Source organism: Paenibacillus sp. SEL3 (genome assembly GCF_054602585.1).
Genome location: NZ_CM137725.1, coordinates 4,040,634 through 4,098,304 on the forward strand (window position 1 = coordinate 4,040,634; position 57,671 = coordinate 4,098,304).

Below are 57,671 nucleotides of genomic sequence, written 5' to 3' on the forward strand. Positions count from 1 at the left end.
TTTATCCGATGTATAATCTCTCTTGTAATGAATATCCAATCAAGGAAGGGATAACGGTCCCAATAAGCGATATCATTTCTCGAAATCACATTAAAAAAGGAGATTACACAATGAAAATCACAGTTCTCGGCTCACTCGGCAATATTAACCGCAACTACCTCCCATCCCTAATCGCAGACGGCCACGATGTTACCGTCATCACAAGCTCCAAAGATCGTATCGCCGACATCAAAGCGCTCGGTGCCAAACCAGCGGTCGGCTCAAACCTCGATGTCGAATTCCTCGCGCAGGCTTTTGCAGGTAGCGACGTCGTCTACCTCATGATTTCAGGTATCCATTATGTCTCTGGCACCGACATGTGGCAGACCGCCATTGATCTTTCTGAAAATTATAAGGCCGCTGTGCTAAAATCAGGCGTAAAAAACGTCGTCAACCTCAGCTCAGTCGGCGCCGACAACCCAAACGCCGGCATTCTCTACAGCTATCATTTTGCAGAAGAAGCGCTAAACTCGCTTGAAGACGTGAACGTTGTCCACATCCGCCCTGTCGGCTTTTACAGCAATCTTTTTGCCGACATGCAAAGCCTAAAAACCCAGCAGACCATCTTCAGCCCAATTTCAGTTGACATCCCACAAGGCTGGGTCAGCCCCGTTGATATCGCGGACGTCGCTTACGCCCTGATTTCTCACACCCCATCGGGTAAAAGTGCGAAGTTCATAGTTAGTGACTGGGCCACAGGTAACGACTGGCTTAATGCCCTTGCTGAGAATGGTATCGAGGCCAAATACCAACAAATCCCCGTTGAAGCTCTTGCTGAGAATATGAAAAAAATCGGCTTCCACGAAAACACTGCCAATGCCTTTGCCCAAATGAACCGCGCCTGCGAGAACGCCGACGAGTTCTACGCCAGCCTCCGTGCCACCGACTACCACCTCGGTAAAGTCAAGGTCGAGGACTTTGCAAAAGTTTTTGCAGATGTGTATATTAAATCTGTTTAAACAGCGAGAATACTGTTTAACCTGCGGATGAGAACGCGCCTAAGTGCGCTATTTCTTTCGATAACTTGAGACCTCGAATAGGGTTTACTATGACTTGGTTTTGACATATAAAGAACAAAGCTCGCTGAAGTGACAGCGAGCTTTGTTCTTTATTGATGAATGCGCACAAAAAATAACCTTACCTGTGATAAGGTTCATATCGATTGACTTTAAACTAATCTGCTCGTTAGCTTAATGAAATAGCGTCAGTCTAATGTAGTGTAGTGCTTAGGAGAAAGAAAATAAGCCCCTCACTTTGATTTGGAGGTTAAATCATTTCCAATTAATAAAGGGATAGGCTCTCTTTGGCATTAAATAAGGCGTGGTAAAAGCCAATTGATTGAGCTATCGTTTCCCGTTAGTTCAATCAATTCTGTTGCCATCGTATATGCTGGTGATGAACCAAGTTTCCTACATTACTATATCGTCTTTCATAAGTTTCTGGTACAGGGCTATCTTCTCGTTGGCAAGGGAAATCATGCGCTCAAGTTCCTGTCGTTTGGATTCCAGTTCCATCAGATGCTTCTCAAGAATTTCTATCCGTATGTGTAAGGCAGGAGTAAAATTAGCAAGTTCTTCCCCTTGTTGAATTTTATCCAGTACACATCCGTCACGAGTAAATTCCGTGATCTCCTCAAGCGACAATCCCAATTTTTTTAATCTAATTAAACATTGTATATATGAAACCTCACTTTCGGTATAAATACGTGTCCTTCCATTTCTTCGATTTGGTTCCTGTAACACTCCAATTTTTTCATAATAGCGAATCGTATAAGGAGTTAACCCCGTTCTTTCTGATACTTGGCTTATAGTAAGCATTGTTTTATATGTCACTCCTTTTTTCTAAACCAAAATTTAAAACTATTATACATCTTTAAGTCAATTTAAAGTCGATATTTGCACCTCTAACTTCATTTCAAAGTTTGTGCTTGATTTCTAGTTGACTCTAACTTGTAAGCTAAAGTTGCTTATTGATATACATGAAAACAAAAAACAACCTAAAGATAAAAGGAAATGGTGTCAAACTTATTTTGATGGAGGTATAAACAATGAACAACAAATATTTCACGATTCAACAAGCAGCGGAAGGTATCTGGGGTGCTATTTCGGTACCTGGTAGTGGTTCTCTGGGGAATGCGGCAATTATTGACCTTGGGGATTTGACCGTTGTTGTGGACACAACCAACCTACCGCATTCTGGTGCTTTGTTACGTCAATCCGCAGAGCAATTAACGAATAAACCAATTAAATATGTGATCAATACTCATTTCCATGGAGATCATGTCAACGGCAATCAGGAATTCATGGAAAGTGATTTTATATCTACCGTTTGGACAAGAGATTTGCTATCTGAAATGGGTAAAGTGAATATTGATCTAATGCAACAAAACATTCAGAAGTTAATAAATAGCCTGCATCAAGTACATTCACAAGAAAAAAATCCGCACATGTTAACCGAAATCGGTTATGATCTTTCTGTGCAGAGAGCTCTATATAATGCTATCCCTTCCCTTCGTAGAGTGATACCCACGATAACTTTTGACGATAAACTAGTTATAAAAGGAGCAAAACGCACTGTCGAAGTTTTATCCTACGGAGGCGGCCATTCTTTAAGCGATGCCGTTGTTTACGTGCCTGAAGAACGAACCTTAATTGCTGGTGATTTAATAACCAACAAGACGATTCCGGTCATGCCATACGGTAATCCATACGCTTGGATACGCATCCTAAAACGCATTCAAAGAGATCTGAAGGTAGATACTGTTATTCCCGGGCATGGGGATGTGTCCACTCCAGATAAAATTCTAGATGTCATTCGCTTTTTAGAAAAAACGATCGCTTATGTGTCTGAAGCTGCGACGAGCGGAAAACCAGAGTCTTACTGGTTAAATGAAGGTGTACTAAATGGTTATGAAGATTGGCATCTAGCTCAGTATTTCAGATGGAATTTTCGCTGGCTCTTCAATACAATGCTTGTTCAAAATAATAGATGAGACACAACTAGAACTCCCTTTAACTCCACCAAATTCAAAAGGCCAGTTCTGAATGTCAAACCGGCGGCACGTTTGGGTATTTTCAAACGTAATTGGCAGTCTACTTGTTAGGTTAACCTGCTCGTTAGCTTAATGAAGCAACGTCAGTCTAATACTTTATTTTTCAGTCTAGAACTTTATTTTCTTTTGACAATAGCGGCAGTATGGACATGAGGTTGATCCATACTACCGCTATTTTTTGTTTCTGGAACGAATATGCCTAACTTACTTGCGAGCGAAGGTGTTATTTTGGAGAATTTTTTCGGTATTCGGATGGAGTTACCTTGTTGACCGTTTTGAACATCTTGGAGAATAGGAGTACATCTTTATACCCTACAGACCGAGCAATATCTCCGATTTTAAGGGAAGTATTTCTTAATAGGGAGCACGATTTTTCCATCCTCAAATGTAATAAAAATTCCTGCGGTGACTTATTTAGTTGCTGTTTAAATAAACGATGCAAATACGAACGGTCAATTGAAATGTACTTGGCAATATCACTTACGGTAATGAAGTGTGAATAGTTTTGTTGAATGAAGAGAAGCGCTTCTTTAATATACCGCTGCTGTCTTACCTCAGGGTTGACTTCCTGATTAGGGTAAAGTTCAAACATCAGATACAGAAATTCATACAGCTTGGATGTAAGCAACAGGTCTTTGTTGGATTTCAGCGTAGAAGAAACCACGATGCTCTCCATACAGCGGGCAAGGCTGCCCTCCGCTTCAAACCGGAAAATGGGATTGTCCCTATGGATACAGGTCCGGCTTAGATATTCTTTTGCTTGCACCCCATTAAAACCAATCCAGGCATATTCCCATGGGTCGAGCTCATCCGCTTCGTAGTAAATTAAAACCTTCGGTTCAATAAAGAAAGCATCGTTTTTCTCCAAATGATAGATTTTATCGTTGACTTTAAAGATCCCTTTTCCTTTTAAAATAAAATGCACCATATACCCGCTTCGAATGGCTGGACCATAAGAGTGTTTGCTGGTACAGCTCTCTTTGCCACATGTGTATAGATTGAGATCCAGATTGTTATAGGAATGATTGGAAAAATGCGAACTCATTTGGTTTCACCCCTTAATTCATCTCTGCATATTATCACACTGTTTCATATAGAGTCTACATTATTCCATATAATTATTAAAACTATTCAATTATTATTAGAATGTAAACGATAAGCAAACAACATAATTTATAATTTTGGGAAATCATACTATTAGCGCTATAAGGGGGTTGCTATGGCTATATACATCGATAAAGAGAAGCTTCTATTCCATTTACAAGGTAGCAATACAAGTTATGTCATGCAGGTTATACGAGGTGGTTATTTATCCCATTTGTATTGGGGAAAGAAAATTCAGAACTATCGGGGGAGCAATAGAATCATCTTTATGGATAGAGGATTTTCGCCCAATCCCGATGGCGAGGATCGAGCCTTTTCACTGGATACCATCCCGCAAGAATATCCGTCATTTGGGAATAGCGATTTCAGGATTCCTGTGTATCAGATTCAATTGGAGAATGGTTCTACCGTGACCGATTTCCGGTATAAAGAACATCGGGTTTTCCAAGGCAAACCAAAATTGAAAGGGCTTCCTTCTACGTATGCAGAGGATGATGGCGAAGTAGCAACACTGGAAATCGTCCTTGAAGACCCATTAATTGATGTAAAGGTTGTACTATCCTATAGCCTATATCAAAAGCGGGATGTCATTACCCGTTCAGTCCGTTTCGAGAATGAAGGTCGGCAACAGCTAAAACTGCTTAGAGCGTTAAGTGCCAGTGTGGATTTTCGAGATGATGAATATGAACTCATTACCTTGTACGGTGCGCATAACAATGAAAAAAATATAGCAAGGAGAAAAATTTTACCCGGAATTCAAATGGTAGACAGCTGCCGTGGCGCTAGCAGCCCTCAACAGGCACCCTTTATGGCACTTGTAAGAAAAGGGACAGATGAAGAACAGGGTGAAGTGTACGCCTTTAATCTGGTGTATAGCGGGAACTTTACGGCCCAGACTCAGGTAGATTCCTATCGGAACACAAGAATCACGATGGGGATTAATCCTTTTGATTTTACATGGCTGCTTGAACCAGAGGAATCGTTCCAAACGCCAGAAGTGGTCATGGTATACACCGAAAATGGCTTGGGCGGTATGTCGAGAATTTATCATGATTTATACAGGAACAGATTATGCCGTGGGCCTTTTCGTGACAAGGAGCGGCCGATCCTGATTAATAACTGGGAAGCTACCTACTTTAACTTTGATGCCAACAAGATTGAGCAGTTGGCGAAGGAAGCTCAAAGTGTGGGAGTGGAGCTGTTTGTATTGGATGATGGGTGGTTTGGAAAACGAGATGATGACAATACTTCATTAGGCGATTGGGTGGTGGATCGTCGCAAACTTCCAGATGGATTGCCGGATCTTGCAAACCGCATTCGAAATCTGGGTATGGAGTTTGGTTTGTGGTTTGAACCTGAAATGGTATCCATAGACAGCGACTTATACAGAAAGCATCCCGATTGGTGTATCCATGTCCCTGATCGTCCGTATACGTTGGGAAGAAATCAGCTTATGTTGGATTTATCGAGGAAGGAAGTGTGTGAGTACGTTATTAAATCGGTTTCGGATATTTTATCGGATGTTCCAATTACTTATGTAAAATGGGACATGAATCGTCACATGACGGATGTGGGTTCGGCAGCCTTGCCACCTGAGAGACAAAGGGAGACTGCGCATCGTTATATCCTAGGACTCTATAATATTATGGAAGAGCTTACATCAAAGTTCCCCAATGTCTTATTCGAGAGCTGTTCTAGCGGAGGAGGCCGTTTTGATGCCGGCATGCTCTATTACATGCCTCAGACCTGGACGAGCGATAATACGGATGCCATTTGCCGACTGAAAATTCAATGGGGAACAAGTCTTGTCTACCCTCCGATTACCATGGGGGCACACGTTTCCACAGTACCCAACCATCAAGTGGGCAGAATAACTCCCTTGGAGACAAGAGGTTATGTCGCCATGGCCGGGAATTTAGGATATGAGCTGGATTTGACGACGTTAACCGTTGAAGAAAAAGAAGTGGTGAAAAAACAGATAGCTCTATATAAAGAAATGAGATCGCTCATTCAGTTTGGAAATTTTTACAGAATAATTAATCCGTTTGATGAAAATGAAGCCGCATGGAACTTTGTGTCGGAGGACCAAACGGAAATGGCGGCCAGCTATTTCAAGGTTTTATCCCAACCCGCTGCCGCGATTAAAACGTTAAAATTCAAAGGTTTGAATCCAGACTACGTTTATAGAAATGTAGAAACCGGTGAGCTGTTCGGCGGTGATGAATTAATGCATGTCGGCATAACGCTTGCCAGGGTGAAGCAAGACTTTTTAGGCATGTTCTGGAGATTTGTTAAAGAAGAGATCTGATTCAGCTAGGGGAGGGTTTACTAGATGGAAGCAAAAGAAAAGCGGTATAAGCACATTTCTCAAGAAATTTTAAAATATATCGGTGGTGAAGAGAACATTATCGGTGTGGCCCATTGTGCCACAAGATTAAGAATTGTACTTGAGGACAATGAAAAAGCGGAATTAAAGAAGATTGAAGATATTGATCTGGTTAAAGGTGTTTTTATAGCGGGGGATCAACTGCAGATCATTTTTGGAGCAGGGTTGGTCAATAATATCTATGCCGTGTTCTCCAAACTGACCGGAACAGAAGATATGTCATTAAGTGATGTCAAATCAAAGTCCGCACAAAAGCAAAATCCTTTTCAAAAAGCCATTAAATCGCTGTCAGATGTTTTCATTGAGATCATGCCGGGAATTCTCGCCGCCGCATTGTTAATGGGGATAACCGGGCTGTTAGGTCAGAAGGGGTTATTTGGTCCTAAATCGATTGTGGAGATGTATCCAATTTTTCAAGGTATTAATCGCTTTGTTCAAATCGTTTGCACGGGTATTTTCACCATCCTGCCGCTGCTTGTTGTTTATTCTGCAACCAAGAGATATGGTGGTCGTCCTATTCTGGGGCTTGTGCTGGGTGCGATTATGCTTCATCCGGCCCTGGCGGATGCCTTTGAGGTAGCTAAAGGGAGTCAAAATCCGGAATCGATCAGTCTTTTCGGCCTTCCCGTACAGTTGGTTGGATTTCAGGGTGGTATTATTATTGCGCTAATGATGGGATATGTGGTAGCCAAGTTGGATCAGTTTTTTAACAAAAAGGTTCCAGACATGATTAAACTATTTTTGGCTCCTTTGCTGACGGTCTTTGTTTCTTCCCTGCTATTGTTCACGATTATCGGCCCTCTTGGGCGAGAGTTGGCCAGTCTGGTCACCGTTTCGCTGCTTTGGATGACGCAAAATCTTGGAATATTCGGTTTTATGTTTTTTGCAGGCATTCAGCAGATCATTGTTATTACAGGCTTACATCATGTTATGGGTGCGGTAGAAGCGCAGCTGTTAACCGATACAGGCAGAAATTTTATCAACCCATTGGCATCAGTAGCTTTGATGGCTCAAGGGGGCGCTGTATTGGGGTATATTCTTTTGAATCGCAAAGACACTAAAGTTAAAGAAATGGGTTATTCTGCATTCGGGTCTGTACTTTTTGGAATCTCGGAACCAGCGATCTTCGGGGTCACTTTAAAGTATAAGTTCCCCTTAGTTGCTGGATGCCTCGGAGGAATGGTTGCGGGAGCATATGTATATTTAAGTAAACTGACAGCCATAGGATTCGGAACCACGGCTCTTCCGGGCTTTGCAATTGCAGCGTCGGATTATCACGGTCATATCAATTATCTTGTCGCTCATCTTATTGCCCTGTTATGTGGAGCATTATTTACCTTGGCTTACGGTGCTATCAAGAGCAAGAGGTCACGAGCCTGAACCAAAAGAACATTAGCAGGTTGAAAAAAATTAAGCTTTTATGAAAACGGTTAAAGGAAGAGAATATTTGTGGAATGGACAAGAGAGCATAGATGAAAAATTAAAAGGGCCGTCCTCCGTCGTTATAAACGACCGAGGATGGCCCTAAGTTTTACATAGGTATGCATGTACATTCGTTAAAGCTAATCGATACCACCATCGCTTTCAATCAGCCCTTTGCCGATTACATTGGCCGAAACCGGAGGCATGCCAAGCTCCCGAGACCATATGGACAACTGCCCAATATGGTGGATCTGGTGGGCAATGACATGACGCATCACCTCGCCCCAGGCATCCATTACAATCCTGCCGTCCGGGAGGTGATCTTCAAACCTTTTCCGTTCCAGACCATCATGCCAGGCGAGCACGAACGGCTCAACATCGAGTCGGGATTTTGCATCCAGCTCACGGACTTTGTCGAGCGTATCATACAGAGAGAAGTCCTCCTGAAAATCGGGTTTGCCCTGAATTGTTTGAATCCAGCTCCACTCCACATCAACGATATGAAAGAGTGTCTTTAGAATGCCGCCGACTCCGCCGACACGTTGTTTCAGTAATTCCTCCTGCGACACCTCTTCACACCAGCGGTACCATTGTTCCCGAATCAACCAGTTGTAACGAAAAAAAGTCTGCATCCATCAACCTCCAGAGCCATATTTGAGAATCATCTCCACCAGTTTACCATGGAATGCCAAAAGGGCTGTCTCATTCGTAGAAAATCTACTTTTGAGACAGCCCTTATTATAGGATAAGAATGTTGCTACTGGCTTATTTCTTTGCAGCCGCGTAACGTTTGTTGACTTCATCCCAGTTGATTACATTGTAGAAAGCTGAAATGTAGTCTGGGCGTTTGTTTTGATATTTCAGGTAGTAAGCATGCTCCCAAACGTCCAGTCCAAGTACCGGAGTCAGACCTTCAAACAGCGGGCTATCTTGGTTTGGAGTGCTAGTGATCGCCAGTTTGCCGTCTTTGCCGACAACCAACCAAGCCCAGCCGCTACCAAAACGAGTTGTAGCTGCTTTAGTGAAGTCTTCTTTGAATTTGTCATAGCCGCCCAGTTCATTGTTGATTGCTTCAGCAATTGCATCTGTTGGCTGTCCGCCACCGTTAGGACCGATAACTTCCCAGAACAGGCTGTGGTTGTGATGTCCACCACCGTTATTGCGAACCGCAGTGCGGATGCTTTCTGGAACGCTGTCCAGATTAGAGATCAGATCCTCCAGGCTTTTGCTTTGCAGTTCGGGAGCGCTCTCCAGAGCTGCGTTCAAGTTTGTAACATATGTGTTATGGTGACGATCATGGTGAATTTCCATTGTCTGTGCATCAATGTGCGGTTCCAATGCGTCTTTTGCGTAAGGAAGTTCTGGTAATTGAAATGCCATAGTAAAATCCCTCCTGGTTATATGGTTGGGTAAGTGTTCCTATGTAATAATACCCTCGACAGTTATATTAAACCGCATTCAGCATATTTAATCAACATTTTTGTTTGTAAAATAGCAAACTGGGCAATACGGCCTGGTAGATAGCATGTCCAAAAACCCGCTTGGAATACACAATACATAGGTAATAAGAGGTAAATTGTGAACATTAAAATGTAAACGCTTTATATACAGCGCTTACATGAGAAAAAGGGATGTATTCCGTCAAAAAGTATGGTTTAATGGTCAAGGAAGCAGAAATTTCGGCTTTTTTGTCGTCTGCTATAATCTGTCATGTCTATGACATGACGAACTTGAGGGCATACACCCTTTTCCTGTTCTTCATTTCATATATAGCAGATCGTATGCATTTTTATCATAATGCCTTGTGATTAACACCATGATAAGAAATTTAAGGATTTATGTAAAAATGACGGTGCTGTCTCAATTTTTTTATTATGCTTACGAAAAGGGAGATATTACTTATGCACGTTCGTTCCTTTCAATTAAGTGATGTGAACTCAGTAACGGAACTCATGCAAATTGCCTTGTCAGAGGAGTGCTACAAAGAGACGGTGAAAGCATTTGCCCGTCAGCTTTCGTGGGATTCCGGTTTGATTATCGTTGCAGAAGAAGAGGGAGAGATCGTGGGTGCTTTGATCGGCACGATCGATCAGAATGATGGTTGTTACTATCGTATCGCTATTCACCCGGATCGTCGTCGGATGGGAATCGGCAAATCGCTTGTGGAGTCCATGGAGCAGCGTTTTCAGCAACGTAAGGTTAGCCGTATTTGGGTAGCAGGGGACAAGCATAACAGTGTGGCCATGCCTTTGTACGAAGCGATGGGCTATGGAGCAAGCCAGATTTTACAGGCTTTTCAGAAGCTGAGTATTTTGGCGCCTCATTAATCGGGAATCGAAATAAAGAGAATTGAATAACATTAAGTATAATATTTACATTTAGAGCATATCTGAGTAACCGTTGCAATCGGGTACGGGATATGCTTTTCTATTTATAACAGGGTTGAGGAGGTTTAATTATGGACGCTTTGGCTCCTTCGTCAGGCCCGCCTCCCTCGCCGGAAACGTCCAAACAAGCAGGTCGCTCTGGTTACATACGCGATTGGTTAGTCACTCTTCTGATTGCCATGGTCGTCTTGCTGCTTCTGAACCTGTTTGTATTTAACTTGTCCACGGTCAGAGGACATTCGATGCAGCCGACGCTAATGGAAAGCCAGCATTTATTCGTCAACAAGCTGGTTTATAATTTTCATGATCCGGGCAGGGGGGACATTGTGATTTTAAAAGATCCCGATTCCAAGCTGTCGAGCCCAAGATTTTTAGTGAAAAGAGTCATAGGTATTCCCGGAGATGTAATCCGAGTTGAACATAATCATTTGTATGTGAACGGTGAACTGCTAAATGAACCCTACACCAACTCTGACGTGGAGGATGGTGATTATGGTCCTTTTACGGTGGAGCCGGAGCACTTTTTTGTCATGGGAGATAATCGCCATACTGCAGCAAGCAAGGATAGCCGCTATTTTGGAAGCATTAAATCTCAAGATTTACTGGGACGTGCAGAATTTATATTTTGGCCGATATCTGAGTGGAAATGGCTATAGAGCAACTAAAGTCTGAAATTAATGCGGAACACGTCCGAACCGATCTGGACCATGACGGAGCAGGCGGTTACCGATGAGGAAAGGAAGAGGATGATGAAAGAAGTGATGGTATATACCGACGGTGCTTGTTCGGGAAATCCGGGTCCTGGGGGCTGGGGGATTGTTTTGCTGTATGGGGAACATCGTAAAGAGCTGTCAGGTGCCGAGAAAATGACGACAAACAACCGTATGGAGATCAAGTCCGTGATTGAAGCACTGAAGCTGCTCAAGGAGCCTTGCCATGTAAAAGTACACAGTGACTCTGCCTATGTCGTCAATTGCTTCAAACAGGGCTGGATTAAGAATTGGCTTCGTAATGGCTGGCGCAACAGTAAAAACCAGCCAGTGGAGAACAAGGAACTATGGGAAGAATTGTGGGAACTGATGGGTAAGCATGAGGTTGAATATGTGAAGGTTAAGGGGCACAGTGACAATGAACTGAATAATCGCTGTGATTTTCTGGCGACCAGTGCTGTTAAAAATTTACGGTAGCATCTGCTGCTATTTTCTGTTGAAATTTGAGATATGAGAATTTTGCAAATTCTCATATCTGTAATGATAAAAAGTGGAAGAGAGGTGAGTATCGGATGCAACGCGGATTGACTCAGGCGGCTGCCGGAACCGCTTCGACTTGGGCTTCGCTCAAGCAGGAAATTATTGAGGCGGCTCCAGGGCTGGGTATCGACTCCATCGGGTTCGCATCCGCCGACCCCTTTCTGTCTCTGAAAGCTATATTGGAAGAGCATCGTGCGAAAGGCTATGAATCCGGCTTTGAGGAGCCAGATATTGATAAGCGGATCTACCCGGAGCTGTATGGCTCACAGCCTGCATCTCTGATTGCTATTGCGGTGGCGTACCCTTCTAAAATGAAGGACCCGCCGAAGTCGGACAAGGGGAAGTACCGTGGTATTTTGGCGCGTTCATCCTGGGGGAAAGATTATCATCTGGTACTACGCGAAGCGATGGAAAAGCTTGAGGCTTTTATAAGCGAGCGGGTGCCTGATGCCATTATGAAAAACATGGTGGATACCGGAGAATTGTCGGATCGGGCCGTTGCGGAACGGGCAGGGATTGGCTTTAGCGGCAAAAATACGATGATGATTTCACCGACGCTGGGTTCATGGATCTATCTAGGTGAGCTGTTGACGAACATTCCTTTCCAGCCAGATGAACCGGTAACGGAGGGTTGCGGCGAGTGTACCAAATGTTTGGACGCCTGTCCTACGGGCGCGCTTGTGGGTCCTGGACAGCTGAATGCCCAACGGTGTGTGTCCTTTTTGACGCAAACGAAGGGCTTTCTGGATGAGGAGTTTATGCGGAAGATAGGGAATCGGCTGTATGGATGTGATACCTGCCAAATGGTATGCCCTAAAAATCGGGGTCTCAACTGGGATCACCATCCCGAGCTTACACCCGATCCTGAAATTGTGAAGCCGTTGCTGCTGCCGTTATTGGATTTGAGCAACCGTGAATTCAAAGACCGATTTGGACAAAGTGCGGCGGCTTGGCGGGGGAAGAAGCCCATTCAACGCAATGCAGTCATTGGACTGGGCAATTTCAAAGATATCAGTGCGGTGCCCAAATTAACGGAGATTTTATTGGATGATCCGCGTCCCGAGCTGCGAGGCACGGCGGCGTGGGCTTTGAGTCGAATAGGAGGGGAAAACGCTATGACAGCGATCAAGCAAGCATCAGAGAAGGAACAACATGAGCAAGTACGCGAAATGATCGCGCAAGCGCATTCCAAACTAGAGGAACAAGAGCAGGCAGAAGAGCTAAAGGCATCTGAATTATCAAAATCAGAAGTAACGGCCGGGGATTCACAGGGTCCAACCACCATTTATTATGATGAGATGGAGACACCTGTGGGCACGTTAACGCTGTGCGCTACGGATCGGGGGCTGTGTCGAATAGACTATGGCGTTTTTCATGCGAAGGAAGCACTGCTTCAGCAATGGGCCCGAACATGGATTGGGGAATACGTCTATGTGCAGGAGCCGGAAAAGCTGTGCGAAGCCGCGGATCAACTGCGTGAATATTTTGCCGGAGAACGACGGGAATTCAGTATAGCCTATGATTTGAGAGGCACCCCTTTTCAAGAGCAGGTATGGCGTGCACTGCAAAATATTCCGTACGGACAAAGTGTGTCCTACAAAGATATTGCGGAATCGATCGGACGAGCCAAGGCGGTACGTGCTGTGGGTGAAGCCAATAACAAAAATCCGTTACCCATTCTGTTTCCATGTCACCGGGTATCGGGTGCTAATGGAAGTTTGGTCGGTTATGCTGGAGGCTTGCCAGTTAAGACGAAGCTGCTGGAATTGGAGAAACAATAAGGACATATGTTTGCAAAAAGTGATTTGCTAGCTGTCCCATGTTTTGCTATGATAGGTTCGTGTGTAATTCAAGATGTTTCATATAAATATACAGAGGTGACGACTTCGTGGTGTGGAATATTGTCATTCCGATTATTACCCTGATTGCTGGTTTGGTTGGGGGATTTTTCATCGGTGCTTATTATCTTCGTAAACAGCTTGAGAAGATGCAAAACGACCCTGAAACGCTGCAAAAAATGGCTAAACAGATGGGTTACAACCTGAATGGGAAACAAATGCAAAAAGCCCAGCAGATGATGAAGAACCAACAGTTCTCCAAAAATCAGCCTGGTCCGCGTAAAAATCAGGGCCGTCGGAAATAATGAGCAACGTGAGTACGGATGCCGCATGAGGTTGCTGCATAGAGGAGGATTACTGTGGCTGGCGTAAAAGATTATATTAACCGCAAAGCTGCGGATAACCGTGATAAAATCGAGTACCATGTGGAGCAGATTCTACAACTGATCGGTGAGGACCCCAAGCGTGAAGGGCTGTTGGAAACACCGGCACGCGTTGCGCGCATGTATGAGGAAATATTTGCGGGTTATGAGATTGATCCCCGGGATGCGCTGGGTGTGACATTTGACGAGAATCACGAGGAGCTTGTGATCGTGAAGGACATCGTCTATTACAGCCAGTGTGAGCACCATATGGCTCCTTTCTTCGGAAAAGTGCATATCGGCTATGTACCCAGCGGCAAAATTGTAGGACTGAGCAAGCTTGCACGTCTGGTAGAGGCAGTGACCCGCCGATTGCAGGTACAGGAGCGTATTACATCACAGATCGCTGATATTTTAAATGAAGCAGTCTCCGCTCACGGGGTTATGGTGGTCGTGGAAGGCGAGCACCTGTGCATGTGTGCAAGAGGTGTCAAAAAGCCTGGTAGCAAAACGGTAACGTCTGCGGTACGTGGTACGTTTCGTGATGATGCAGCGCAGCGCGCAGAATTTCTGTCGCTGCTCAAGGATTGATCGAACATCGCAAGACGTTTATGTGATGAACAAAAAAAGGGTGGTTTACGCATAGGCGTAGCCACCTTTTTTTGTTAACATCAGAAATAGAGACGACGGGATAGCCGCCTTAAAATACAATTAGCCTATGGATAACAGCTATTTTTACAGATAGGGGATAACGTATGGAGAATGTACATAGATCAACAGAAAAAACAACAGCTTTGCCTGAGTTGCAGTGGTTTGAAGCGCCACTCGCGGCCACTCAGGAGGACGTTTTGTCTCCGCTGGCTTGGGAGGAGCTGGCCTGTCGGCAAGTAGGGAAAGGAGCTGCACCCATTTTGCATCTATGGCGGCATCCGTCAGCGCTTGTGATCGGTCACCGGGACCGCAGGCTTCCCTACGCCCCACAGGCGATGGAGCGAGTGCGCAGCGCGGGAACCTCGGTATGCGTACGCCCCTCGGGTGGAGCAGCCGTCATGCTGGACAGGGGGGTGCTGAACCTGTCCTTGATCCTGCCGAATCCACAGCGGGCTATCAGCCTGCATGAGGATTTTCGGCTCATGGCAGCGCTAATTGCCGATGCGCTGGTTCCGTGGTCTGGCGAGGCGCAGACCGGAGAAATCCCCGGGTCCTTCTGTCCCGGGGATTACGATGTCAGCGTCCGGGGCCGCAAGTTTTGCGGCATTGCACAGCGGCGCCAAGCCAAGGCGTATATCATCACAGCCTTCGTGATGATTGAGGGCAGTGGTGTAGAGCGTGCACAGGCGGTACAGGAGTTCTACACAGAGGCAGCCGGGGACACGTCGGCAGGCGTGCAGCAGCAGGATTACCCCCGGGTGAATCCAGCAACAATGGGTAGCCTGGCAGAGCTGGCTGGAGTGCCGTCTGTTGAGGCGTACACGGCATCTCTGCGCCGTGTCGTTGAGAGCCGGACAACCGTTTTACCTGCCGATGGCTGGCTGTTACAACCGGAAGGATGGACCGAACAAATGGCAGCACTCAGAGAGCGATACGATTTGCAGGTGTAGTCTGTCTTTAGCTTAGAAGCCTATTAGTGCGTGTTCAAAAAGTCGGCTTTTCAGGACCGAGAAAGTTGGATGAAGCTAGGGACTGAGTAGCGGAGCGTAGACAGATCTACGTGAGCAACGGAAGGCCCGGCTGAATTCAAGATTCGACGTCGAATCCGCTTCTTGAATAGCTTCGTTATGGAAAGACAACTTTTTGAACAACCTCTAGAAGGGTTGCCATCTCAGTTTGGAGGCTTGGGTATAGCGCTCTGCAACCTCTGGCCAGTTAACGACATGCCACCAATCTTCAATGTATTTGTTGCGTTCGGCCTGATGCTTTAAGTAATATGCATGTTCCCATACATCTAGCGCTAGCAGCGGAATGGACTCCCATTGAGTCAGATTCTGGTGCTTTTCGGCCTGCAAAATTTCAAGTCGTCCCGCGCGTGGACTCCATACCAGGATAGCCCAGCCGCCACCCTCGACCTTTTCGGCTGCTGAACTGAATTGCTTTTTGAATGCAGCGTAGCTGCCAAAATCCTTTTTAATCTGTTCAGCCAGCGGCCCACTTGGGTTTCCACCGCCTTGAGGACTCATGATCGTCCAAAAAAGAGTATGCAGATAATGGCCTGCGCCGTTGAATGCCAGTTCGCGTTCCCAATGTTTTACGAGATCAAAATCACCTGTTTTTCGGGCTTCTTCCAGCTTCTTTTCCGCTTTATTCAGGTCATTCACATAGCTCAAATGATGCTTGTCATGGTGAATGCGCATCGTTTTTTCATCAATATACGGTTCAAGCGCATTATAGGGGTAAGGGAGCGGTGGGAGTCGATGTCCTCCAATAGGAACCGACCGGCCGATTGAGGTTTTTTCCGTTGCCGAAGGTTGAGCCTGGCTGGATTTGACGCCTTTAGTCGTCCATGTGCCTTCTCCCCTTATGCCTGCCTGACGTTCTCGAAACGCTTCCTCTGGGTAATTCTCACCCTCTGTCGCTACATGATACAACCCAGCAGCCCTTGCGATGGAGCCAGGTTCTTGAAAGGGGGTTGTCGAGATTAGGAAATATTGGCTTTCATGTGCCGCGTGTAATACAACTCCAGCAGATTTTGGCTGCTGACGCAATGCATGACTGTGCTCGCTCAGCAGACCGAGCTGCCGTACATACTCCTGTGACTGGCGGTTTGCGGTTTGTAGCAAATCGTCCAATCGACGATTTAATTCTTGTGAGTCAGGCTGAGCGTTTAATGCTGACTCTGACGATGGCATCTTTACAGATGATGATGCGTCTAATCCCCTTGACTGTTTTGGAGGTTCAGTGAATTCGTGTGTATGTGCTTGTGGGGCAGCCGACAGCTGTTTCCATTCCTGATGCCACGCCTGATCTGCCGGATCAAGTGCGCTCCGTTGCTCTTCAAGCAACTCTATGGCGGTGCGTTCCGTCTGTTCGAATACAGTCCGCCAATCATCCAGCAGCCGTACATAAGTAGGCTCCAGTCCCTCGGTAGCGGATTTAATCACTTCCACATGCCAACTTTCCTGCTGCTTCCAATGCCGAATTTCCTCCAGCACACGTAAGGGCAGGAAAGACCCATAAGTACTCAGCATCGTTTTATACCTCCCGTATCCCACTATGGCTATCCGGCGGATCTGGCAGATCTGCCCTGGATGCATACGTACCCAGTATATTCGCTGTCCTATCGGGAATATGTCTATGAACTCGCTTAATTTGGTCACATCTGTTACGTAGAACAAGAATACCATGGTAAACGAAAAAGAAGCCCAGCTACGGCACGGGTTAGTGTCCGTAGGCAGGCTTCTTCAAGGTGAAGAATTAAATACAGTTTTTTTGAAAAATAATTCTTTACTTTGTAGTCGTTTGTTTGTGGGCATCAGCGATCGTTTTCTTGTCCTCCAGCTCCTGTACACTGCTTAGAAACGTCGATACCCGCCGTAGATATTCACGGGGATGCTCTCTGAAAATAAGCTCATGTATTCCGTTTTTGACAATCCATACACTGGAAAGTGGGTTGGTTTGATTGGCAGCGAGCTTTTCCGCAATAGGATAAGGAGCCTTTTCATCCTGTGTACCATGCACAAACATGATCGGGAACGGATAGTTTTCCTTTTTAACCTCCTGATATGGAATCTGATGCAAGCTGGTGCCGTTCAAGACTGGAAACAGCAACTCCAGAATTTCCAAAGACGGATGTCTTGGCAGGTTAATTTGATTGTGAATGTTATGGTACAGCGTATCCGGCTCCAACAGGAAAGTGCTGTCCAAAATCATTGCGTCCACATCCTTGGTTTGCAAGCCCGCCTGAAGAGCGGTTCCTGCCCCCATGGAGAAGCCCCATACGATAATCTCCGACGAGCCGCGTTGCTTCGCAAGCTGGATCGCTCCGAGAAGCTGCTGGGATTCCGCTTTGCCTCCGGTTGCGACTGATTTGCTGTTTTGTGACGCGAATCCATAATCGAACATGACCACATTAAAGTTCAAACTGTGGGCATAATGCGCCAGATCATACATGGGAATCCAGCTTTCTTCGCGGTTAGCTCCATAACCATGGCTGAAAATAATCGTTTTCCGCGATTGATCCGCCGGGATATACCAGCCTTGTACCATGCGGCTACCATCCTTGGCAGGGAAGCTGACTTCCTCATAAGGCATGTTTTTGGCCTGCATCGGATTAGAGTACAGCGGCGCGACGGTAGGATTCGTAAGTACCCATGCGATGTAAGCATGCAAGGCAATAAAACAAAACAACAGAAAAAAAACGACCGACAGCAGCAGAGCAATCACAACGTGCTTGAACCGCAGCAGACGGGGATTAAAGAGTGGGGTGGACGGCTCCTGAACAGCGGTCTGTAGCTGAGAGTTGCGCTGGGATGTAGAAATCATGTAAGAGCCTCCTTATATAAAATTGATCTTCGTTTCAATAGAATTTAGGTATAATTCCACTTGAAAATGATAGTGTATATCCGTATAGATACCTATTATCGTATGATGGGGGTTATCCAAAGTCAACGCCTGAACCGGAAAAGTAAAAATGATGCAAAGAATTGTCGATGTTTGTTCTCGTTCTGTAATATGGTTGTCACATAAACATCGGTTTACAGTAGCCGCGACTATTCTATATAATTTATGTAACCATGTTTCATAGTGTGAAACGAATATGGATACAAGAGGAGCGGTTCACGAATGGAAGACCGTAAATTAACCGTTCGCGCTGTAGAGCGTGCACTTGATATATTGCTGTGTTTTACCGCAGATTCGGATCTTGGCCTAACGGAGATTGCCTCCAAAATTGGTCTACATAAAAGCACGGTTCATCGGCTGCTGACTACGTTGGAGGATCGGGGCTTTGTCGTTCGGAATGCCGAAACGGAAAAATATCGACTTGGCTTCCGCATTTGGGAGCTATCCACACATTTGTCCCAAAGTGACGAGCCGGCGGTGTTGTTACAGCCTGCAATGGAAGGACTGCGTGACCGTCTGGGCGAAACGGTCAGCTTGTACTTACGGGACGGCAGCATGCGTATTCGCATACAAGCCGTGCAGAGCAATCAGGCGATCCGCAGGGTTGCGCCTGTGGGTGCGCGTATGCCGCTGGCTGTAGGAGCCTCCAGTAAGGTGCTGGCTGCCTTTATGCCGCCGCAGGAGCTGGAAGCCCTGCTAAGCGGGAATGAATGGCCGCCCTCGGTAGACGCGGAGGTCTATAAAGCCCAGCTGCAGGACATTCGCGAGAAGGGCTATGCGACCAGCTATGAAGAACGGGAGCCAGGGGCCGCTGCTGTGGCAGCACCAATTGTGAACCGGAAGGGACAGGTCACTGCGGCTTTATCTGTATCCGGTCCGGTCAGTCGGCTTGCACCCGAGACGCTACATGACTTTGCTCCGATTTTGATCGAAGCGGCGAAGGAAATGGGGCTTATGCTTCCGTAACAAGAATGAATGCAGTTGAAGCAAGCAAAGTGATTTGGTGAGGAGCGTCTTCTTGCTAAATGGAACCTAGAAGGGTTGCCAAAGCCATAAATTTGAAGTAGTCTGATAAGGATGGCGGGATGTCTGTTATGTCCGCCTCATGTGAATAGAAGTATCGCAGTTACTGGGGGAGCCTGTAATGCCGGGCTGAGATGGAATCGTGTAAGATTCCGGACCCTTTGCACCTGATCTGGATCATACCAGCGTAGGGAAGTAATCGGCCATTGAAATGTATACGCAGCTGCTGTCTACGGTGACGCATTGGAATAGGATTATTCCACATGTGCACGGTCTGGATAGCTGCCTCGTTAGATTAGCCGGTTCCCTCGGGAACCGGCTTTTTTGCATAGATCAGCGCCACCCTGGGAATGGTTCCGGATCGGTGTGTCATTTCATCGAAACAGGAGGAATGGACAATGAAGCCGACAGAAGTAGAAGGAACAAAAGGAACAGAATTTAAATCAGCAGAAGTAAGGTTGGCAGGAACAAGGGAAGTTGGGGTAGAGAAGACAAACGGGGAGCAAGCCAGTGGGGTAACGCCCTTTCCAGGGAGCCGTAAGGTATATATTCAAGGCTCGCGGCCGGACATTGCCGTCCCAGAGCGGGAAATTGCTCTTCATCCTACACATACGCCGCAGGGCACGGAGCATCATGAGCCATTGCGTGTGTACGATACGAGCGGTCCCATGACTGACGAAGCCTATCAGGTCGATATCCGTCAGGGCCTGCCTCCATTACGGCGAGCTTGGGCACTGGAACGGGGCGATGTGGAGGCTTACGAGGGACGCGCCGTCAAACCGGAGGATAATGGACTGAAACCTGGCTCCAAACGGGAGACAGTTGAATTTCCCGGCGTGACCAACCGTCCGCTTCGTGCTTCGCAAGGTCGTACAGTGACGCAAATGCATTATGCACGGCAAGGGATCATTACGCCCGAAATGGAATTTGCGGCGATCCGCGAAGGGGTGGAGCCTGAGTTTGTACGGCAGGAATTGGCGGCTGGACGAGCCATTTTGCCTTCGAATATCAATCACCCGGAAAGTGAGCCGATGGTCATTGGGCGTCATTTTCACGTGAAGATCAATGCGAACATTGGTAATTCTGCGGTTACCTCCTCGATTGAGGAGGAAGTGGAGAAAATGACCTGGGCTGTGCGTTGGGGCTCGGATACAGTTATGGACCTATCCACAGGCCGTAATATCCATACCACACGTGAATGGATCATTCGGAATTCTCCTGTACCGATTGGAACTGTGCCGCTGTATCAGGCACTTGAAAAGGTGAACGGCGAAGCAGAAGCGCTGACGTGGGAGTTGTATCGCGATACGCTGATCGAGCAGGCGGAGCAGGGAGTGGACTATTTTACAATTCATGCGGGTGTATTGCTGCGGTATATACCGATGACGGCGAATAGAATGACGGGAATTGTGTCCCGTGGCGGGTCGATCATGGCAGCCTGGTGCCTTGCGCACCATCAGGAGAATTTTTTGTATACACATTTTGAAGAAATCTGCGAAATTATGAAAGCCTATGATGTGGCCTTTTCTCTCGGGGATGGTCTACGTCCAGGTAGTATCTATGATGCGAATGATGAAGCACAGTTTGCAGAGCTGGAAACGTTGGGCGAGCTAACGCAAATCGCATGGAAGCATGATGTTCAGGTCATGATTGAGGGGCCGGGACATGTCCCTATGCATAAAATCAAAGAGAATGTGGATTTGCAAATGGAGATTTGTAAGGAAGCTCCTTTCTATACCTTGGGACCGCTCACGACGGATATTGCCCCCGGATATGATCATATTACTTCAGCCATCGGGGCGGCGATGATCGGTTGGTTCGGGACGTCCATGCTGTGCTATGTTACGCCTAAGGAGCATTTGGGTCTTCCGAATAAGGATGATGTCCGTGAGGGTGTCATTACCTACAAAATTGCGGCACATGCTGCCGATCTGGCGAAGGGCCATCCACGGGCGCAGCAGCGGGATGATGCTTTGTCCAAGGCACGCTTTGAGTTCCGCTGGCGGGATCAGTTCAATCTGTCGCTTGATCCCGAGCGGGCCTTGTCCTACCATGATGAAACGCTACCAGCAGAGGGAGCCAAGGAAGCACATTTTTGCTCGATGTGCGGCCCCAAATTTTGTAGTATGCGCATCACGCAGGACATTCGCGCCTATGCAGCGGATAAGGGGCTGAACACCGAAGAAGCAGTGGCCGCTGGGATGCGTGAGAAGGCAGAGCAGTATCGGGATGGCGGTCAGTAAAACGAATGTGTGAGTTTAGGAACGCATGAATCAAAAAAAGCCGTGGTTCTCTACAGTCGATGTAGGAAACTACGGCTTTTTGGCTTATGTAAAGCGAGTCATGCAACCGGATAAACGGCGCCTTATTTTTTACCCATTTTTTCATTCAAAATGTCCTGAAAGCTGAGCTTCTTCTCCGAGCTATCTTCTTTCTTCTGCATACTCACCGCGTTGGCACGTTGGTATTGGTGGTGAAAGGGCATCAGGGTGTGGACGGTTAAGTTCATTGTATTCATGTAGATCATTCCTCCAATTCCATATTGTCAAATTCAGATTGAGTTGCTTAGGACGTCTGTATAGGACTATTTGTATGTACTTGATGTCGCAATGCTATGTAGGTTGCTTGGTTATGTTTCAATCATTATACCCACATTTTTTCAAAGTAAAACGCTTTTGACATAAAACAGGAAGATGGTCATGTGTGTTCAAAATGCCGATTAGGAGGATGGTCGTTTTAGGGGAAAATGTGCCTAGGTCTAAAACAAGGGCTTGAGGCCCGTTTTCTTAGTTTAGTAGTCGGGATTGTGTTTTTTTGTCGAATAACCTTGTAAAAGGAGGGTTTTGCGGACTCCTCAAGTCAGGATTGAGGCAGTCTGGTGGCGAATTAAAGTGTCAAAGTTGTATTGACTTTATGTTTGGTAGTAGATACCATGAACTGGTTGTCAGCGTATTTTGACAACAAGAGTCAGCCAATCGATCTGGCGATTCATCCTTTGAAATGTTAGAGAGAGGATTAGAGCATATATGAAAAAATGTATTGCAGACATCGCATTTATTATTCTGGGTGCGTTTTTTTTCGCGCTAGCTGTTAATCTGTTTGTGATCCCGAATGAGTTTGGTGAGGGAGGTGTTACAGGGGTCACAATCATCCTGTACTACCTGTTTCAGTGGTCTCCCTCGATCGTTAATCTGGTGATTAATGGCTTGCTGCTGATTGTCGGATATAAATTTTTAGACAAGAGAACGACCTTGTACACTATCATTGCGGTCGCTTTTAACTCGCTGTTTTTACATTTAACAGTCAACTGGCGGATTGATTCGCATGAGCCGACGATTAATGCCGTTTTTGCCGGAGTTTTGGTGGGGGTCGGCATTGGCTTAATCGTACGGGTAGGTGGCACAACGGCGGGAACGGTCATTTTAGCCCGGATTGCCAACAAGTATCTGGATTGGAATATCAGTTATGGCCTGCTGTTTTTTGATTTGATTGTCGCATTCTCTTCCTATTTTATTATTGGCCCGGAAAAATTGATGCTAACTATCGTTATTTTGTACGTTGGTACGAAGGTGATGGACTTCATGATCGAAGGACTGAACCCCAAAAAAGCGGTCATGATTATTTCGGAGCACCAAGATAAAATTGCCGAGATGGTCATTACGAAAATGGATCGTGGAGTTACTGTCCTGTCAGGCCACGGTTATTACACTAAAAATCCAAAAGAAGTGCTGTATATCGTCATTAGTAAACAAGAGGTATCGGCGCTCAAAAAGATAGTGAAAGCCATCGACACAGCAGCGTTTATCACCATTCATGACGTGCGGGACGTGTTCGGAGAAGGTTTTCTGGATATTTCGAAGTAGCTCGCGTGCGAAGGTTAGGTTATAGGAGAACATAGTTGGAAGTCGGTCCTGAGGGATCGACTTTTTTGCTTTGAGATGTTTATTTTAATAATCGAAATAGAGTAGATAGATAATAACTTCTTTTCGAAACAGAAGAAAAGCTATTTTTTGTAAAAAATATTGTGAATGTGACTTTGATCTCTTATTTTTTTGAAAAATATGCATTATGATCTGACAATAATATATATTTTATTAAAATATATTCATTTTTTATATTGAAGTATTATAAATGCACTTACTTCTAAAATCAACTGAGAAACAGTTTCAAGTGAGGTTGTTTTGAGTGGAGAATAACTATGATTTAAAAAAAGAATTTAAAAAGCCGTGGATTCAGATTTCTATTTTATTTATTATATTGCATTTTATAAATTCATTTATTATATTGCCTTCAATGAACCCGCTAAAGCTCCCTTTAGCTTTTTTTATTGTGTCATCAGGAGCGATGATTATCTCTTTTCTTATTGTTGTCTTGTATCCAAAATTCTCGAAACATAGAGAACAATTTTCTGAAAATAATTTGGTTCCATATCGTAAAATATGTTCCAGTGTGTTAGTTGTTCTAAATTTTATTTTTCTTTTTTTAATGTTACTGTATTCAAATGCTATTTACTTCAGTCCCTTAAATATAGTTTTACTGGTTTCAGCGATATCGCACTTAACAGTAGGTGTCACATTCACTAAATTAACACCTAACCGTTTAATTGGTTTGAAGTTCCGTTGGCTGCTTTCGAATGAAAAGGCATGGAAGAAGACGCATCGTATCTCTGCTTATATTTGGATAGCCTTTGGCTTAATCGGGATCGCTATAGGATTAGGACAGGAAGTTAATGTGTATATGGTGCTCGCTTCTTGTTTACCGACGATGATTAGTTTTGTTACTTCTCTCTTTCTAAGCCATAGGTATAAAAATATAGACTGCTGATATCTGTATAATGCGGATCGATTTAGCATATTAGGGGGATTTCCATGAGGAGTAGATTGAATTTTTCTAATGTATTGTCTTTTCTTATTTCTGTTTTGCCTTTCATTATCTATCTTTTCATGTATCCGAGAATGCCTAGGAATGTAGCAATCCACTACAATTTCAATGATGTGGCTGACCGTTTTGTTGACAAATCCTCCCCTGAGGTATGGTTGTTGTGTGGAATTAGCCTCATATCTTTTATGATTATGCTTATGCTCCAACCCTATTTCAGGCGTCAGTTCAAGAGCGAAGAAGGCTCTGCAATCATGGAAAGCCTGCCTGGTCTCTTCACACTCCTTATAACCCTAGTGTTCTCAGTTCTCGGCATATGTTTCCTTTTAAAGGCTTAAAGCATGTAAAAAATCCCCTCTCAATGTGCAGTTTCCACTGCATTTGGAGGGGATTTTGTTATTTATACGCTCTTTACTCTTGAATCATTTGACGCAATACGGTTTGCAGAATACCACCGTTGTGGTAGTAGTCGATATCGACGGTGCTGTCCAGACGGGCAATTACCGGGAATTCGAACTTTGTGCCATCCTCGCGTTTAGCCACAACTGTAAGCTCTTGACCAGGCTTCACGTCATTGTTAATGCCGAGGATGTCGAAGGTTTCACGACCATTGAGGCCCAAGCTGGACCAGCCATAGCCTTCCTGGAATTGCAGAGGTAGTACACCCATGCCAACCAGGTTACTGCGGTGAATCCGCTCGAAGCTTTCGGCAATGACAGCCTTAACGCCCAGCAGAAGCGTACCTTTGGCCGCCCAGTCACGAGAGCTGCCTGTGCCGTATTCTTTACCCGCAATAACGATCAGGTTCTGATCGGCTGCCTGATATTTCATGGATGCATCATAGATGGACATTTCTTCATCCGTTGGCAAGTATTTGGTCACGCCGCCCTCGGTGCCTGGAGCCACATTGTTGCGGATACGGATATTGGCGAATGTACCGCGCATCATGACCTCGTGATTACCGCGACGGGAGCCGTAGGAGTTGAAGTCCTTGCGTTCCACGCCATGCTCCTTCAAATACAGTCCTGCCGGGCTGGAAGGGGCGATGTTGCCTGCTGGTGAGATATGGTCCGTCGTTACCGAATCATTCAACAGGGCAAGCACACGGGCATTACGGATTTCCTTGATATCCTGCACGCCATCCTGAAGTCCTTCAAAGAACGGCGGGTTTTGAATATAAGTTGAGTTTTCATCCCATTCATACAGTTCGCCTTCAGGAACCGGAATGGAGTTCCATTTTTCGTTGGCAGTAAATACATTTTCGTATTTGCGACGGAACATATCCGGGCTGAGAGACAGGCTGATGGCTTCCTTGATCTCCTCGGAAGTGGGCCAGATATCTTTCAGGTAGACTGGCTGATTGTCCTGATCGTAACCGAGCGGATCATTCACCAAATCAATGTTCACTGTACCTGCCAGCGCATAAGCGACAACCAGTGGCGGTGAGCCGAGATAGTTGGCTTTGACCTGCGCATGCACACGGCCTTCAAAGTTCCGGTTACCGGAAATAACTGCGCCAACCGTTAAATCATGGTCTGTGATAGCTTGACTCACTTCGTCAGGAAGTGGGCCGGAGTTACCGATACAGGTCGCGCAGCCATAGCCTGCCACATGGAAGCCGAGGGCTTCGAGCGGTCCGATTAATCCCGCTTTTTGCAGGTATTCCGTTACGACGAGGGAGCCTGGGGTCAAGCTTGTTTTAACATAGCCTGGCTTTTTGAGCCCGCGCTGCACTGCTTTTTTGGCCAGCAAGCCCGCACCGAGCATAACGCTTGGATTGGAGGTATTCGTGCAGCTTGTGATAGCCGCAATAACGACTGCTCCTGTACCTAACTCGCTGGTGGAGCCGTCCGGATGGGTCAGCGGAATCTTCTGTGCGATTTTTTCATCGCTCAGTCCATAGCCGCCCTTGTCCACCGGGGTACGAATAATGCCTTCAAACGTTTCTTTCATGCGGCTAAGCTCAACACGGTCCTGCGGACGTTTGGGTCCGGCGAGACTCGGTACAACCGAAGCTAGATCCAGCTCAATGGTATCGCTGAACACAGGGTCCGGTGTATCGGATGTGCGGAACATGCCTTGGGCCTTGTAATATTCCTCTACGAGGCTTACTTGCTCATCGGAACGTCCAGTGCTGCGCAGGTAGGCCAGTGTTTCCGCATCGACCGGGAAGAAACCAATCGTTGCGCCGTATTCCGGTGCCATGTTGGCAACTGTCGCACGGTCAGCCAAGCTGATGTTAGCCAGACCAGGCCCGTAAAACTCTACGAATTTGCCGACTACGCCTTTTTTACGCAGCATTTGTGTAACAGTGAGCGCCAGATCGGTGGCGGTAGAGCCTTCCGTCAGACTGCCTGTCAGCTTGAAGCCAATCACATCGGGAGTGACAAAATACAGCGGTTGCCCCAGCATACCCGCCTCTGCCTCAATCCCGCCGACACCCCAGCCAACAACACCAAGGCCGTTAATCATCGTGGTATGGGAGTCTGTTCCTACGAGGGAATCTGGAAAGACGACCGTTTCACCGTCAATGGTTTTGGTAGCGGCAACGGAGGCGAGATATTCCAGATTGACCTGATGGACGATACCTGTGGATGGCGGAACGGCGCGGAAGTTGTTGAACGCCGTTTGCGCCCAGCGCAGAAAACGGTACCGCTCCTCGTTACGTTCAAACTCTACATTAATGTTGTAATCCAGCGCATCACTGGTACCGAAAGCATCGACCATGACCGAGTGGTCGATAACGAGATCGACGGGAACGAGCGGATTGATTTGCTTCGGGTCCCCGCCTGCTTTTTTCACCGTATCACGCATAGCTGCCAAATCGACAACCACGGGGACACCGGTAAAATCCTGTAGCACGATGCGTGCAGGAATGAACGGAATCTCCTTGTTGGTGTCCCGATCCTCAGCCCAGCCTGTCAGCTGCTGTACATGTTCTTCAGTGATGGCGCGTCCGTCAAATTGGCGAACCGCGGCTTCCAGCAACACTTTAATGGAGAAAGGCAGCTTGGCGATACCGCTTTTTCCTTGTTCCTCCAGTGCCTTAAGACTGTAGTAGCGATAAGACTTCCCGTTAACTTCCAGACTACGGGCGATGGAGAATTGATCTTTTCCTGACATAAGTATTACCTCCTTGAAGTGAATGCTTGGGGGAAAATAGGGATGTCGTTTTTTCGACGTCTTGCCCAGTTGGTTTAAATTGGTTGCGTTCTCAATTACATCTTCAGTGCTTCTTAACGTGTTAGAGGTTGTGATGAATGCAATTTGTTTCATTAGATGAAACGTGATTTCAAAATGATTGCTTTTGGATTAAGTATACCGTTTTCAGACAGTTCCGTAAAGTTTTTTTGGCCTAAATGATGCGTTGCAGATTGGAAAATAAAACGTCCCGCTCCCTCGCGTTTCGATGTTCATACCAAGCTTTAGAGATTCATACTTATAGATAGAGAGCATTTCAGACCAGAGAGGCAAGAAAGGAAGTTATACATCATTCCGGTTATCCCCGGAAAAGGATAGCGGGACGAATATGGAGGGATTGGGATGGGGGAGCGGGAATGGAAACAGGCCCTTTTTGCTTACGTGAATCAATACAATCGCAGTGAAGTGAATGGTGTACCGCAGCCGGATGAGTATCTGGAGGTGGGGCAGCGGATGGAACGAGCAGCACGTGCGGCCAGATTGGAGCAGTGGTACAACGAACGGGATGCTGTTCCCCTACGCAGCGAGACACGCGCCAAGCCGCTACGAATGGTGCAGGATACGCCGGATGAGGCTGTGGTAGATGTACAACTGCATGTCCGACTCTTTTATGAGAAGGGCGGGATGACTCACCGGGAGGATCGGATTGAACGGGAGCGTCTGACGTTCACACGCGAGGGTGAAGCCTGGCAGGTAGCGAGAATTGAGCGAGATCCGGCAGAAAGGAAGCCAGCGGGGGGAGAGGTTCCTTTTGAACAGGCTTCGTTTAATCAGGGAGGGAGTTTGCCGCTGCTGAATCGCGGTGTGCTGGGCTTTGGTACGTCCGCACGTCCCAGCCGATATCGCCGTGAAGAAGCAGCGGCTTATGCAGATCAGTGGTGGGATAGCTTTAACCCAGAGTTTGAAGGTTTTGATGTGGATTGCACCAATTATATCTCGCAATGCCTCTTTGCAGGGGGCGCACCGATCCACTATACTGGTAAAAGAGAATCGGGCTGGTGGTATAAAGGACGGGTCGCCGGACGTGAGCTGTGGAGCTACAGTTGGGCAGTTTCCAACAGTCTGGAGCGGTATTTGGGCTCCAGCTCATGGGGTTTGACTGCTGAGCAGGTGAGTCGACCGGAGCAGCTCATGCTGGGGGACGTCATTTTTTACGATTGGGATGGTGACGGAACCTTTCAGCACAGCACGGTGGTAACGGCCTTTGATGCGGGCGGCATGCCGCTAGTCAATGCGCATACGGTAAGCTCCAGACATCGTTATTGGGACTATAAAAATTCGTATGCGTGGACCGACAACACGGTATATCGCTTTTATCACATCGCCGACTATTTTTAAATGAGATGATGGATAACAGGTATAGTGACGCAAATCAGTCATAATGACGAAAGTAGGAAAGCGGAGGATAGGCATGGCAAATCAAAAATTGACCGTAGGGCTGGTGTACGGTGGCAAATCGGGCGAACATGAGGTTTCGCTGCAAACGGCGTATGCGGTAATGAACGCATTTAACTATGAGAAATACGAGATTATTCCTTTTTATATTACGAAGGCTGGCGATTGGCGTAGAGGGGCGCTATTAAGCGCTCCTCTGGCTTCTGTAGAGCAATTGAAGCTGGAACGTGCAGAGGGCGGTACCAAGGCGGCATTAGATACGTTGTTCGGCAAGCTGTACGGAGAGCAGACGCTGGATGTGCTGTTTCCGTTGCTGCACGGCACCTTTGGCGAGGACGGAACGATTCAGGGTCTGTTCGAAATGGCGGATATGCCTTATGTCGGTGCAGGAGTGTTGGCTTCGGCAGCCGGTATGGATAAAGGCGTCATGAAGAAGCTGTTTGAGCATGCAGGATTGCCGCAAGTGAAATACTGTTATTTTAATAGTACACAGTGGGCCCAAACCAGTCATGATCTGGTACGTAATATGGAAACCGAGCTAGGTTATCCTTGCTTTGTCAAACCGGCCAATCTGGGATCAAGTGTCGGTATTTCCAAAGCCAGCAACCGAGAAGAGCTGGAAAAGGCTGTAGATCTGGCTTTGCAATTTGACCTGAAGGTGATTGTCGAGGAGTACGTCGATGCCCGTGAGATTGAGGTCAGCGTACTTGGCAATGACGAGCCGATTGCCTCGGTACCGGGTGAAATTGTATCGTCGAGTGATTATTATGATTATGCTGCCAAATATACGGATGGCCAATCGGAAATGCTTATTCCGGCACCGTTGGATGAGGAAGTGGCAGATCGGATTCGTGAAGCCGCATTACAAGCATTCCGCGCGCTGGAAGGCTGCGGGATTTCCCGTGCCGATTTCTTCGTCAGACGCTCGGACGGACATATTCTTATTAATGAAGTGAATACGATGCCTGGTTTTACACCGTTCAGTATGTATCCATTATTGTGGAGAGAAACCGGCGTATCCTATGCAAGTCTGCTGGACCGCATGATTGCTCTTGCACTGGAGCGTTATGAGCGCAGGTCCGCATTGCACTACGAGAACTCATAAAAGAAACAAAGGGGAGCTGATCACTCTCCTTTTTGTTCATATATATGGCACTTACTTGAGCATTTCACTAAACCCTTAATGATGAAAGGTGGCGGCTACACATGGGCTTTCAAACTGAATTTAACTCCGTATGCAAATTCAAGAGCGAACAAGAACTTTACGAACTGCTGGAATACGGACGTGGCAAAATGGTTAAATCCGGGCTGCGCGTGTTTCCGACAGGCCAGAAGGTCATCGCTTACAGCGTGGACAACGTGGCAGTAGCCATCGTGCAGATTGTGGGCTGTATCGCCGAAATTAATTTCCAGGGCGATGAAGTGACCGAAGTTGAAATGATCCTCATTCGTAAGCTGAATGATGAGGAATCAAGAATTCAGACCGCATTGGCGGATGAAATGTTTTTTGGAGCACAGCAGCAATCCTAGCTGTTTGCTTCTTGCAATTTGTGCGATAACACCGAATCAGCATGTGCTTTTCCGGGTATGATCAGTAGAAAAGGGTTTTAGGTCACAGAACGAAAGCGGCCTTACCATCTACTGCGAACTACTGAAAGGAAGACACCCTATGATCGTAAGGTTAGGTTATGTAGCCATGTCGGTTACCGTGCAAAATGCATCCCCCTCTAAAACCATGACGATGGCCAGCTTTAACAAGATTGGAGACCGAGAAGCTGCGATCCGCAAGCTAGAACGGATAGCAGCTGAAAATCTCCATAATACATTGAGGCTGCTGCGCCATAATCGCGCGAGTGATATCCAGGTCTATCGTTTCTCATCCAAGCTGATTCCGCTCGCGACCCATCAGGATCTGCGGGATTGGAACCCGTTTCAGGCGCTTGCTGCTGACTTTGCAGAGGTTGGGAACTATGTCAAGGCGAATAGGATGAGGGTATCGTTTCACCCCGATCATTTTACAGTGTTAAGCACTCCCCGTCCTGAGGTGTTGGAGAGCTCCATTAATGACTTGAAGTACCACAAAGCGATGCTGGAGGCCATGGGGCTCGGTGCCGAAGCCAAGAACAACATTCATATTGGTGGTGCATACGGAGATAAGGTGACCTCAGGCCAGCGTTTTGTAGAGCAGGTTAGTGCTCTGGATCTTTCGTTAAGAGAACGGTTGACGCTGGAAAATGATGATAAAACATTCAATGCGGTGGAAACACTGGAAGCTTGCAAAATAACGGGCTTGCCGATGGTTCTCGATATTCATCATCAATGGGTCAATAACGAGGGTGAGAAGCCGTGGGAGCTATGGCCGGACATATTGAATACCTGGAAAGGGGAATTGGCCCAAGCCGGATCTTCTACTGATCATCCATTGCCGCCCAAAATTCATGCCTCCAGTCCCAAAAGTGAAAAAGACCCTCGTGGTCATGCAGACGGTGTTCTGGTGGAGCCGTTGCTGACCTTTCTGCGCAATATTGCTGGATATACGGATCGGATTGATGTCATGCTTGAAGCCAAGCTTAAGGATGAAGCGTTATTCGGATTGATGAATGAACTGCGCCTTCAGGAAGATAATGGGGTCAAAGTGCTGGATGGGGCTTCCGTAGAAATTATGCCTTAGAAAGTAGTATTTTGCGGATAAATCTCTCATTTGGGGAAACTTTATGCAGTTTATTGTGTATACTAGAATGTGTAAACTAGCAAACTTGTACTGAAACAGAGATGGTTAAGAGACTGTGCTGTAGGCCAGCTTCGTAAACCACGTAACAATGATATAGAAAGTAGAGTGAACACGTTGAACGAACATGAAAACGAAAAGGTTCCCTATATCGTATCAGGAAAAAGCTATACTGCCGTGGCTATTAACGCGGCATCCAAAGCCGGGGAATGGATTAAGAGCAGGCTGGGAACTGTTGAACATTTGAATACCAAACAGTCTCCTACGGATCTAGTGACCGAGGTAGATAAAGGTGCAGAACAGATGATTCGCAGACTGATTCTGACCCATTTTCCCGATCATGCGATTTTGGGTGAAGAGGGTGTAGAGCCGGGAGCCGAAGCTTCGGCCCGCGCACTAGAGGCTGCCCGTGAAGAGGAATATTTATGGATTATTGATCCGGTAGATGGCACGACCAATTTTGTACACAGTCTGCCGTATTACAGTGTGTCCATTGCCTTGGCCCATCGTGGAGAGGTGATTGTCGGGGTTATTTATGATCCGTCCCGTGATGAAATGTTTGTAGCGGAAAAAGGAAAAGGCGCATATGTACATGGTAATCGCATGCAAGCCTCAAGAGAAGAAACACTGGGAGATAGTCTGGTGTGCATCGGCTTCCCGCCAGATCGTACGTATGCACAACCGCTAAATATGAAAATCACGCAGGTTCTTACACCTCAGGTACGCGGCATTCGGGCGCTGGGCTCGGCAGCATTGCATCTGGCTTATGTGGCGTCGGGACGGTTATCGGCCTATTGCGAAATTGGTTTGAATGCGTGGGATGTAGCAGCGGGCGCTTTGCTGGTGCAGGAATCAGGCGGTACCATTACCGATACATTGGGCAGACCTTATGACCTGAGTGTACGGCATATTGCAGCTACGAATACAGCTATTCATTCTCAACTTATTCAAGTGCTGAAAGAAGCAGACGCAACCGGGTTATAATTCTACGTAGGGACCATCACCCTAAAGGAGGAAATCGCGATGAGTCAATCCGAAGAATTGGAACGCCAGCTCAGTGAACTGCTGACGGAAGGCGAAATTCGTGAGAATGAGGCCCAAAAGCGGGAACGGCTCAGCCCTAAATATGAGGTGCGGGTTCAGACTCATATCGATCCCATTGTTGAGGAAACGCGTAAATACCGGAGTATGGCACGGGAACTTGATGACCGATACGACGAATATATGAGCAAGGCGGACAAATCGAAACCAACCGATCAACGCTAAGCAAATGCAAATACCTCTTGCCGAATGACCAAGGCATGGGGTATTTTGTATGTTATAAAGGAGGCGACAATCACTGATTACCTACTTTAAAAGCGCTTACAAAAATGCTGGAATCCATCATAAAATGGTACTGCTGATCACGGTGCTTATGCTGGTTAATTTTGCAGTTGTTGCAGTCATACTTAAGTACGTATTTCACATTTATGATAATCAAATGTACAAAAAAACATCCGAAGTACTCAATATTTCTTCAATCGGTATAGAAAATGAGCTGAAGGATGTGGAAAAAGTTACTTTCAAGGTAACAACGGACGAGCAGCTTCAACGTTATTTGCTGCAATTGGAAAAAGAGAAATCCCCTTATGCCAAAATGGTGCTGCGTAAAAAAATAACGAATAGGCTTGTCGCCTTTGCCGGCTCTGAAACCTATGTCTATTCTATGATGGTCATCGACAAAGAGGGACAGGTCATGAGTGCGGGCAACCGCGAAGGTATTCCCCAAGAGCTTCGATCCACCCTGTCGGAGCTGGCAGACGAACATGACGGTTCCAATGCATGGTATGCCGCAGGTCATTCCTCCTTGCTGGCAGCTCGGCAGTTCAAATCCTTTACCGATTCCAATTTTACGCTGAATGGGCTCGGAACGCTTGCGATTCGTGTACGAATTGACCGGATTGTAGCGGACCGTGTGCAAACCTCCGGTCGTGACGGACAACTGATGATTACAGATGGAAGGCGGATGATTTATCCCGAAACACCACTTTTGAGTGAGAGTGATATTCAGGCCGAGCTGGGCCGGAAGCAGCCTTACGGGATTGCGACCTACTCAGGAGGAACCTTTTTCGCTGCTCAAATCAAATCTTCTTATACGGATTGGACGTATTTGCATATGACCCCCTTCGATGATATGTTTCGCAGCATTACGATTATCAAAGAAGTTGTAAGCGCTATTTTTGTCATTATGCTTCTTATCGCATTGGCTCTGGGGGCTAGATTGTCAGGGAGCATTACCAAACCGATCGTTCAATTAATCCAGAACATGCGTAAAATAGAAAAAGGCGATCTCGACCGTTTGGAAGAGGAAGCACTTGGTGCGGTCCCCCTTTCCACACAGGATGAGGTAGGCTTGCTTCATCGAACGTACAAGAAAATGATTCGCCGCATTCGTGAGCTCATTAATGAGAATGTTGCCAAGCAGCTATTACTGCGGGAAACAGAGCTAAAGGCGCTCCAGGCCCAGATTAATCCACATTTTTTATACAATACATTAGAGTCCGTGAACTGGCTCGCCAAGGCCAATAAACAGGACCGGATTTCAGAGATGGTGGAAGCACTTGCTTTTCTACTGCGCAGTGCGGTCAGTTTTGAAGAGCAACTGATTCCGCTTCGAAAAGAATTGGATATTGTAAGGAGCTATGTAACGATCCAAAAAACACGTTTTGATGAGCGTCTTGTTTTCCATCTGGATATCCCGGAAGAACTGATGGACGCGCAAATTCCGAAGCTAACGCTTCAGCCCTTGGTGGAGAATGCCATCCATTATGCGCTGGAGCCGCGAATTGAGCCCTGTCGCATTGCTATTATTGCAAGAGAAAGCGAGGGGGCTTTATTTCTGCGAGTTGAAGATGACGGACCGGGAATGACGCCGGATTTCTTGGAAAAGCTGCGGAGCGGGCAGGTTACGACTCGTGGGCAGGGCATTGGACTTACGAATATTCAGGAACGGATTAACCTGACATTTGGTACACCTTGGGGGATAGAGCTGTATAGCGAGTCAGGAACAGGAACGTCGATTCATGTCTGTATTCCATATGTGAAAGGGGATCAGGGTCGTGTACAAGGTGCTACTGGTTGATGATGAGCGTATGATTTTGGAAGGCATTTCACAGGTGGTCGATTGGGGCAAGGCAGGAACACAACTGGTAGGTACGGCGCGTAATGGGATTGAGGCATATGATCAGATCCAGGCGAGCCCGCCTGATTTTGTGATCAGCGATATTTCTATGCCAGGACTGGACGGTATCGGACTCGTTGCCAAAACGACGGAGCATTTTCCAGACGTTCGGTTTATTCTGTTGTCAGGTTACAAAGATTTTGACTATGCCTGTCGGGCCATGCAATACGGGGTGAAGCACTACTTGTTGAAGCCCTGCAATGAGCGGCAAATTCATGAGGCTCTGACTGAGTTGGGGCAGGAGCGGGAGGAGCAGGAAGAACGCAAGCAGTTTGTAAACCGGATGAAGCTAGATTTTCAGCGTATGCTGCCGCATGTGAAGGAACATTTTTTGAAGGAGTTTATTTCCTATAAAACTTACGGTAGCCGTGATATCGCATTTTATGAGCGGTTATTCGGACTTGAATTGCAAGATAAGCAGGTTCGAATGCTGCTGCTGCGGGTGGAGGAATCCCATGAGCCGGAGCATTTATTTGCATTGCAAAATATAGCGGCAGATTTGATGGATGATGTCTTGCTCAGTACGACCATGCAGGGACAATTGCTCATTGTGCTGGAAAGTGAGGATGATACGTCCAGGTTTATGAAACAGATTGAAGCGGTACGTGCGACATTTCATCGCTTTTACAAGCTGGAGGTAACGGTCGCAGTTAGTGAGTCGGATAGTATGCAGCATTCACGGGGGATGTACCGGGAGACACTGCATTGTATGAATCACCGTTTTTACACCGGGGAGGGCAGTCTGATTACGAAGGAGGATTTAGCGGCTGAGGATACCCGGGAGATGGCAGATTTGGAGCTGGACGAGGAGAAGTTCGGTCTGCTGATCAAGGCTGGAAATACGGTGGAGGTTGCACAGGAAGTGGATCGGTTGTTCGGTATTCTGTCCCGTATGAAGCTGGAAATCTCCGTGACCCGCTCCTATGTGCTTCAACTCTATGCTGCTATGATCCGTATATGTCCTGAAGAGGAGCGTGCGGCGTTTACGAGCCGAATGGTGGTGCTGGCAGAGCAAAAAACGCTGGCATGTCTCAAATCTTTTGTACAGGAAGCTGCCGAACGAATGACCGCAATCTATTATAAAAGTAATGTGTATCGCCAATCTTCTACCGTTGATAAAATGATCACTATTATTGAGCAAAACTATAGAAAATCCGATTTGTCGCTGAACGGAGTGGCAGGTCAAATGCTGTATATGAATTCCGACTATTTAGGGAAGATTTTCAAAAAGGTGACGGGGGAAAACTTCTCACACTACGTCAATCGTTATCGGATCGAACGTGCGGCTGAGCATATTCGAGAGACAGGAGATGTAAAGGTGTTTGAGCTGGCCGAATGGTTCGGCTTCGGCGGGAACGCGCAATATTTTAGCCAGGTGTTCAAAAAATGGGCGGGTATGACGCCTTCCGAGTACATTAAATCACATGAACGGGGATGAGCTGATGGAGTCCCACTGTTTTTTAAACCCAGGAAACCTGATTTGTGTATTCCAATGCTTCTCAGCTTTTGGGAAAATAACAACAGGAGCTAATGTAAACGCTATCAAAAATGCGTAAATACGTTGTCACTTGTAATTTGGCTCCTTTCTAGAACAGCGAAAAGGGGAGAGATAGGTGGGCAAAAAGGGATGGTTTCTGATTATAGCTATGCTGCTCGTTTTGACGACAGCATGTAGCGGAGCGGACGGCGGCGGCAATTCGGGCACAAGTGCAGACGGGAAAGTAAAGTTACGTATCGCTTGGTGGGGATCGGATACGCGTCATGAATACACGCAGAAGGTCGTTGATTTGTATAAGCAGAAAAATCCTAATGTAACGATCGATGTGGAATATGCGTCTTTTGATGACTATTGGAAAAAGCTCGCCCCACAGGCTGCGGCTAATCAGTTACCGGATATCGTGCAAATGGACATTTCGTACATTAGCCAATATGCAAAAAATGGTCAACTGGAGGATCTCGCGCCTTACTTAAATCAAAAAATTCAGGTCGCTGACGTGAACGAAAATGTACTCAGTACCGGCGTAATAGCAGGAAAGCAATATGGTATTCCAACAGGTGTCAATGTTCTGGGTTTCCAGTATGATCCGGCGCTGCTCAAAAAAGCGGGCATAGACAAAATTCCTGACAACTGGACATGGGATCAATACAAAGAAATGGCTTTAAAGGCAGCTTCCAATAAAGTATACTTTGACAGCTCAATGGCTGCCGATATTTTCTTCCACTATTATTTGCGTACGCAAGGAAAGACTCTCTACAATGCGGAAGGGACAGGATTGGGGTATGACGATGATAAGCTGTTTGTTGACTTCTTCAGCGGATTGGCTGATCTGATTAAGAAGGGAGCGACCCCGCCTCCTGAAATTATGAACCAGACCAAGGGGATTCTTGAGGAATCCGATATCGTAAAAGGAACAGGCATCGGTATTTGGCAGTGGTCCAATCAGTATGTAGGTTTACAGCAGGTTGTTAACCGCCCCATGGCACTGGCACCAATGTTTGGGCCGAATATGGAAAAAGGCGTATACATGCAGCCTACGATGTACTGGACGGTTGCTTCCCGTTCACAGGTGAAGGATGAGGCCGCAAAGTTTATTGATTTCTGGATGAATGATGTGGAAGCGAATAAATTGATTAAAGGCGAACGTGGCGTACCGATTTCCTCCAAAATCAAGGAAGCTGTTGCGCCAGAGTTAAGCGAGCCTACGAAGCAGGTGTTTGAATTTGTAGCTTCCATGGAGCCGAAGGCTTCTCCAATGAGCCCGCCGCCGCCAGTCGGATCGCCGGAAGTGATTGCGACTCTGACCGATTATATTGAGCAGGTCAATTTTGGACAGATGACACCAGAAGACGCAGCGGCCAAATTCCGGGCTGATGCGAATACTATCCTTGCGAATAACAAGCAATAATGAGCGCAATGTGACCTTTAGGATATCTGACACTGTTTTAGCATAAGATCGATATGATCGAAGGAACGTTTCGTTAAGTTAACCGTGCGTAGTCCAAAGCATGATTGCGCACGGTTGATTGGACGAACCAACTGCATAAGCACCCTTTGCAGACATCACAATATTATTCACATAACAACGAATTATTAATATTATAAAGTTTTGCTAATTCTTTAAAATGCAACAGAAGGGAGGCTTGATGAGCTTGCGAAATCATCAGAGCTTGAAAGCCAATATGACCGGATATGCGTTTATCAGCCCGTTTATTGTGGGCTTTCTGGCGTTTACGTTAATTCCAATGTTTATTTCGCTGTATCTGTCCTTTACCACCTACAACCTGTTCACCCCGCCCAAATGGATTGGTCTGGGTAACTTCGAAAAAATGTTCACAGGCGACCCGAAATACTGGAATTCGATCAGGGTCACGTTTACGTATGTATTGGTCGGTGTACCGTTTCGACTGATTTTCGCGCTGTTTGTGGCTATGATTTTGAATACCAAATCGCGTATGGTCGGCACCTATCGGACAATGTACTATCTGCCGTCGATTATCGGGGGCAGTGTTGCGGTATCCATTATGTGGCGGAACATTTTCAGTAATAACGGCATAGTGAACAGCCTGCTTTCGACCTTAGGGGCGACTCCAGTGAAGTGGTTTGGTGACCCGGATGCTTCGCTTACGATGCTAATCACCTTGTCCGTATGGCAATTTGGCTCCTCCATGCTGATTTTTCTGGCAGGTTTGAAGAACATTCCTGTTGAATTGTACGAGGCGTCCAGTGTAGATGGCGCTAAGCCAGTACGAAAATTTTTCAGTATTACGCTACCGTTGCTTAGCCCCATTATTCTATTTAATCTGATTATGCAGACGATCAGTGCCTTTATGACCTTCGTCCCGGCTTATGTTATTTCTAAGGGCGAAGGAGGCCCGATGGATGGAACGATGCTGCATTCACTGTATCTGTTCCGACAGGCGTTTATGTTCAGCAACATGGGATATGCGGCAGCCATGGCTTGGGTCATGCTCATTATGATTGGGATACTGACAGCGATATTATTTATAACCTCCAGATACTGGGTATTTTATGAAACGGAAAAGGGGCGCTGATAACGATGGCATGGAAAACGGTCAAATGGCCAATTTATCACATACTGGTTGCTGCACTGGCGCTCCTGATGCTGTATCCCGTTTTTTGGATGCTGTTCAGCTCGTTTAAAGAAAGTCGGACGATATTCGTCACGGCATCCTCGCTTTTCCCTACAGAATGGATCTGGCAAAACTATGTAACAGGCTGGAAAGGAACGACTGGCTACAACTTTGGCACGTACATTCTGAACTCGCTCACGATCGTGGTGATTTCAACGATTGGAGCCGTGCTTTCCTCCTCATTGATCGCATTTGGCTTTGCGCGCTTGAAATTCAAAGGACGTAACTTGTGGTTTGCTTTGATGATGGTGACGCTTATGCTACCAGGGGATGTGGTACTGGTACCGCAATATATTATTTTCACCAAGCTCGGTTGGATCAATACGATCTTACCGTTGGTGGTACCCTCCTTTTTCGGGATGCCGTTCTTCATCTTTCTGATGGTGCAGTTTATACGTACGATTCCAGGAGAGCTGGATGAAGCGGCGACGATTGACGGATGCGGCAAGTTCCGGCTGTATTTTAGAATTATTTTACCCTTACTCAAGTCGTCGTTGGCTACAGCGGCAATCTTCTCTTTCTACTGGAAGTGGGAGGATTTGCTAGGTCCGGTACTGTATCTGAATTCGCCGGAGAAATATACCGTATCTATTGCACTCAAGATGTTCCTCGACAGCGAGTCGGCTTCCAACTGGGGAGGAATGTTCGCGATGTCTATCCTAAGCCTGCTTCCAGTTATCGCTGTATTCTTCGCATTCCAGAAGCAAATTGTAGAAGGAATGAGTACGAGTGGCTTGAAGGGGTAAGATCCAAAATCCATAGCGTGAGGATATGAGGCTTACGAGTGAAAATGGAAGGTATTCGGGTTTATACAATTGAATGGTTGGGATTTGAGGGCGATGGCTGAGAGGTGAGTAAATTGTGGAAGTTTGATTTTGGCCCGGGGGAACCTGCGGATGGCTACAAGGGAGTGTCTCCGGATTGCGTATATACAACTGAACAGGGCTATGGCTTCGAGACTACGGAGCATGTGTACGGTCGAAAAAGGCAGTGCGTAGCCAAGGATGCACGCACGCAGCTGCGAAGCAGCTTTTGTATTCCGCTGAACGCTGCTTTTGTTGCAGATGTGCCGGACGGGATGTATCTCGTCACCGTACTGGTCGGCGATTCGCAGGCGGAAACGCTCACGCGATTCAAGGCTGGTGAAGGCAAGCACATGCTTCCCCCAGTACACACGCTGCCGGGTCAGTTCACTGAAGCCCTGTTTGCGGTGCCTGTCCGGGGCGGCAAGCTGCGCCTCACCGTATCAGGCACCGCGCCACGGCTCAATGCGCTGGAGATTGCGCCAGCGCCACAGACCCTCCGGCTATTCCTAGCCGGAGATTCCACGGTTACGGATCAGGATGCATCCGGTTATCCGTATACTGGCTGGGGCCAGGCTTTGCCCGCCCTGTTCAAGCATGATGTCTGCGTGGATAATCATGCCGTATCGGGAAGAAGCTCCAAAAGCTTTGTGGACGAAGGACGGCTGGGTGCCATTTTGGGCGAAATAAAGGCAGGAGACTTCCTGTTCATCCAGTTCGGCCATAATGATCAGAAGCCTGACCCGGAGCGGGCTACAGAGCCTTTTACAACCTACAAGGAGCATCTTCGCCTCTACATCGACGGCGCAAGAAGCCATGGGGCAACCCCGGTACTGGTCACGCCCGTACATCGTCGCTATTTTAATGAGGATGGTACGCTATCTGACACACATGGTGACTATGTAACAGCGGTTCGTGAGCTGGCGGAAGAAGCGAATGTACCGCTGATTGATTTGTCTGCCCGCACGCAGGAGTTATATGAGCAGCTGGGTCCCGAAGAGAGTAAAGAGCTTTTTATGTGGCTGCTGCCTGGTGAATACATGAACTTTTCCGGCGGCTTAGAGGATAACACACATTTTCATGAGAATGGTGCGGTTCGTATTGCAGACATGGTGGTGGATGCTGTGAGGGCACTGGATTTGCAACCGTTACGCATGTATTTACGTTGAAGGACGACCTATTCATATACGGACGTCAAGGAGGTAACTCACGTGAAACTTACCAAAGGGGGGGACGTGGAAATGCCTGCATTGATATTTGATGAAGAACAAGTTAAGCAGGTGATCGACCGGGTAGTTGAACGCACATTTCAAATGCACTACAGCTGGGATTGGCCGGGTGGAGTAGCCTTTTACGGAGTATGCGAAGCGTATGAAGCGACAGGGAACGAAAAGTATTTGATCAAGCTGAAAGAATGGGTTGACGAAAGTATTGAGGATGGGCTTCCATCTCTCTCGGTGAACGGCGTTTCTGTCGGGCACTGTTTGTTGACGCTTTACCAGGCCACAGGTGAGCAAAATTACCTTGATATTGCCATCGAGATGGCAGAATTTTTGGCCAAAAAAGCGGAACGGTTTGCCGACGGCATTTTCCAGCATACGGTGAACTCACTTCATGATGTATTTCCGCAGCAAGCATGGGTGGATACGATGTTTATGGCCGGTTATTATTTGCTGCGTATCGGTCATCTGTTGGGCAACAAAGAGTATTGGGAGGATGGGGTTCGTCAATATCACGGGCATGAAGAATTTTTGCAGGACCCGGATACGAATCTGTATTATCACGGATGGGATCATGCGAATCAAAGCCGGATGTCAGGAATATATTGGGCGCGCGGCAATTCATGGGCAGCTCTCACGATGGCAAAAGCGCTGAAATTTGTGGAGGTGCAGCATCCATCTTATATGATCATCGATGGCTCGCTGCGTGACCAGCTCAATGCGCTGGTGCGACTGCAATCCCCGGAAGGGCTGTGGCATACGGTGCTGAATGATGATACCTCTTATCTGGAAACCTCGGGCTCGGCAGGAATCGCGACTGCCTTGCTTATGCAAGGGCGGTTGTTTAACAAATACACACAAAAGGCGATCGACGGTATTCTTTCCCGCATTAAGGACGACGGCACAGTAACGGGTGTATCCGCTGGAACCGCTGTGATGAACGATATTGACGGCTATCGAAACGTCCCCTACAAACGCATTCAGGGCTGGGGTCAGGGATTGGCGCTTGCTTTTCTGGCTCAACTGTTGCGTACCAAGGAGAATCCATACGGCTAGAAGAAAGGGCATATGCGCCAAAAAGTATTATGGGTAAAGGAGGCCGATAGCATGGGAGATACTGAACTTTTTCAGGAGCTTTCTCAGGAAAGGGCAGCTAATCAGCCACGAGGCAGCCTATTCTGGGTCATCCCCGATGGGTATATTCCACCGGAAAGCCGGGGAGAGCTGCTCAGTCATGAGAGTATATGCGTGCTGAATTGTGGGAGCCGTGTGGCAAATCTAAGTATAGACATCTATTTTGAAGACCGCGAGCCATTGGAGGGATTGATCGAGGTGGTGGAAGGAAGACGAACCCGTCATATCCGAACAGCCTCGTTGGAGAAATCCGGCGAACGGATTCCGACAGGCATTCCTTACGCAATTACGGTCACTAGCGATGTGCCCATCATCGTACAATATAGCAGATTGGACACGACACAGCCGGAATTGGCGTTAATGAGTGTCATGGCGTACCCTATTTAATCCGACGAAGACTAAGAAGTGAAAAAAGAAATCTCTCGGCTGGAATTGCGCAGCTGGGAGATTTCTTTTTTTGCAGGCAATGTAGTATTTATTTTTAGCCTGTTTTTTCTGATTTTGCCGAAGTTGTTTTGATCGGCGTGAAGTTTTTTTGCCCTCCGAAATTGGTACCCAGCACGCCGATAATGATCATCACAGCCCCAACAATGTGATAGTAGGCGAGCTGCTCCTTCAAAATGTAAGCACCGGCAATCATGGAAATGAGGGTGGATAAATTACCGATCACACTCATTTTGGAGGCTTCGATCCACTTCAAGGCAAAGCTCGATAACAGCGAGGTGACGAGGGTAGACAGAATGCCTAGATAAACCAGTGCCATCCAGTAACCAGGCTTCACCAGTGGAGCGGTATAGGCGTTTATGGAGCCGTCTATGGCATGGTATCCTAGTGCCACCACGTTAAAAACGATACATCCCAAAATAGAGGTAACATAGGTCAATTCCATGGGGCTATACTTTTGTGTTAAGGGTCGTGCCAGCACATTATAGCCGGATAGGCATATCGCAGAAAGCACGAGCAGAAGAATACCCCCATAGCTATTGGACGCTAGCGGTGCTCCGCTTTTCATTACAAATATAAAAACCACACCAAAGACAGAGAGCAGTAAGGAAATCTTTTGGACTACTGTTGTACGCTCTTTAATAAAATAAGAAGCTAACAGCAGCGTAAAGATGGGAACGGTTGCTTGAATAATTCCACCTTCCGATGAAGAAGTGCTCATCAGCCCGAAGGCTTGCAGTGGAAAATACACTAATGGCGAGAGCAACGCCAGTGGTAAAATGCGCAGAATGTCACGCAATTTGATGTTGAGCTTAATCCAACCAAGCAGCACTGGAACGGTCAAAGCGATAAAAGACAGCGCAAAGCGGTGGGCGATCACATCCAGCGGGCTCGCCTCTGTGACCGTCAATTTTACAAATAAAAATGAAAATCCAAGTATAGCTGCATAGCTGAGAGCTGCCAGATAGGCGGCTCCATTTCTGGAACGACTGTGCATAATAAACCTCCGTAGTCATGACCTTAACCTGTGGTTCTCTCAATATACCCGGATGGCATAACATGATACAATCCATAAAATCTGCAACTGTACGGGTACAGTTGTAAAATAAAAAAAGCCGGAACGAAGTCCCAGAGGTCGAATACCCTTCCCTAAGACTACTTCCAGCTCTTATCAAAATTCATATTCTATCACTTACTGCTGGGTTTACTTCCCTTGTGACATCGCCCGGAACGAATCGTCCGCCGCTTCCAGCGTAGCATCTACATCTTCGTCCGTATGCGCTGTTGTGAGGAACCAGGCTTCGTACTTGGATGGTGCCAGATGAATACCGCGATCCAGCATGTGACGGAAGAAGGATGCGAATGCTTCGCTATCCGTATCCTGCGCCTGTGCGTAATTCGTGATCGGATGATCACAGAAATGCGTCGAGAACGCTCCACGAATACGGTTGATCGTCAATGGCACGCCATAGCGTTCGGCAGAGGACTGAATACCGTCCGTCAGCCTCACAGCCAGACGTTCCATCTCTTCATACACGCCTTCTCCTTGAAGGACTTCAAGGCAGGCGATGCCTGACGAGATGGACGCCGGGTTGCCTGCCATCGTACCCGCCTGATAAGCCGGGCCGAGTGGGGCAACCTGCTCCATGATCTGCTTGCTGCCACCGTAGGCACCAATTGGCAGACCACCACCCATGATTTTGCCCAGCGCGGTCAAATCTGGCTGAATCGCATCATGGTTGTCCAAACCTGCATACGTTTGGGTAGAGCCGAAGTGGAATCGGAATGCGGTAATGACCTCGTCATAAATGACGAGTGAGCCGTTCGCACGTGCCATGGAGCACAACCCTTCCAAATAACCGGGCTGCGGCATAACCATGCCGAAATTACCGACAATAGGCTCGACCATGACTGCCGCCACATCGTCGCTCCAGCGCTCCAAAGCTTGGCGCAACGCGTCGAGGTCATTGAATGGCACAGTAATGACCTCGCTCGCAATGTTGGTTGTAATGCCTGCACTGTCAGGTATGCCCAGTGTAGAAGGTCCAGAGCCAGCAGCTACAAGTACCAGATCCGAGTGACCATGGTAGCAGCCGGCAAATTTGATGATCTTGTTCCGCCCAGTATAAGCCCGTGCCACACGAATCGTCGTCATGACTGCTTCTGTGCCGGAATTCACAAACCGGACCTTGTCCATAGAAGGAATGGCTTCCTTCAGCATCTTGGCCAGTTTGATTTCCAATACCGTTGAGGTTCCGTATAATACGCCGTTCGCGGCCGCTTCGCTGATCGCCTTGGTAATATGGGGGTGAGCATGTCCGGTAATAATAGGGCCGTAGGCCGCCAAATAATCGATATACCGATTATCATCCTCGTCCCAGAAATGAGCGCCTTGAGCGCGTTTCATGAATACTGGAGCACCGCCGCCCACAGCTTTAAAGGAACGTGAAGGGCTGTTAACGCCCCCGACAATATGCTCCAGGGCTTCTTTATATAGTGCTTCGGAGTTTTCCCGTTTCATCATCAAAAACTTCCTTTCCGTTCATTAAAATAGGGTATACACACGCCAAAGGGCAGCGTTCACGGCTGCCCCTGCATACATCATTATAGCTCTTTTTGACCTGTCTTTGTTGTTGATTGTTTGGAAGCATTCTCATCACTGGCTTTACTGCCCCCTGTAAAAGAAGCTTTATCCGTCTTGGTAGACGATGCACTGTCTGGCTGTTTCGTTTCGGTCTGATCCTTATTTTGTTCCTGTGTTTGTGTGGGTGGATTATTAAAAATATCCTGCACATACGTTTTCAGTTCTTCCGGATCGCGGACAGTAAGAACTGCCGCGCCGCCCACATTCTCTTCTCCGAGCATCTTCATCGGTGGAACCTGTTCGCTGCCTGCAAAATTGCTTTGGTACCCCACATTCGCCAGCTTCCACATATCGTTAACACTGAGATTTGTGTCGATGTACGGGTTAACCTGCTCTAAAATGTTCGGCAGGTTGGCGATGGAAGTCGTGGTCTGCATTTTCTGGGCTACGGCCTCCAAAAATGCGCGTTGCCGTCCTGATCGGGAGAAGTCGGACATCGCATCGTGGCGGAACCGGACATATTGAAGCGCCGTGTTGCCATCCAGATGCTGCATACCCTTTTTCAAATCAATATCGTACTGATGTTTATCCGCATTACTTGTATAATGCATATCCTTTTCCACTTCAAAATCAATCCCGCCTACGGCATCCACCAGTTTGATAAAACCCTGGAAATCCGTGTACACATAATATTGCACCGGAATGCCTAACAGATCGCCAGCCGTCTTCATGGCTGTGTTGGGTCCGTGAGTAATGGCGGTATTAATTCGATTTTTTCCGTAACCGGGAATATCCACGTACGTATCACGCAAAATAGAGAACAGGTGGATTTTTTTCTTGACGGGGTCCAGTGACACGACCATCATGCTGTCTGATCGGGGGACTTCCCCTTTCTGGATACCGCGCCCATCGACACCCATTAGCAAAATATTGACCATATCGGTACCTTCCCACTTGGGCGGTTCTGGCGTACGAACCTGATCGACCTGCTTTACATTTTTGAAGGGGGAGTTAGCACCCTCTTTATGCAGATTATCCAGCTGATTATAAATAGATGTAAAATAGTACACGGCAAAGCCGATAATCGCGACGATAACCAGGGCTAGAACCGACCATATCGTCCTTTTGGTTCTGCTTGTCATGGATGCTCTCCCTTTCGCTTTTCAGTTCATTACATTATAATTTCTTTTTGGAGCACAATCAATTTAACTATGGATTTTACAAATCCTGATTGAGAGGTATAACATGCTGGCAATTGATGTGCAGGATCTGCGCAAAACATTTAAGGTTCAAAAAAATCGCGAGGGCCTAAAAGGTGCCTTCCTTGATTTATTCGCCCGCGAATACAACGAGGTGGCCGCGGTCAAAGATATCTCCTTCCGTATTCCACAAGGGGAAATATGCGGTTATATCGGTGAGAACGGCGCTGGAAAATCCACCACGATTAAGATGCTGACAGGTATTCTCGTGCCGACATCGGGACATCTCAAGGTGGGCGGTTATGTCCCCTATGAGGAGCGCGAGAAATTTGTAGGCAACATTGGTGTTGTTTTCGGTCAACGCAGCCAGCTTTGGTGGGACATCGGTGTGATCGAGTCTTTTCAGCTACTGCGGAAAGTATATCAGGTTCCGGCTACTGACTTCAAACGCAGGCTGGATGAGCTGGTGGAGAGGCTGCAATTGCAGGATCTGCTAAGCCGCCCGGTACGCAAGCTTAGTCTCGGGCAACGGATGCGCTGTGAGTTGGTAGCAGCTTTGCTGCACAATCCGTCTATTGTTTTTCTGGACGAGCCGACCATTGGGCTCGATATTATGGTGAAGTCCGAAATCCGCGAGTTTCTAAAGGACATGAACCGGGATTACGGTACGACTATTTTGCTGACAACCCATGATTTGCAGGATATTGAAGCGCTGTGCTCGCGCGTCATTATGCTGGATGATGGGAATATCATCTATGATGGTGGTCTTGAGGATCTGAAGGCGCGTTGGGGTACAGGTCGAGAAGTACGGTTCCAGTTCGGCACATCGACCCAATTGGAGCAATTACAGGCATGGACTGCTGATATGCCATTGGCTTGGACGGTGGATAATGATTTGGCTGCCAAGGTATGGATTCCTCTTCATATTAATGTATCGGATGTGCTCGCTTGCGTAGTCGGTCGCACGGACATTACGGATATCAAAATCATTGAAACCAACACGGATGATATCGTCCGCAGTATCTATCAGTCTGGCTCGGCTGAACGCCAGGGCAATCCGATAGTGGAGGCCAAAGTTCATGCTTAGCGTATACACCGATTTTATTCGTATCCGATTTCTCACGATGCTGGCTTATCGTGTGAACTATTATTCAGGAATCCTTATTTATTGCATGAATATTGGCGTGTATTATTTCACATACAAAGCGATATATGGCGATGCGGGTAGCATTGGAGGCTTTACCGCTGCTCAGATGACGACGTATGTAGCCGTATCGTGGATGGCGAGAGCCTTTTATTTCAACAATCTGGATCGCGAAATCTCGACGGATATACGTGATGGAAGCATCGCTATTCAGATGATCCGACCTTATAACTATGTACTTGTTAAATTTATGCAAGGACTCGGCGAAGGAATGTTCCGTTTTCTGTTGTTTATGATTCCAGGTATGGCGATTGCGTTGCTGCTATTTCCGGTGAAGCTTCCCACGGATCCGGTAGCCTGGGTTGGTTTTCTGGTCATGCTGTTTTTCAGCTTTCTGATCAACACTCAGATCAATATTATTACAGGGTTAACGGCCTTTTTTATCGAAAATAATGAGGGCATGATGCGTATGAAGCGCGTAGTGGTAGATCTGTTTTCCGGGTTGATTTTGCCAATCAGTTTGTTTCCAGGCTGGCTGGCGACAATCGCCCAATGGATGCCGTTTCAGGCGATTACCTATTTGCCGGGCTCTGTATTTACGGGACGTGTAAAAGGCGTTGGCATTTGGAATGTACTGGGTATCCAAATCATTTGGCTGGTCGTTCTGCTCGTGCCGATGATCATCATTTGGCGACTGGCGCGCAGACGTCTGTTCGTGCAGGGAGGGTAAGCCGATGATGTACTATTTGGGTCTCATTAGCGAATATTTAAAAAATTACATGAAGTCACGGCTCACCTATCGGGCCGACTTTTGGGTAGAAGTGATTTCAGATCTGCTGTTTCAGGCCACGAATCTTATTTTTATCCTGGTTATTTTTATGCACACAGACAGTTTGGGTGGCTGGAGTGAAAATGAAGTCGTGTTCGTTTATGGATTTTTCATGGTTCCTTACGGACTATTCAGCTGTTTCGTCAACCTTTGGAACTTTAGCGAGCGTTATATTGTAAAAGGTGAACTCGACCGGGTAATGACCCGTCCTGCGTATAATCTGTTCCAGATTTTCCTTGAAAATGTGGACCCGCCCGCACTGGTCGGCTCAGTGATCGGTCTGATTATTATGGGGATCAGCGGGGCACAGATGGACTTGGCTATGGAGTGGTGGTTCATACCGGCGCTGATCATTTTGAGCCTAAGTGCCGTGGCGATCTATACGGGGATATACACCATATTGACTTCCCTTTCGTTTTTTTCGGATGCGCCGACAGGAATTATTCCGCTCATGTACAATATTCAGGGCTACGGACGTTATCCAGTAACGATCTATAACCGAGCCATTCAGGTTGTGCTGACTTGGATACTACCGTTTGCTTTTGTTGGCGTATATCCAGCCTCCCTGTTCCTTCACCGAGAGGACATGCGCCATATGGCGCTCTTAACTCCTGTGATGGGAATTGTCTTTCTGACCTTGGGCTTACTGGCATGGAACTGGGGAATTCGCCGCTACAGAGGGGCAGGCTCATAGGTCAGGTTATATAAGAACCCCCACAAGATAGGAGATGATGAGATGTCCGCGGCATTTACCGTTATTGGACAAGCGGCACCGGATTTTGAATTGCCTGGGAGTGAAGGAAAGAGTGTCAAGCTGTCTGATTATCGAGGCAATAGGGTGTTGCTGTATTTCTATCCCAAGGATTTGACCTCTAGCTGCTCGACCCAGGCTTGTGATTTTCGGGATAAACATACGGAGTTTGAAGGCTTGAACACGGTGATTTTGGGGATAAGCCCAGATCCACTCAAGCAGCATGACAAGTTTATTGCAAAGTATGGACTCCCTTTTCAGTTGTTATCTGATGAAGAGCATCAGGTCGCTGAGACGTATGGTGTATGGCAGCAAAAACAGATGTACGGCAAACAGTACATGGGTATTGTTCGGTCTACGTTCCTTATTGATGAAAATGGAATTTTAGTTCATGAATGGCGTGGTTTAAGGGTGAAAGGGCATATTGATGCTGCGCTGGCATACATTCAGGATATGGCCTAAGTGAAGAACAAAAAAACCTTTTGGAATCGGATTATGCTTCTTTAAGCATCGGTTTCAAAAGGTTTTTGTTAATTTTTGGATATGTTCTGTCGATGCTTCCACCTTTGCTTGCAGAGATAAACACCCCATAAAACAAGCGGAATGATCAAGCCGTTTGTATAATGCCAGGTAGACATGGGATAAACAAGAGTTCTTACATAATAAAACACATTTGGGGTTATCAAAATGGTCATGCCAAACACAAGCGCTCCTACGGGGATGACAAAGGGGCGGATATTAGAAACTCGGAATAGCTGGGTTGTTCCGAAAGTAAACGCGTAAAAGAAAAGAACACCTTTGAAATAGGCAGCAAGTGCCCAGGTTAAAGCAACAAGCGATTCAACGCGTGTAATATAATTCAATTCATTAATTTTTGTCGTGAGTACAGAAGAAATGTATGGACTGTAATTGGTCACAAAGGGCCCAATCACAAGAAGGGAGAGCAGCAGAAACAGGCTAATCACGATTCCGCCTATAAGGGAAGCAAGCAACATGTCCTTTTTAAAATGGGCTTTTTTGTTTACATAAGGAAAAACCATGAGCATAATAGACATTTCGGCAAAAGGCATAGCCGTGCCTGGAACCATTCCTTTAGCAACAGGAGCTAACCCGTTTTCCAAAACAGGCCGTACATTAGAAAGCTGGATTTGTGGCAGGAGTCCAAGGATCAGACCAGAGAAGATTAATATATATGCTGGTAATAGCATCTCGCTAACACGACCGAAAGCTTCAATTCCCATTAGCGCAGTAAGCACCATTAGGGATATTCCCATAGCGAGCAGGACACGCAGAGGGGTTTGTACAAATAACTGATTATTCAGGAAATCGCCTACCTCTCTAGCAATAAGAGCGGTGTTCATTAAAAAATAAAACAAATACCAGCAGGAGACAATGGTTCCGAATACGGGCCCGAAAATTTTACGGATCGCTTCAATAAGTGTAAGGCCCGGGTAGAGTTCATGAACACGAAGGAGCACGTAAATAATAATTAAACCTAACGGTATGGACAGTATAGAGCTGATCCAGGCATCCTGATGAGCAATATGTGTAATCATAGTCGGATAAATTAAGAGCATATCCCCGATTAAACACATAAACATAAGGACAGTCACTTGCCGAACACTGATACGTTCTTTTTTTGACATTTGTGGCTGCCTCCCTTCTAAAAGCCAAATACATGTGACACAAAAGCGTTAACAGGGTTATAGATGATTTCAATCAGAACCAGCGGGCTTGGCGTAACCTCTGATTTGGCCGCAAGGACACTAAGCCATGTGCCTAATCCGAGCATAATGATGTACACGAACATATCCTTAAAGCGATGCTTTCGGTACAAGCCTGGCAAATCTTTGGCAGCAATGGCTAGAGCGATACAGATAATAATAGTGGTAATCAGCATGTCGATGCTCCTTCCTTTGAGGGTGAGGCTCAACTAGATCCCAGGCTATGATTGCCTTTCGATCTCAACTTGTATACGACAAACAGCAGTAAAGGCAGGATAACGGAATCCGTCAAATCCCAATAAATCCAAGCGTGGACGATCGTATCCAGATAATAAGTAATGTTGGGTGCCGAGACGATAATCAGACCAAATAGGATCATAAAGCTAGGGCCCAGAAAGGTCCGTACATTGTCTAATCGCAGTAGCTGAGTCATTCCTAAGGTAAAGGCATAGAAGTGTAAAATGGTTTTAACAAAGGTAGTGATAATCCAGGCTATGCTCATCATGGATTCAACTCTCTGTAAGAAATTCCCTATATTGATTTTTTTAGATAGTGTATAAGAGGTATACACACTATGTTCGGTTACAAAAGGGCCCAGAACCATGAGAGAAACCAAGAGTAGTACGCTTAACAGAACGCTAGCAGTAAGTCCGGCTAGCAAAACCGATTTTTTTAGACCCGGTTTTTTGCTCACATAGGGAAAAATCATGAGTAAAAAAGCTAATTCTCCGAATGGATAGGACAGTGCAAATAGGCTGCCTTCCATAATCTTGGGAATACCTTGCTCCAGCATAGGCTTAAGCTGCTGACTTTCACATTGGGGAAGCAAGCACAGGATTAAAAACAAAGTGAAAGCCAAGCATAATGGTAATAAGATTTGAGCCGTACGCGCAATAGGCTCCAATCCCATATACATCCCCCACATAAGCGCAAGAATTAAGAGTAAATTGATAACAGGCAGAGGCGTCATAACATAAGTCTGGCTGTTCATAAAATCCCCGACCTCTCTTAAATAAATCGCGGAATTCATCAATAAGTGGAACAAATACCATATCGAGATGAGGGCGCCTAGCCACGGACCCAGAATTCGCTGGCAGAGTTGAATAAAGGTGAGATCAGGATATAGCTGATGTACCCGCAGGAGTAGCAGTAATACAGCCAATCCTGCTGGGATACTTAGGAATGAGCTGATCCAGGCATCCTGCTTGGATATGCTTGTAATGAGGGAGGGATACACCAATACGCAGTCTCCGATAATACTCAAAAATACGAGTACGGCTATATTTCTGATGCTGATACGCCCTTTCTCCTCCACCCAGCTCACTCCTTCATTTGTTTTTGGAATGATTCAAACAAGGAACCAATTTTTTTAATCTTTGTCTGTGCCTTATATTCAATCTGTAAGTCCATAAATGGATTTTCTTTTTCTTCTTTTAGTCTTTTCCAAAGCTCGGGTTTGGACTGGTGAATCAGTTGACCAAAGCCGAAAATGTCTGACTTAAATTCATGTCGAACGGTCTCTACGGAATGTTTCATAATTTCAACAATTTTTTCATTGCTTGCGGCTTCAATTTCTTTAATATCGTCCATACTGTCTAGCTTCATATGCTGGCAGTTGACTTCTCGTACTGTGCTGTTGTTGGTAACGGATATGGAGATAACAGGTTCTCCATCACGAATGATTACTTTTTTTTGAGTGTCGCTACTCAAGGTTAATAGGGCAATGTTACCCCCACCCTGACAATCGGTGTGCCCCGTTGTAGACTCCACTTTATCACTGATGTAACTGAGCCCTTTACTGTCAAGGTCATTGATCCATCCCAGCAATCGGTCTTTTTTGAATACACCATTACCCGAAAACCGCAATATGGTTCCAGGCGATATGCTTTTGGTGGCATCCATACCTTTTTCATTGGACGACTCTATATCTCCCACAGCTTCCAATGCGGGCAGAGTGGACTGGATGTCGGGATTAACCAGATTGCTAAGAAGTTGATCCATGGTTACTTTGGTGGCAGGAGCCCAGGTTTTGGTTAAGGTATCTAACGAAGCAAATAATTTATTTGCCGGCAACTTTTCCAATGGGGTTGGGATCTTTAACATCGTAGAAGCCTTGTTATTCTTGGCTATCGCAATATAAAAGTCACTTCTTGTAAAAGGCTCTCGCATCATGGCTTCAATCGCATCAGCAATCCCTTTTCTCGCATACTCCTCACCTAAAATCAGCATACGAATATGAGATAAATAAATGGAGCGCGGACTTGTATTCGTCATTTTTTCAATGGCCTCTTGAATCGTGGGTGCAGTGGCCTGATAAGTAACGACTGGAGAGCCTGCACTTGGTGAAGATTTGGAAGCTACAGCAGAAGGAATGACCACCTGAGCGGTTACCTGATACTGGTCTCCTTCCATATCCACCCCGATCCCAATAGCGATGCCTAGCTCATTTAATTCCGTGCGATCCCAGCAACCACCTAACAGTAATGCAATCAGTCCCCAGACGAAGAACAAATGTATGGTCTGCTTCATCGTTGATCCCTTCTGGTTTTAGATTTATTGCCGATCCGTCTTTTTTTCGTTTTTTGGCGGATCGTATTTTGGGTAGAGATGGATTGAGGACGCTTCGTCATATGAGGCCAGGGTAAGCGAAACAGCGTATCTTTCATATCGCTTTCCACATAGGGACCGAACGGGCTCATGTAAGATACTCCAAAGGATCTCAGACTGGTCAAGTGTAGCAAAAGTACGATTAACCCCATCAATATTCCAAGAAGCCCAAAGGCTGCGGCTAGCATCATTAAGGCGAAGCGTATAATACGAACCGCTATCGACAGGCCGTTTTCTGGAATAACATAGCTGGAGATCGCTGTGATTGAGACAATAATGACCATAGCCGCCGAGACCACTCCTGCTTCTACAGCCGCTTGTCCAATGACCAGCGTGCCTACAATGGAGACAGCTTGTCCGACAGTCTTGGGAATACGCACCCCGGCTTCACGCAAAATTTCATAGGTGATTTCCATAAGCATCGCCTCGACAAAAGCCGGAAACGGTACGCCTTCCCTTTGTGCAGCGAGACTGACCAATAAGTTTGTAGGAATCATCTCTTGATGAAAGGTAGTTACCGCGATATAAACTGCCGGCGCAAGCAAAGCGATAAAAAAGGCAAAGAAACGCAGCAAACGCAGCAAAGTGCTGATGTCAGCACGCTGGTAATAATCCTCTGCCGACTGGAAAAATTGAACGAACAATGCGGGTATCAACAGTACAAAGGGGGTCCCGTCCACCAAGATAGCGATTCGGCCCTCCAACAGGCTGGCAGCGACCGAATCCGGGCGCTCGCTGCTATAAATGGTGGGAAATGGGGTGAAGGATTCATCCTGAATTTCCTCTTCGATGTAACCCCCTTCCAAAATTCCGTCAATATCAATTCGGTCCAAACGTTCTCTCAGTTCCTGAATAACCCCTTCGTCAGCAATTCCTTTGATATACATCACGGACACATTGGTATGAGTGACTTGACCGATCTGTCTTGTTTCCATCCACAGGCGCGGATCGCGGATTCGCCTACGAATTAGAGCGGTATTGGTACGTAAATTTTCGGTAAAAGCCTCCATTGGACCCCGTACGACACTTTGGGATTGGGGTTCGCTAACACTGCGATCCTCCCAACCGACCGCATCAATCCATATGCCCTTTGCGTATCCGTCCAGCAAAATGATAATACCGCCAGATAGCATCTGGTTGAATAAGGCATCCATTTCGTCCACACTACCTGAGTTACCTGCAATCAAAACTTGATTCTTCAAATAGTCGAATGGTTCTGCGCCCTCCGGTACATGATGTTCATTTACTCGCATCAATGAACGGAGAACGGAATCATGGAGCAATTGAGTGTTGATCAGACCATCAATATAAAATAGAGCTGCTGGCCATTTTTGCATCCATAATAGCTCTTTAATGATTACATCTCCGCTGTTTCCAAAGGAGCTTTCGATATGATTCACGTTATCCTTCAAGTTAGAGGACACATGAGTAAGTGGACAACTTTTATTCTGATTTGGCATACGTAAAATCCTCCGATATTGGAGTTTGTTGGCTTAGTATGCTCTTAATATATGAATTTATGCCTTGCGATTATAGAGCGATTTTTATAAATTAGATATGTAACTAATTAGATTGATATATAATAAATGAATCCTAAGTATCGGAGTTGATTAAAATGGTAGATAGGCAATACAGGAAGTTATTTGCCGCAGGTATCATTAACGGAATAGGAGACCGATTCTGTCAGATCGCTTTGTTGGCTTTAATTTATCGGCTTACCGGTTCGGGATTCAGTGTGGGTATCATGCTGGGATTGCGGATGATTCCTTTTTTAGTCCTGTCACCTGCGGCGGGCGTGCTTATTACCCGTATATCCCGGCAAGTGCTTATGATGACTACGGATCTTTTCAGAGGCTTGGCAGCCCTTGTCTTTTTAAGTGTTCATAGTCCTGAGGACATATGGATCATTTATGGAGTCAGTACCCTGCTAGCCTGCGGAGAAGCTTTGTATGCTCCTGCTCGTAAATCGTCCATTCCGCTGCTTGTTCATCCCTCCGAATTATTGAAGGTGAACAGTCTTGAGCAGGTGATGAGCGGGCTGGTGCTGGTTGTTGGTGCTGCTGCCGGAGGCATCATATCTGCTCTCTTTGGACCACAAGCTGCATTTATATTGAACGCAGCAAGTTTTTTTGCCGCAGCTATGATCGTTCGCAATATTGCATTTCCACCTGTCATGAAGGAGAAAATAAGCAGGGAGGATTCCTATGTTAAAACACATCAAACTCCTTCGCTGTTAGATTCAAACCGGAGCAGATCACGAATGTTGGACTGTATCCTTTCATCTGTTCCTCTCCAGGTTGTTATTGCATTTGAGTTGCTGGTTCCTATGCTCAATGGCATTGATAATGTTCTGATTAGTGTATATGCAGTGCAGGAATTCAGGCTGGGCGATGCCGGGATCGGATTGTTTTACGCCGCTTTGGGCGCGGGTCTGGTTGCCAGCTATGCAATAGGACATTTATTCAGTGGTTCTTTGTTGAAGGGAGGACTGGTATGCCTTTTGTTGGAGGGAATTTTACTTATGGGATTAAGCGGTATTTATCACGCATGGGCGGCGGTTGCTATTTACTTCTTAATTTCGTTGGCTGGCGGGGTAGGGGCCATTTGTCTGGATACATTATTAATGCGGGAGACCCCATTGTATTTACAGGGTCCATTGTTGGGCATGCTGACGGCGTGGAGCCAAGGTATCATCGGACTGTCTATGTTTGGAGCAGGGGTGGCGATTGAAATGATGGAGCCGCGTATGCTGGGTTTGGCTGGAGGCGCGGGATTTGTGGTGATATCTATCGTGATTTCGATGTATTATGCAAGGACTCGTTGCCGCAAGGCAGCATGAGTGTGATTACTTCGTGTCATCCTTGTTGCTGGTTTTCACCGACTTTTCGGATTTGCGTAGCGAGCTAAATAGGAAGCTTCTCCACCGGTAAATCATATACAGCAGGATTATGAACCCAACGACTCCCGCAATTCGCAGTGCATACAGCTCTACCAAATGGAAAATGGCATCCCATTGGGGACCAAACAGCTTGCCGATGCTTAGAAAGAGGATGACCCAGAATAAAGCACCGCTGTAAGCATACAAGACAAATTTACGGAAAGAAAGAGCAATAATTCCGGCAAAATAACCGGTAAAATGCCTGACACCGGGGATGAAATATCCAAGGAAAATAAGCCAGTATCCATATCGTTGAAACCATTTTTGTGTTTTCTGAAGCTTGTCCGGCGATAACAAAACCCATTTACCATATTTCTGAATAAAGGGGAGTCCAGCCCACTTTCCGATAAAGTAGGTAATAGTCATACCGAGGGTTGTGCCCAAAAAAGCTAGGAGCACCAGTTTACTGAAATCCAGGGTACCGGCATAGGAAAGATATCCCGCGTATGCCATTGTGGTTTCCCCGGGAAATGGTAAAGCAATAAACTCAAGCAGCAAGCCGAAAAAAAGGACGCCGTAGCCGTATTCTTCGAACAATTGCGCGATCCACTTCAGCACATCCATCGTTTACACTCCTACGAACAAATTGAGTATTTTAGAATCAATTCATTTTAACAATCTTTTTATGCCCGCTCAACTCCGGTTGATTTCTTGACGTCTTGTTTTATCGTTGCGTATAATGAAACGAACAATTGAGGGAGGCACGGTAATGAATAAGCCTAATGAAATCGTTGTAGTTCTCGACTTTGGAGGACAATACAACCAGTTAATCGCAAGAAGAATTCGGGATCTCGGCGTATATAGCGAGCTCCTTCCATACAATACGCCTGCGGAGAAGCTGAGAGAGCTGGCGCCAAAAGGGATTGTTTTCTCAGGCGGACCTTCCAGCGTATATACAGACAATGCCCCTCAGGTGGATCGGGCAATTTATGATCTTGGCATCCCTATCTTTGGTATTTGTTATGGCATGCAGCTGATGGCTCACCAACTGGATGGTAAGGTAGAACGTGCGGGCAAGCGTGAGTATGGCAAAGCAGACGTGCAATTCAATCAGGATGCTCGCTTGGCTAAAGGATTGGATTCTCGTCAAACCGTATGGATGAGCCATGGGGATCACGTTACAGATCTGCCAACCGGCTTTACACTGGATGCAGGAACAGAGAGTGCGCCGATTGCCGCGATGAGTAACCTGGAGCGGAAACTGTATGCGGTGCAATTCCATCCAGAGGTACGTCATTCCGTTCAAGGTAACGAGATGATCAGCAACTTCCTGTATGAAGTGTGCGGTTGTGAAGGCAAC

General features: G+C 46.6%; 53 protein-coding genes and 1 riboswitch (1 of these 54 only partly in view). Of the genes, 36 read left to right on the plus strand and 17 right to left on the minus strand.

The window, feature by feature from the left end; all coding sequences use genetic code 11:
• Nucleotides 1-110: 110 nt before the first annotated feature.
• The gene (locus ACYCS5_RS18585) at nt 111-998 is read left to right on the plus strand and encodes an NmrA family NAD(P)-binding protein (protein WP_459759924.1); all 888 of its coding nucleotides are present in this window, start codon (nt 111-113) and stop codon (nt 996-998) included.
• Between the two features lie 450 nt (nt 999-1,448).
• On the opposite strand, the gene ACYCS5_RS18590 is transcribed toward ACYCS5_RS18585, so the two are convergent.
• On the minus strand, nt 1,449-1,856 hold the full coding sequence (locus tag ACYCS5_RS18590) for a MerR family transcriptional regulator (protein WP_318627576.1): 408 nt from the start codon (nt 1,854-1,856) through the stop codon (nt 1,449-1,451).
• Between the two features lie 230 nt (nt 1,857-2,086).
• On the opposite strand from ACYCS5_RS18590, the gene ACYCS5_RS18595 reads away from it, so the two are divergent.
• Entirely contained in the window at nt 2,087-3,031 is a 945-nt protein-coding gene (locus ACYCS5_RS18595; protein WP_318627575.1) for an MBL fold metallo-hydrolase, read from the plus strand.
• A gap of 283 nt (nt 3,032-3,314) precedes the next feature.
• On the opposite strand, the gene ACYCS5_RS18600 is transcribed toward ACYCS5_RS18595, so the two are convergent.
• Nucleotides 3,315-4,136 carry an AraC family transcriptional regulator gene (locus ACYCS5_RS18600; protein WP_459759925.1) on the minus strand — a complete coding sequence of 274 codons (822 nt, stop codon included), beginning with the start codon at nt 4,134-4,136 and terminating at the stop codon, nt 3,315-3,317.
• Between the two features lie 174 nt (nt 4,137-4,310).
• Between ACYCS5_RS18600 and ACYCS5_RS18605 the strand changes: the two genes are divergently transcribed.
• Nucleotides 4,311-6,503, plus strand: coding sequence for an alpha-galactosidase (locus tag ACYCS5_RS18605; RefSeq protein WP_459759926.1), 2,193 nt, complete (start codon nt 4,311-4,313; stop codon nt 6,501-6,503).
• Nucleotides 6,504-6,527: 24 nt separating this feature from the next.
• Nucleotides 6,528-7,961, plus strand: coding sequence for a PTS transporter subunit EIIC (locus ACYCS5_RS18610; protein WP_459759927.1), 1,434 nt, complete (start codon nt 6,528-6,530; stop codon nt 7,959-7,961).
• A gap of 182 nt (nt 7,962-8,143) precedes the next feature.
• On the opposite strand, the gene ACYCS5_RS18615 is transcribed toward ACYCS5_RS18610, so the two are convergent.
• Both ACYCS5_RS18615 and ACYCS5_RS18620 read right to left on the minus strand, forming a co-directional pair.
• Nucleotides 8,144-8,635 carry a DinB family protein gene (locus ACYCS5_RS18615; protein WP_459759928.1) on the minus strand — a complete coding sequence of 164 codons (492 nt, stop codon included), beginning with the start codon at nt 8,633-8,635 and terminating at the stop codon, nt 8,144-8,146.
• Nucleotides 8,636-8,768: 133 nt separating this feature from the next.
• Nucleotides 8,769-9,383, minus strand: coding sequence for a superoxide dismutase (locus tag ACYCS5_RS18620; RefSeq protein WP_459759929.1), 615 nt, complete (start codon nt 9,381-9,383; stop codon nt 8,769-8,771).
• A gap of 521 nt (nt 9,384-9,904) precedes the next feature.
• On the opposite strand from ACYCS5_RS18620, the gene ACYCS5_RS18625 reads away from it, so the two are divergent.
• From ACYCS5_RS18625 to ACYCS5_RS18655, 7 genes are all read left to right on the plus strand, one after another.
• Nucleotides 9,905-10,330 (plus strand): GNAT family N-acetyltransferase, encoded by a 426-nt coding sequence (locus ACYCS5_RS18625; protein ID WP_029515785.1) that lies wholly within the window; start codon nt 9,905-9,907, stop codon nt 10,328-10,330.
• Nucleotides 10,331-10,461: 131 nt separating this feature from the next.
• On the plus strand, nt 10,462-11,046 hold the full coding sequence (gene lepB / locus ACYCS5_RS18630) for a signal peptidase I (RefSeq protein WP_459759930.1): 585 nt from the start codon (nt 10,462-10,464) through the stop codon (nt 11,044-11,046).
• Between the two features lie 93 nt (nt 11,047-11,139).
• Nucleotides 11,140-11,577 carry a ribonuclease HI gene (rnhA, locus tag ACYCS5_RS18635; protein WP_023986996.1) on the plus strand — a complete coding sequence of 146 codons (438 nt, stop codon included), beginning with the start codon at nt 11,140-11,142 and terminating at the stop codon, nt 11,575-11,577.
• Between the two features lie 95 nt (nt 11,578-11,672).
• Nucleotides 11,673-13,421, plus strand: a complete 1,749-nt coding sequence (gene queG, locus ACYCS5_RS18640; RefSeq protein ID WP_459759931.1) for a tRNA epoxyqueuosine(34) reductase QueG — start codon at nt 11,673-11,675, stop codon at nt 13,419-13,421.
• Between the two features lie 107 nt (nt 13,422-13,528).
• Nucleotides 13,529-13,783: a YneF family protein gene (locus ACYCS5_RS18645; RefSeq protein ID WP_013308742.1), complete on the plus strand. Its 255-nt coding sequence runs from the start codon at nt 13,529-13,531 to the stop codon at nt 13,781-13,783.
• A 54-nt stretch (nt 13,784-13,837) separates the two neighbouring features.
• Nucleotides 13,838-14,431 carry a GTP cyclohydrolase I FolE gene (folE, locus tag ACYCS5_RS18650; protein WP_459759932.1) on the plus strand — a complete coding sequence of 198 codons (594 nt, stop codon included), beginning with the start codon at nt 13,838-13,840 and terminating at the stop codon, nt 14,429-14,431.
• Nucleotides 14,432-14,595: 164 nt separating this feature from the next.
• The gene (locus tag ACYCS5_RS18655; protein WP_459759933.1) at nt 14,596-15,441 is read left to right on the plus strand and encodes a lipoate--protein ligase family protein; all 846 of its coding nucleotides are present in this window, start codon (nt 14,596-14,598) and stop codon (nt 15,439-15,441) included.
• Nucleotides 15,442-15,645: 204 nt separating this feature from the next.
• On the opposite strand, the gene ACYCS5_RS18660 is transcribed toward ACYCS5_RS18655, so the two are convergent.
• Nucleotides 15,646-17,025, minus strand: coding sequence for a Fe-Mn family superoxide dismutase (locus ACYCS5_RS18660; protein WP_459759934.1), 1,380 nt, complete (start codon nt 17,023-17,025; stop codon nt 15,646-15,648).
• 256 nt (nt 17,026-17,281) lie between these two features.
• Nucleotides 17,282-18,319, minus strand: a complete 1,038-nt coding sequence (locus ACYCS5_RS18665; protein ID WP_029515779.1) for an alpha/beta hydrolase — start codon at nt 18,317-18,319, stop codon at nt 17,282-17,284.
• A 300-nt stretch (nt 18,320-18,619) separates the two neighbouring features.
• On the opposite strand from ACYCS5_RS18665, the gene ACYCS5_RS18670 reads away from it, so the two are divergent.
• Nucleotides 18,620-19,363, plus strand: coding sequence for an IclR family transcriptional regulator (locus ACYCS5_RS18670; protein ID WP_039270658.1), 744 nt, complete (start codon nt 18,620-18,622; stop codon nt 19,361-19,363).
• 155 nt (nt 19,364-19,518) lie between these two features.
• Nucleotides 19,519-19,631: riboswitch (TPP riboswitch) on the plus strand.
• Between the two features lie 187 nt (nt 19,632-19,818).
• Nucleotides 19,819-21,663 carry a phosphomethylpyrimidine synthase ThiC gene (gene thiC, locus ACYCS5_RS18675; RefSeq protein WP_069011280.1) on the plus strand — a complete coding sequence of 615 codons (1,845 nt, stop codon included), beginning with the start codon at nt 19,819-19,821 and terminating at the stop codon, nt 21,661-21,663.
• A 122-nt stretch (nt 21,664-21,785) separates the two neighbouring features.
• Here the strand turns inward: thiC and ACYCS5_RS18680 are convergent, their stop codons facing one another.
• On the minus strand, nt 21,786-21,938 hold the full coding sequence (locus tag ACYCS5_RS18680; protein ID WP_010348453.1) for a hypothetical protein: 153 nt from the start codon (nt 21,936-21,938) through the stop codon (nt 21,786-21,788).
• A 508-nt stretch (nt 21,939-22,446) separates the two neighbouring features.
• Here ACYCS5_RS18680 and ACYCS5_RS18685 point away from each other — a divergent pair.
• From ACYCS5_RS18685 to ACYCS5_RS18695, 3 genes are all read left to right on the plus strand, one after another.
• Nucleotides 22,447-23,283 carry a YitT family protein gene (locus ACYCS5_RS18685; RefSeq protein ID WP_029515776.1) on the plus strand — a complete coding sequence of 279 codons (837 nt, stop codon included), beginning with the start codon at nt 22,447-22,449 and terminating at the stop codon, nt 23,281-23,283.
• Nucleotides 23,284-23,605: 322 nt separating this feature from the next.
• Nucleotides 23,606-24,244, plus strand: a complete 639-nt coding sequence (locus tag ACYCS5_RS18690; RefSeq protein WP_459759935.1) for an SdpI family protein — start codon at nt 23,606-23,608, stop codon at nt 24,242-24,244.
• A 131-nt stretch (nt 24,245-24,375) separates the two neighbouring features.
• Nucleotides 24,376-24,636 carry a DUF1648 domain-containing protein gene (locus ACYCS5_RS18695; protein ID WP_459761323.1) on the plus strand — a complete coding sequence of 87 codons (261 nt, stop codon included), beginning with the start codon at nt 24,376-24,378 and terminating at the stop codon, nt 24,634-24,636.
• A gap of 73 nt (nt 24,637-24,709) precedes the next feature.
• Here ACYCS5_RS18695 and acnA read toward each other — a convergent pair whose 3' ends face one another.
• Nucleotides 24,710-27,421 carry an aconitate hydratase AcnA gene (gene acnA / locus ACYCS5_RS18700; RefSeq protein ID WP_459759936.1) on the minus strand — a complete coding sequence of 904 codons (2,712 nt, stop codon included), beginning with the start codon at nt 27,419-27,421 and terminating at the stop codon, nt 24,710-24,712.
• A gap of 420 nt (nt 27,422-27,841) precedes the next feature.
• Here acnA and ACYCS5_RS18705 point away from each other — a divergent pair, with 420 nt between their 5' ends.
• The 14 genes from ACYCS5_RS18705 to ACYCS5_RS18770 all read left to right on the plus strand — a co-directional run bounded on the left by ACYCS5_RS18705 (nt 27,842) and on the right by ACYCS5_RS18770 (nt 42,538).
• Nucleotides 27,842-28,837 carry an amidase domain-containing protein gene (locus ACYCS5_RS18705; RefSeq protein ID WP_029515772.1) on the plus strand — a complete coding sequence of 332 codons (996 nt, stop codon included), beginning with the start codon at nt 27,842-27,844 and terminating at the stop codon, nt 28,835-28,837.
• A 73-nt stretch (nt 28,838-28,910) separates the two neighbouring features.
• Nucleotides 28,911-29,999 carry a D-alanine--D-alanine ligase gene (locus tag ACYCS5_RS18710; RefSeq protein ID WP_039270664.1) on the plus strand — a complete coding sequence of 363 codons (1,089 nt, stop codon included), beginning with the start codon at nt 28,911-28,913 and terminating at the stop codon, nt 29,997-29,999.
• A 101-nt stretch (nt 30,000-30,100) separates the two neighbouring features.
• Nucleotides 30,101-30,424 carry a hypothetical protein gene (locus tag ACYCS5_RS18715; protein WP_013308754.1) on the plus strand — a complete coding sequence of 108 codons (324 nt, stop codon included), beginning with the start codon at nt 30,101-30,103 and terminating at the stop codon, nt 30,422-30,424.
• 139 nt (nt 30,425-30,563) lie between these two features.
• Nucleotides 30,564-31,565: a UV DNA damage repair endonuclease UvsE gene (gene uvsE / locus ACYCS5_RS18720; protein ID WP_069011284.1), complete on the plus strand. Its 1,002-nt coding sequence runs from the start codon at nt 30,564-30,566 to the stop codon at nt 31,563-31,565.
• 174 nt (nt 31,566-31,739) lie between these two features.
• Nucleotides 31,740-32,606 (plus strand): inositol monophosphatase family protein, encoded by an 867-nt coding sequence (locus tag ACYCS5_RS18725; protein WP_013308756.1) that lies wholly within the window; start codon nt 31,740-31,742, stop codon nt 32,604-32,606.
• A 39-nt stretch (nt 32,607-32,645) separates the two neighbouring features.
• Nucleotides 32,646-32,888, plus strand: coding sequence for a hypothetical protein (locus ACYCS5_RS18730; RefSeq protein WP_029515768.1), 243 nt, complete (start codon nt 32,646-32,648; stop codon nt 32,886-32,888).
• A gap of 124 nt (nt 32,889-33,012) precedes the next feature.
• Nucleotides 33,013-34,743, plus strand: a complete 1,731-nt coding sequence (locus tag ACYCS5_RS18735) for a sensor histidine kinase (RefSeq protein WP_459759937.1) — start codon at nt 33,013-33,015, stop codon at nt 34,741-34,743.
• Nucleotides 34,721-36,280: a response regulator transcription factor gene (locus ACYCS5_RS18740; RefSeq protein ID WP_039270670.1), complete on the plus strand. Its 1,560-nt coding sequence runs from the start codon at nt 34,721-34,723 to the stop codon at nt 36,278-36,280. Before ACYCS5_RS18735 ends, ACYCS5_RS18740 begins: the two co-directional genes overlap by 23 nt.
• 175 nt (nt 36,281-36,455) lie before the next feature.
• Entirely contained in the window at nt 36,456-37,748 is a 1,293-nt protein-coding gene (locus tag ACYCS5_RS18745; protein ID WP_029515765.1) for an ABC transporter substrate-binding protein, read from the plus strand.
• 238 nt (nt 37,749-37,986) lie between these two features.
• Nucleotides 37,987-38,895, plus strand: a complete 909-nt coding sequence (locus tag ACYCS5_RS18750) for a carbohydrate ABC transporter permease (protein ID WP_459759938.1) — start codon at nt 37,987-37,989, stop codon at nt 38,893-38,895.
• Nucleotides 38,896-38,900: 5 nt separating this feature from the next.
• Nucleotides 38,901-39,740 (plus strand): carbohydrate ABC transporter permease, encoded by an 840-nt coding sequence (locus tag ACYCS5_RS18755; RefSeq protein ID WP_013308762.1) that lies wholly within the window; start codon nt 38,901-38,903, stop codon nt 39,738-39,740.
• Nucleotides 39,741-39,853: 113 nt separating this feature from the next.
• The gene (locus ACYCS5_RS18760; RefSeq protein WP_459761324.1) at nt 39,854-40,966 is read left to right on the plus strand and encodes a rhamnogalacturonan acetylesterase; all 1,113 of its coding nucleotides are present in this window, start codon (nt 39,854-39,856) and stop codon (nt 40,964-40,966) included.
• A 72-nt stretch (nt 40,967-41,038) separates the two neighbouring features.
• Nucleotides 41,039-42,073, plus strand: a complete 1,035-nt coding sequence (locus ACYCS5_RS18765; protein WP_459761325.1) for a glycoside hydrolase family 88/105 protein — start codon at nt 41,039-41,041, stop codon at nt 42,071-42,073.
• Between the two features lie 51 nt (nt 42,074-42,124).
• Nucleotides 42,125-42,538 carry a sensory rhodopsin transducer gene (locus ACYCS5_RS18770; protein WP_165150767.1) on the plus strand — a complete coding sequence of 138 codons (414 nt, stop codon included), beginning with the start codon at nt 42,125-42,127 and terminating at the stop codon, nt 42,536-42,538.
• Between the two features lie 94 nt (nt 42,539-42,632).
• On the opposite strand, the gene ACYCS5_RS18775 is transcribed toward ACYCS5_RS18770, so the two are convergent.
• From ACYCS5_RS18775 to ACYCS5_RS18785, 3 genes are all read right to left on the minus strand, one after another.
• Nucleotides 42,633-43,592 carry a DMT family transporter gene (locus tag ACYCS5_RS18775; RefSeq protein WP_165150769.1) on the minus strand — a complete coding sequence of 320 codons (960 nt, stop codon included), beginning with the start codon at nt 43,590-43,592 and terminating at the stop codon, nt 42,633-42,635.
• 207 nt (nt 43,593-43,799) lie between these two features.
• Complete coding sequence (locus ACYCS5_RS18780) at nt 43,800-45,116, minus strand: glutamate-1-semialdehyde 2,1-aminomutase (protein WP_274386683.1); 1,317 nt, start codon at nt 45,114-45,116, stop codon at nt 43,800-43,802.
• 83 nt (nt 45,117-45,199) lie between these two features.
• Nucleotides 45,200-46,321, minus strand: coding sequence for an LCP family protein (locus ACYCS5_RS18785; RefSeq protein ID WP_165150773.1), 1,122 nt, complete (start codon nt 46,319-46,321; stop codon nt 45,200-45,202).
• 103 nt (nt 46,322-46,424) lie between these two features.
• Here ACYCS5_RS18785 and ACYCS5_RS18790 point away from each other — a divergent pair, with 103 nt between their 5' ends.
• From ACYCS5_RS18790 to bcp, 4 genes are read left to right on the plus strand one after another with little or no spacing between them, the layout of a single operon-like run.
• The gene (locus tag ACYCS5_RS18790; RefSeq protein ID WP_459759939.1) at nt 46,425-47,465 is read left to right on the plus strand and encodes an ABC transporter ATP-binding protein; all 1,041 of its coding nucleotides are present in this window, start codon (nt 46,425-46,427) and stop codon (nt 47,463-47,465) included.
• Nucleotides 47,458-48,252, plus strand: coding sequence for an ABC transporter permease (locus ACYCS5_RS18795; RefSeq protein ID WP_459759940.1), 795 nt, complete (start codon nt 47,458-47,460; stop codon nt 48,250-48,252). Before ACYCS5_RS18790 ends, ACYCS5_RS18795 begins: the two co-directional genes overlap by 8 nt.
• Nucleotides 48,253-48,256: 4 nt before the next feature.
• Complete coding sequence (locus ACYCS5_RS18800; RefSeq protein ID WP_025718032.1) at nt 48,257-49,045, plus strand: ABC transporter permease; 789 nt, start codon at nt 48,257-48,259, stop codon at nt 49,043-49,045.
• A gap of 42 nt (nt 49,046-49,087) precedes the next feature.
• Nucleotides 49,088-49,564 carry a thioredoxin-dependent thiol peroxidase gene (gene bcp / locus ACYCS5_RS18805; RefSeq protein ID WP_165150777.1) on the plus strand — a complete coding sequence of 159 codons (477 nt, stop codon included), beginning with the start codon at nt 49,088-49,090 and terminating at the stop codon, nt 49,562-49,564.
• Nucleotides 49,565-49,632: 68 nt separating this feature from the next.
• On the opposite strand, the gene ACYCS5_RS18810 is transcribed toward bcp, so the two are convergent.
• Genes ACYCS5_RS18810 through ACYCS5_RS18830 form a run of 5 tightly spaced genes read right to left on the minus strand, consistent with a single transcriptional unit; the run spans nt 49,633 to nt 54,893 of the window.
• Nucleotides 49,633-50,748 carry a GerAB/ArcD/ProY family transporter gene (locus ACYCS5_RS18810; protein WP_165150779.1) on the minus strand — a complete coding sequence of 372 codons (1,116 nt, stop codon included), beginning with the start codon at nt 50,746-50,748 and terminating at the stop codon, nt 49,633-49,635.
• Between the two features lie 17 nt (nt 50,749-50,765).
• The gene (locus ACYCS5_RS18815) at nt 50,766-51,002 is read right to left on the minus strand and encodes a hypothetical protein (protein WP_025718028.1); all 237 of its coding nucleotides are present in this window, start codon (nt 51,000-51,002) and stop codon (nt 50,766-50,768) included.
• 29 nt (nt 51,003-51,031) lie between these two features.
• Nucleotides 51,032-52,141: a GerAB/ArcD/ProY family transporter gene (locus ACYCS5_RS18820; RefSeq protein ID WP_165150781.1), complete on the minus strand. Its 1,110-nt coding sequence runs from the start codon at nt 52,139-52,141 to the stop codon at nt 51,032-51,034.
• 5 nt (nt 52,142-52,146) lie between these two features.
• The gene (locus tag ACYCS5_RS18825) at nt 52,147-53,355 is read right to left on the minus strand and encodes a Ger(x)C family spore germination protein (RefSeq protein ID WP_165150783.1); all 1,209 of its coding nucleotides are present in this window, start codon (nt 53,353-53,355) and stop codon (nt 52,147-52,149) included.
• Nucleotides 53,352-54,893: a spore germination protein gene (locus tag ACYCS5_RS18830; RefSeq protein ID WP_165150785.1), complete on the minus strand. Its 1,542-nt coding sequence runs from the start codon at nt 54,891-54,893 to the stop codon at nt 53,352-53,354. Before ACYCS5_RS18830 ends, ACYCS5_RS18825 begins: the two co-directional genes overlap by 4 nt.
• A 155-nt stretch (nt 54,894-55,048) precedes the next feature.
• Between ACYCS5_RS18830 and ACYCS5_RS18835 the strand changes: the two genes are divergently transcribed.
• A complete protein-coding gene (locus tag ACYCS5_RS18835) occupies nt 55,049-56,272 on the plus strand; it encodes an MFS transporter (RefSeq protein WP_459759941.1) in 1,224 nt (407 codons plus the stop codon).
• Nucleotides 56,273-56,278: 6 nt separating this feature from the next.
• Here the strand turns inward: ACYCS5_RS18835 and ACYCS5_RS18840 are convergent, their stop codons facing one another.
• Nucleotides 56,279-56,935, minus strand: coding sequence for a DedA family protein (locus ACYCS5_RS18840; protein WP_165150789.1), 657 nt, complete (start codon nt 56,933-56,935; stop codon nt 56,279-56,281).
• 145 nt (nt 56,936-57,080) lie between these two features.
• Here ACYCS5_RS18840 and guaA point away from each other — a divergent pair, with 145 nt between their 5' ends.
• A protein-coding gene (guaA, locus tag ACYCS5_RS18845; RefSeq protein WP_459759942.1) for a glutamine-hydrolyzing GMP synthase crosses the window boundary here: on the plus strand, nt 57,081-57,671 show its 5' portion. The gene runs 948 nt beyond the window's last position; 591 of the gene's 1,539 nt are visible here — the first part of the coding sequence; its start codon is at nt 57,081-57,083; the stop codon falls past the right edge of the window.

Excerpts from the sequence above, each read along its gene's own strand:
- ACYCS5_RS18585 (WP_459759924.1), top strand. The coding sequence starts at position 111 with ATGAAAATCACAGTTCTCGGCTCACTCGGCAATATTAACCGCAACTAC.
- ACYCS5_RS18590 (WP_318627576.1), bottom strand. The coding sequence starts at position 1,856 with ATGCTTACTATAAGCCAAGTATCAGAAAGAACGGGGTTAACTCCTTAT.
- ACYCS5_RS18595 (WP_318627575.1), top strand. The coding sequence starts at position 2,087 with ATGAACAACAAATATTTCACGATTCAACAAGCAGCGGAAGGTATCTGG.
- ACYCS5_RS18600 (WP_459759925.1), bottom strand. The coding sequence starts at position 4,136 with ATGAGTTCGCATTTTTCCAATCATTCCTATAACAATCTGGATCTCAAT.
- ACYCS5_RS18605 (WP_459759926.1), top strand. The coding sequence starts at position 4,311 with ATGGCTATATACATCGATAAAGAGAAGCTTCTATTCCATTTACAAGGT.
- ACYCS5_RS18610 (WP_459759927.1), top strand. The coding sequence starts at position 6,528 with ATGGAAGCAAAAGAAAAGCGGTATAAGCACATTTCTCAAGAAATTTTA.
- ACYCS5_RS18615 (WP_459759928.1), bottom strand. The coding sequence starts at position 8,635 with ATGCAGACTTTTTTTCGTTACAACTGGTTGATTCGGGAACAATGGTAC.
- ACYCS5_RS18620 (WP_459759929.1), bottom strand. The coding sequence starts at position 9,383 with ATGGCATTTCAATTACCAGAACTTCCTTACGCAAAAGACGCATTGGAA.
- ACYCS5_RS18625 (WP_029515785.1), top strand. The coding sequence starts at position 9,905 with ATGCACGTTCGTTCCTTTCAATTAAGTGATGTGAACTCAGTAACGGAA.
- lepB (WP_459759930.1), top strand. The coding sequence starts at position 10,462 with ATGGACGCTTTGGCTCCTTCGTCAGGCCCGCCTCCCTCGCCGGAAACG.
- rnhA (WP_023986996.1), top strand. The coding sequence starts at position 11,140 with ATGAAAGAAGTGATGGTATATACCGACGGTGCTTGTTCGGGAAATCCG.
- queG (WP_459759931.1), top strand. The coding sequence starts at position 11,673 with ATGCAACGCGGATTGACTCAGGCGGCTGCCGGAACCGCTTCGACTTGG.
- ACYCS5_RS18655 (WP_459759933.1), top strand. The coding sequence starts at position 14,596 with ATGGAGAATGTACATAGATCAACAGAAAAAACAACAGCTTTGCCTGAG.
- ACYCS5_RS18660 (WP_459759934.1), bottom strand. The coding sequence starts at position 17,025 with ATGCTGAGTACTTATGGGTCTTTCCTGCCCTTACGTGTGCTGGAGGAA.
- ACYCS5_RS18665 (WP_029515779.1), bottom strand. The coding sequence starts at position 18,319 with ATGATTTCTACATCCCAGCGCAACTCTCAGCTACAGACCGCTGTTCAG.
- ACYCS5_RS18670 (WP_039270658.1), top strand. The coding sequence starts at position 18,620 with ATGGAAGACCGTAAATTAACCGTTCGCGCTGTAGAGCGTGCACTTGAT.
- thiC (WP_069011280.1), top strand. The coding sequence starts at position 19,819 with ATGAAGCCGACAGAAGTAGAAGGAACAAAAGGAACAGAATTTAAATCA.
- ACYCS5_RS18680 (WP_010348453.1), bottom strand. The coding sequence starts at position 21,938 with ATGAATACAATGAACTTAACCGTCCACACCCTGATGCCCTTTCACCAC.
- ACYCS5_RS18685 (WP_029515776.1), top strand. The coding sequence starts at position 22,447 with ATGAAAAAATGTATTGCAGACATCGCATTTATTATTCTGGGTGCGTTT.
- ACYCS5_RS18695 (WP_459761323.1), top strand. The coding sequence starts at position 24,376 with ATGCCTAGGAATGTAGCAATCCACTACAATTTCAATGATGTGGCTGAC.
- acnA (WP_459759936.1), bottom strand. The coding sequence starts at position 27,421 with ATGTCAGGAAAAGATCAATTCTCCATCGCCCGTAGTCTGGAAGTTAAC.
- ACYCS5_RS18705 (WP_029515772.1), top strand. The coding sequence starts at position 27,842 with ATGGGGGAGCGGGAATGGAAACAGGCCCTTTTTGCTTACGTGAATCAA.
- ACYCS5_RS18710 (WP_039270664.1), top strand. The coding sequence starts at position 28,911 with ATGGCAAATCAAAAATTGACCGTAGGGCTGGTGTACGGTGGCAAATCG.
- ACYCS5_RS18715 (WP_013308754.1), top strand. The coding sequence starts at position 30,101 with ATGGGCTTTCAAACTGAATTTAACTCCGTATGCAAATTCAAGAGCGAA.
- uvsE (WP_069011284.1), top strand. The coding sequence starts at position 30,564 with ATGATCGTAAGGTTAGGTTATGTAGCCATGTCGGTTACCGTGCAAAAT.
- ACYCS5_RS18730 (WP_029515768.1), top strand. The coding sequence starts at position 32,646 with ATGAGTCAATCCGAAGAATTGGAACGCCAGCTCAGTGAACTGCTGACG.
- ACYCS5_RS18735 (WP_459759937.1), top strand. The coding sequence starts at position 33,013 with ATGGTACTGCTGATCACGGTGCTTATGCTGGTTAATTTTGCAGTTGTT.
- ACYCS5_RS18750 (WP_459759938.1), top strand. The coding sequence starts at position 37,987 with ATGAGCTTGCGAAATCATCAGAGCTTGAAAGCCAATATGACCGGATAT.
- ACYCS5_RS18755 (WP_013308762.1), top strand. The coding sequence starts at position 38,901 with ATGGCATGGAAAACGGTCAAATGGCCAATTTATCACATACTGGTTGCT.
- ACYCS5_RS18765 (WP_459761325.1), top strand. The coding sequence starts at position 41,039 with ATGCCTGCATTGATATTTGATGAAGAACAAGTTAAGCAGGTGATCGAC.
- ACYCS5_RS18770 (WP_165150767.1), top strand. The coding sequence starts at position 42,125 with ATGGGAGATACTGAACTTTTTCAGGAGCTTTCTCAGGAAAGGGCAGCT.
- ACYCS5_RS18775 (WP_165150769.1), bottom strand. The coding sequence starts at position 43,592 with ATGCACAGTCGTTCCAGAAATGGAGCCGCCTATCTGGCAGCTCTCAGC.
- ACYCS5_RS18780 (WP_274386683.1), bottom strand. The coding sequence starts at position 45,116 with ATGAAACGGGAAAACTCCGAAGCACTATATAAAGAAGCCCTGGAGCAT.
- ACYCS5_RS18785 (WP_165150773.1), bottom strand. The coding sequence starts at position 46,321 with ATGACAAGCAGAACCAAAAGGACGATATGGTCGGTTCTAGCCCTGGTT.
- ACYCS5_RS18790 (WP_459759939.1), top strand. The coding sequence starts at position 46,425 with ATGCTGGCAATTGATGTGCAGGATCTGCGCAAAACATTTAAGGTTCAA.
- ACYCS5_RS18795 (WP_459759940.1), top strand. The coding sequence starts at position 47,458 with ATGCTTAGCGTATACACCGATTTTATTCGTATCCGATTTCTCACGATG.
- ACYCS5_RS18800 (WP_025718032.1), top strand. The coding sequence starts at position 48,257 with ATGATGTACTATTTGGGTCTCATTAGCGAATATTTAAAAAATTACATG.
- bcp (WP_165150777.1), top strand. The coding sequence starts at position 49,088 with ATGTCCGCGGCATTTACCGTTATTGGACAAGCGGCACCGGATTTTGAA.
- ACYCS5_RS18810 (WP_165150779.1), bottom strand. The coding sequence starts at position 50,748 with ATGTCAAAAAAAGAACGTATCAGTGTTCGGCAAGTGACTGTCCTTATG.
- ACYCS5_RS18815 (WP_025718028.1), bottom strand. The coding sequence starts at position 51,002 with ATGCTGATTACCACTATTATTATCTGTATCGCTCTAGCCATTGCTGCC.
- ACYCS5_RS18825 (WP_165150783.1), bottom strand. The coding sequence starts at position 53,355 with ATGAAGCAGACCATACATTTGTTCTTCGTCTGGGGACTGATTGCATTA.
- ACYCS5_RS18830 (WP_165150785.1), bottom strand. The coding sequence starts at position 54,893 with ATGCCAAATCAGAATAAAAGTTGTCCACTTACTCATGTGTCCTCTAAC.
- ACYCS5_RS18835 (WP_459759941.1), top strand. The coding sequence starts at position 55,049 with ATGGTAGATAGGCAATACAGGAAGTTATTTGCCGCAGGTATCATTAAC.
- ACYCS5_RS18840 (WP_165150789.1), bottom strand. The coding sequence starts at position 56,935 with ATGGATGTGCTGAAGTGGATCGCGCAATTGTTCGAAGAATACGGCTAC.